The organism is Bacillus daqingensis (assembly GCF_042654445.1).
Classification (GTDB): Bacteria; Bacillota; Bacilli; order Bacillales; family Salisediminibacteriaceae; genus Alkalicoccus; species Alkalicoccus luteus.
The window spans coordinates 1-57,671 of sequence record NZ_JBHSGK010000005.1 but is presented as its reverse complement, the minus strand read 5'-3'; the positions used below and the strand labels follow the sequence as shown (position 1 = coordinate 57,671).

Sequence of the window (57,671 nt, the reverse complement as noted above, 5' to 3'; positions counted from 1 at the left end):
TTCCAGAGCAGCAGCAGGGCGATCAGGTTCGGAATCATCATCAGTGCGTTGGCCATGTCGGCAAATGCCCAGACGGTCGCGAGGTTCGCGACGGTGCCGATGCCGCAGGCTGCGACGTAAACAACGCGGTAGCCTGCGATTCCTTTTGGTCCTGCAATGTACTCAAAGCATTTTTCCCCGTACACGTACCAGCCGACGATCGTCGAGAAGCCGAAAAAGATGACGGAGAAGGCGACGATGTATTCCCCGATGCCGCCGAGAACGGAGGCGAATGCGGCGCTTGTGAGCGCGCCTCCTTCTAAGCCGGCGTCATGAGCCACGCCGGACAGCTCTCCTCCGGACGGATCCCAGAAACCAGTAATGAGCAGCGTCAGGCCGGTCATCGTACAGACGATGATCGTCACGATAAACGTTCCTGTCATCGCAACGAGCGCCTGCTTGACCGGATGATCGGCGCGGGCATTTCCGGCGATGAGTGCCGCCGTACCGAGTCCGGCTTCGTTGGAGAAAATGCCGCGCGCGACGCCGTGGCGGATCGCTTCTGAAACCACGACCCCGAGGAAGCCGCCGGCCGCTGCGACCGGATTAAAGGCATAGTAGAAAATCAGTTCAAACGCAGGAAGGATCATGTCCATATTCAAAATAAGGATGATCGTCGCTCCTCCCATATAAAGAAAGGCCATGATCGGCACGAAAAAGCTCGCGACGCCCGCGATACGCTGAATGCCGCCGAAGATGATGACGCTCACGAGCAGGACGAGCAGCACGCCGGTCACCCAGTTTGGAATGCCAAAGCTTTCATTCGTTACGCCCGCAATCGTATTGGACTGGACGCTGTTGCCGATGCCGAGCGCGGCAAACGCGCCGAACACGGCGAATGCGACGGCGAGCAGCTTAAAGCGGGGACCGAGCCCGCGTTCTATGTAATACATCGGTCCGCTGGAATATTCGCCGCGGCTGTTTTTGACGCGGTATTTCACTGCAAGCAGGGCCTCTGCGTATTTGGTCGCCATGCCGAGCAGACCGACGATCCACATCCAGAAGATCGCGCCTGGCCCCCCGAGCGTGATGGCGGTTGCGACACCGGCGATGTTGCCGTTTCCGATCGTCGCCGCAAGCGCTGTCATTAATGCTTTAAAATGACTGACGTCCCCTTCGGCGTTTTTGTCGTCCTTATCTTCTTTCCCGAATCCGATTTTAAACGCGTACATCAGCTTGCGAAACTGCAGTCCGCGCAGCACAATCGTTAAAAATAAGCCTGTCCCGAAGAGGAGAAGCAGGCTCGGCGGTCCCCAGAGCACCGCGTTAATTGCATCAAGAATGTCCATCATCGCTGTCGTCCCCCTGTCTGCCGGCATATTTCCCGGCTTTCACACGTGTGTTATTCTATCATGGGGAAAACGGAATGCATTCGTACATATACACAATTTGAAAACGCTTCCGTTGTTTTCTCTCTACAAAGTCTTTTTTCCTGAAGCAGAACTCACCGCTTTTTGGAAATCGCGCATAAGGAAGGTGTCTCACCATGACCGACCACCCGTTCCACCGGGCGTTTGATACGTTAGAAGAATTTGTCGATGCGGTCAGCGCGCATCTGGAGGTGCCGGTGACGCTGGAGGATGCGAACCATCATCTGCTTGCCTACAGCTCGCACCATGACAGCACCGACGAGGCCCGGATCCGCACGATCATCAGCCGGCGCGTGCCGGAGAAGGTCATTAACCGCTTCTGGAAGGAAGGCATCATTCCGCGGCTGAACCAGCAGGATGAGCCGGTGATCATCGATCCGATTGATACGATCGGCCTCGGCCGCCGCGTTGCGGTATCGATCCGTCGCCGCGGCGAGGTGCTCGGCTACATCTGGGTGATCGACCAGGAGCGCCGACTTAATAAAACAGCGCTGGAGGAGCTGCAGCTCGCTGCCTCCAAGGCCAAAAACCAGCTGTTGCAGCTGAACCGTCAGAAGCAGCGGCGCGAGCAGAGTCACGAGGAGCTTTTCTGGCAGCTGCTCACCGGAGAGGCCGGCAGCCATGACGACGTATGCCGCCTGCTCGAGCAGGCCTCGATCCGGACGCAGACACCGCTTGCCGTTGCCGCTCTTTATGCGGACGGACTGAACAACGACAGCTACCGGCGGCTCACGTACGCGCTGCAGACGACGCAGCAGGTCGATATTGTGGTTCACACACAAGACGAGCAGCACGTTTACGTGCTCATTCGCCCGAAAACGACCGACGACGCCAAGGATGCGGCGAGTTTTGCGGCTTCTCTGCAGGAGCGGATCCAGGGAGAGGTCGCGCTATTCACCGGTATTGGCAGTTTCACCGAAGACTTCTCCCGTCTTCCCGCAAGCCTCGAGGAAGCGGTAAACGTCGCGTCGATGAAGGCCCGCTTTCCGGATGAGCTCGCGAACGCCTGGTTTTATCACGAGCTTGGGGTCTTCCGCTACGTCGACATTCTCGAGCAGTCCGGTCTCCTCCCGGGCTTAAAGGAAAATCCGGCTCTCTCCAGGCTGAAGCAGTATGACGCGGAGCACGATTCGCACATGCTCGAGACGCTGTCTGTCTATTTAGAGGAAGACGGCAGCATGACGCAGGCTGCAGCGAGGCTGCACTGCCATATCAACACGCTCACCTACCGGCTGAAGCGGATCCAGGACATTTCCGGCGTCGATTTAAAGAACCCGATTCAAAAGCTCGGGCTTTACATGGATGTGAAACTCCTCACAGACGTTCGTTAATTTTCACAAACAAACGCTTACACGTTTTTTGATCCTCACAATGCGGAGTGCCCGCCCCACCCCCTATACTTGCGATAGAATCTGAGTCTGGGAGGGCGAATCCATGATTATTGGTATTCCAACAGAAATTAAGAACAGTGAAAACCGTGTCGCGATTACACCAGCCGGCGTGATGACGCTTGCGAAGCAGGGGCACACGGTGCTCGTACAGGCAGGTGCCGGTGTCGGCAGCGGCTTTGAAGATGCAGACTATCAGGCAGCCGGAGCAGACATGATCGCAGAAGCTGCGGACGTGTGGGCAAAATCGGACATGGTGATGAAGGTAAAAGAGCCGCTCGCATCCGAGTACGGTTATTTCCGCGAAGGACTGATCCTGTTCACGTACCTGCACCTCGCTGCAGAGCCGGCGCTTGCAGAAGCGCTGACGAAAAGCGGTGTGACAGCTATCGCTTACGAAACCGTGGAAGTAAACGGCACGCTGCCGCTCCTCACTCCGATGAGCGAAGTTGCCGGCCGCATGGCGTCCCAGATCGGCGCGCAGCTGCTTGAAAAGCCGAAGTCCGGGAAAGGCATTCTGCTTTCCGGTATCCCTGGCGTGAAGCGCGGCAAAGTGACGATCATCGGCGGCGGTGTCGTCGGAACGAATGCAGCCAAAATCGCAATCGGCCTCGGTGCCGACGTGACGATGATCGACTTGAGCGCGGACCGTCTCCGTCAGCTCGACGACCAGTTCGGCAACGACATTCAGACGATTATGTCCAACCCGCTGACAATCGCAGAAGCGGTGAAAGAATCAGATCTCGTCATCGGAGCGGTGCTTATCCCTGGTGCGAAGGCGCCGAAGCTCGTCACGGAAGAGATGATCGCGTCCATGAGCGACGGCTCGGTCGTCGTCGACGTTGCGATTGATCAGGGCGGCATCATTGAAACGGTCGACCGCATTACGACGCACGACGATCCAACGTTTACGAAGCACGGCGTCGTCCACTACACGGTAGCAAACATGCCGGGTGCCGTGCCGCGTACGTCCACGATCGGACTCACGAACGTCACGATGAACTACGCGCTGCAGATTGCCAATAAAGGCGTCTATCAGGCTGTAGCGGATAACAGCGCGCTCGCAAAGGGGGTGAACACGGCAAACGGCCGCGTCACGTACGAAGCAGTAGCCCGCGACCTCGGCTACGACTACGTCTCCGTAGAAAAAGCGCTCGGCGCAGACGGAATTTTCGCGTAAAACGTGATATATTGGAGAGGGTGCCATCACCGGCACCCTCTTCTTTACGTTTACTCATTCGACTACATACAAAAAGGAGCTGAAAACGCATGGTTTCTCAGCGGACACGTGATCAGGAAAGGATGTCCACGATGAAGACAGACAGCTTTAGACAGACAACAGCCTCTATTTCCCTAAGCGCCATCGAGCAGAATGCCCGTGCGTTTCACAGCCATCTTTCCCCCGGCAGCAGCCTGATGGCAGTAGTGAAAGCAAACGGCTACGGCCACGGCGCTGTGGAAGCGGCAGAAGCCGCTCTCCGCGGCGGGGCGGAGTCGCTTGGCGTTGCGATTTTAGATGAAGCGGTCGCGCTCCGGAAGGCCGGCATCACCGTGCCGATTCTCGTCATGGGGCATACCGCACCGGAAGCGATGCAGACGGCAGCAGACCACGACATCGCGCTCACCGTCTTTGCCACTGACGCACGAGACGAAGCGCTCCGCATCGCCGCAAGCGGTCAGCAAATCCGGGTTCATCTAAAAATTGAAACCGGCATGGGCCGCATCGGCATCACGACGAAGGAGCAGCTGCTCGACATCGCCGCGCCGCTGTTTAAGGCGGAACATGTGGCGCTTGACGGCATGTTCACCCACTTTGCCGAAGCCGATACGCCGTCTTCTCCATACACCGACGAGCAGTTTGCCCGCTTTCAAGCGATGGCTGCTGCCCTGGATGAGGCCGGGATATCGATCCCTGTCAAGCACTGCTGCAACAGCGCCGGGACGATGCTGCATCCGGATAAACACCTCGATATGGTGCGCGTCGGCATCAGCCTTTACGGGCTGCGCCCGGATCCGGAGATGCCGCTTGCGTTTCCACTCGAGCAGGCAATGACGCTTTCGTCGCAGATCGTGTCTATCCGCCGTCTCGACGCCGGACATACGATCAGCTACGGCCGCACGCATACGCTTACCGAGCCGCGTGACATCGCAACGCTTCCGATCGGCTACGCCGACGGCCTTCCGCGGCTTGCTTCCAATCAGGCAACTGTTACCGTGAACGGCCAGGAGGCCCCGCTCGTCGGCCGCGTCTGCATGGACCAGACGATGATTGACGTGACCGGACTCAACGTGCGCGTGTATGATCACGTCACATTTTCGATTGACCAGCTCGCCGAACGGACGGGGACGATTAACTACGAAATCGTCTGCGGCGTGAGCCCGCGCGTGCCACGAGTATACGAATAGATGAAAAAGGCGGTTCGCCCGGGATGTCCCCCGGCCGAACCGCCTTTTCTCTTTTCAGCTACCGCCGCTCCATCAGGTTGAAGCCGACGCCGGCGAATACGACGCTCATGAGCAGAAGAATGGAAGCCGACAATAGCAGGCTCTCCATCGACGCGCCGCCGTACGTGCTGCCGATGAGCAGGTCCATGCCGTGCTTAAGCGGCGTGAACGCGCCGATTTGCTGCAGCAGCGCAGACGGTACAATCTCAATCGGCCAAAAGGCGCCCCCGAGCATCGCAATGGTCACGCCGACTAATGGAATGACCGCGTCGAGCATTTTGTAGGATTTGACGAGGCCGCTCAGCAGGATGCCGAGCGATACGATCGCGAGCACGTACGGGATCACGACGATAAGCGTCAGCCAGAAGCCGCCGTGAAAATCGACCTGAAACACGAAGCGGAACAAAAAGAGAATGATATACATCTGCAGCAAACCGAATAAAAACGCAAACAGCACATGGCCGCTGTAGAGCTGCAGCTTCGTGACCGGAGAAAGAATCACCCGGTCCCACGTCCCTTCCTTTCGTTGCAGCACGATGCTGGAAATACTGAAGGCAACGGCGTAGATCATGAAAAAGAGCATGAAACCGAACAACGGATGCAGCGCCGGGTCATAGGGAAAGCCGCCCTCGCTCCGGTCGATCTCGTAGCTGAAGCCGTACGTATCGACGCGATCTTGCCACGCTTCCAGATCGAGCACCTCTGCGACCGCTTCTTCTATCCCCTGTTCCCGGTAATAGCTTCTAAGCTCAGTCATCAAGAGCGCCGTCACCGGTGCTTCATACACTTGCAGAATGGCCGCATCTTCTTCATTTAAGATCAGCCCGTACGGCGGACTGCTGCGGCGGATCCGCTCTTCCATCCGTTCCACTGAAGTCGAAAGCAGCACGATGTCATCGCCGGCGTGCGCTGAAAAGTCTTCGGCTGTTTCCGCGAGTGCCTCGTCGCTTAAGTCCTCGCTCGTGACTGGTACGGTAAGCTGCCCGCCGCCTCCGCCAAGGACCGCCGCGAACAAAATAGCGAGCAGCATGCTGCCGAAAAAGGCGAGCGGGCGTCGGCGCATCGTACAGGCGTAGTGATACAGGACTGCTTTCATCTCAGACATCCTCCTTTCGCGGAAACACAAGCATCGCAGCAGTAATACAAAGGATACAGAACGCGAAAATCGACACGAACATCGGGTAAATCAGCTCCGCACCGGCTCCGCCCATCACCGCAAGCAGACTCTGCATCGCCGCCCCGTTCGGGAGCATGCGGCCGATGAACGCCATCGTCTCCGACAGCTGGCTGACGTTAAAGAAGCTGCCGCCGAGAAAGGCGAGGATCGTGACCCCGGCGCTTGCAAACAGCGCCGTCGCCTGCTCATTGCGCAGGCGGTAGTTGACGGCAGTGAGCAGCATTGCGAGCGAACCGACCGTCAAAGCCAGACCGAGCGCAATCACGGCGGTTAAACCGAGACTCTGAAACGAGACGCCGAACACGAGCGAGGAGAAGCTGAAAATGACGGCGAGCTGCACGAGCGCTAGCAGCACGCCTGCGCCGCCCTTGCCGGCAACGTACAGCCAGAGCGGCACGTTGGATGTAAGCAGCCGTTGAAACACGTACGTGCGTCGTTCCGTATGCGCGGTGCTTGCGAGAAACGTAGCCGTATAGAGCACGAACATGACGGCCATGCCTGCCGTGTAGTAATCAAAGGACGTGATGACGGAGCGGTTGTCGAGCTGGCGGGTCTCCACCTCCGTCTGCACCGCTTCCGGCACCGGCGTCCCATCCTGTTCGGCAAGATAGGCGGCTTCCTTCTGCCAGTTCAGCTCCTCAAAAAACGCCCCGGTGATGCCTTCAATAATGCCAAGCTGGCTGTCGACACGAACGGTCACAGGCTCCGGTACCTCGTCCTGTAAAAACATCTGCTGCCACGTATCGACTCGGTAGCCTTCGTCAAACTCCCAGACGCCGGCAGCATCTTCCGGAACATCCGCGGCGTCGTCTATGATGCTTACCTCAAGCACTCCGTCTCCTTCCAGTGACTGAAGCATCTCCGTAAACATTTCGGGAACAGATACCGCCCTTGCTTCCTCCAGCAGTGCTTTCTGCATCTCAGGAGGCACGCCTTCTCTTTCCAGCAAGTCCTGAAACTGCGCAAGCGACACGTCAAGCGGTTCTTCCATGACGACGGCAGCTTCCAGCTGACCGGCGCCTGCAGCACCGGGTGACGTCATACCCTGCAGCGCGCTCCCTAAAATTGTAATGAGAATAACCGGCATCAGCAGCAGCGTGAGCAGCTCGCTCCGCTCCCGCAGCAGCTGTTTCACTTCCTTTATGAGCATCATTCCTAGCATATGCGTTTCCTCCCTACTGCCGGAGCGTCCGGCCGGTCAGATGCAGAAACACATCCTCGAGGCTCGGGGAGCGTACTTCTACCGACTTTAGCTCCACCCCGTTTTTTCGCGTCAGCTGAATGACCGTTTCCAGCACCGGAGCATCCTTTTTCGCGGCGATAACCGCCTCATGTCCGGAAACGTGCACGCGGGTAATATCGTCGCGCGCCTCCAGTGCTTCAGCAAGCTCATCGGCGCTCTGGTTGAGGGTGACGACGATGCTGTCTTCTTCCATGAGCATCGCCTTCAGCTCGTGTTTCGTGCCGGCGGCAATGATCTCCCCGTGATCCATAATGTAGATCCGGTCGCACAAATACTCGACTTCCTCCATGTAGTGGCTCGTGTAAATAATCGTCATGTTCTTCGTTCGGTTCAGCTCGCGCACCGTTTCCAGAATGTAGCTGCGCGACTGGGGGTCGATGCCGACCGTCGGCTCATCCATAATTAACAGCTCCGGCTCGTGTAAGAGCGCGACGGCGATGTTCAGCCGCCGCTTCATGCCGCCGGAATACGTTTTCACGAACTCCCCCGCCCGTTCGGTGAGTCCGACGACGTCCAGCACGTGTGCGACGCGCTCCTTCAGCTCGCTCCCCTTCAGCTTGTAGGCCCGTCCGAAAAAGCGCAGGTTTTCAAGCGCCGTCAAATCCTGAAACAGGGCGATCTCCTGCGGAACGACGCCGATCATGCGGCGGATATTTGTCCGGTCTTTTTTCACAGAAAATCCGCCCGCGTATATCTCCCCCTCCGTCGGCGTGATAAGGCTTGAGATCATCGAGATCGTCGTCGACTTTCCCGCTCCATTAGGTCCAAGCAGTCCGACGATTTCCCCCTTCTCAATGTACATATTCACACGGCTGACCGCGGTCCGCTCCTTGAATGTTTTCGTTACGTCCATCACTTCCAGCATGGCGCCCGCCTCCTTTATTACCTTTAGTTTACGGCCGCCTCACAGAAAAAGGACGTAGCTTCGGTCACCTCTTTTTAACCTGCACCTATGACCTCCGTCACAAAAAAAATCCCGCATAGCAGAAAGCTACACGAGATGGTGGCGGATGGCGTATATGGCAAGCTGAGTCCGGTCGCGAAGCTCCAGCTTATCCAAAATCACCGAGATATGATTTTTTACCGTGCCGACCGATAAAAATAATTCTGACGCAATTTCCTGATTCGTACGTCCGTCTCCAACGAGCATGGTAATTTCTTTTTCCCGTTTCGTCAGCGGCACGTCCGCTGGCTTTGGCTGCTCCCGCTTCATTAAATCAGGGATGATTCGCCCGGCCGTGCCTTCATCAATAGTGATGCCTCCCTCGATCGCCTTTTTCATGGCAGTGATCAGCTTTGCCGCATCGGCGTCCTTGAGCATAAAAGCCTTAGCCCCGCTCTCCAGTGCCTCAATTGCATAGGCGTCATCATCGAACGTCGTAAGCATGAGCACCGGCAGCTCCGGCTGGTGGCGAATCAACTCCCGGCATGCTTCCAGGCCGCTCTTTTCCGGCATGCGAATATCGAGTACGGCGACGTCGATCGCCGCTTCGGCACCTTTTTCGACCGCTTCCTGTCCCGTCGCTGCCTCCACGATAACGCGGAATTCGCCTGTTTCCTCGATCATCATTTTCAGTCCCTGGCGAACCATCTGCTGATCCTCTGCTAACAGCACCTGTTTCACGGGCGTTCCCTCCTTTCAAGCGGAAAAACGGCTTCCATCGTAAAGACGTCTCCGCCGTGCTCCCAGGCGAGCCGGCCGCCGAGTGCATCAAAACGCTCGCTTAAGCCTCTCAGTCCGCTTCCTGCCGGGCGATCTGTTTCCGGCGTCGTCCTGTTTTGCAGCGTGAGCACCGCCTGACGGCCGCCGCGGATCTGCACGTGCAGGCTGACGCTTCTCGTACGTCCGTGCTTCATCGCGTTCGTCATGCCTTCCTGGACGAAACGGTATACGGCGATATGCTGATCATTCGTAAACGGAGCCGATAAAAAGCCGTCTTCTGCCTTCCACTGCACTGTCATCTGCGATTCCCGCTCCAGCTTTCGGAGAAGATGCAGCACGGCATGCACACCGGCCGGCAGCTCTTCGCTGCGCATATGCCGCACTGCTTCGCGCGTCTGTTCCAGCGCTTCACCTGCGGTCGCTTCAATTCGCTCCGCGTGCAGCTGCTCCTCTCCTGCAAGCGACCGTTTTAAGACGCCTGCCTGCATGAGGAGCGCCGTCAGCTGATGGCCGACCGAATCATGAATATCGCGGGCGATCCGGATCCGTTCCTCTTCTCGGACCTCCTGTTCCTGCAGCTCCACGCTGCGGCGAAGCCGGCGGTTCTCCCGCTCCAGCTCCACGGCCGTCTGCTCCGCGGCGTGCGCCTTGGAGCGGTCACGCACATACATCATCGTGAGCGCGGTGATCGCCGCCGTAAGCACAAGGAACAGCAGCTGCAGCTCCCAGACGAATACGCCGGCGAAAAAGACCGGTATGAGTACCGAAGCAGCACCGGCTGCCGCTGTCAGCACCGGATATGAGTCATCAAGCATTGCTGCCGTTATGAGCGGCACCGCCATGAGCAGCAGCAGCGGGTCGCCCGCCGGAAGCAGCCAGCTCACAAGCAGCGCCCACGTCAGCTGGGCGGACACAATTGGGATCGTACGCACCGGCCAGAGCAGGAGCGAAAAATAGAAACCGAAAAACACGCTTCCGAGTATGTAAAAAACGGGCCGGTCAAACGGCAGCGGCACGGCTGCAGCGATGACCGCTGATACCGCAGCGAGCAGACCGGCATGCAGCAAAAAGAACCGCACCAAGACACCCCCTTCTGCTCTCTATTATAGCGAAGAGGCAGTGGTGCGGACAGAGACTTTTGGAAAAGGCTTCCGCCTGTCTGACCGTCATATATGAAAAAGCTCCCGGATGCGTGATCCGGGAGCCGATTGCTTACAGGCGCTGCAGCAGTTCCTTATTCAGTTTATCCGGTTCTTCCACGTGTAGCCCGTGCCCGCTTTCTTCAAACGGCACGACGGTTACTGTCGGAATGCGCTGCTCCAGTTCTTCTGCGAAGCCGAACTCGCAAATCGCATCATGTCGTCCGTGAAAAATCGTTACGGGAACACGGATGTGACCTGCTTCGTCGCGGAGGTCCTCATCGCGGAGCGCCTCTGCCGCCGAAATCGTCGCCTGTTTGGATGCCTGCATGCTCAAATCAAACAGCTCCTGCTTCGCTTCCTCAGACACGTCCTGATAAAAGAAATTGCCGCCGAAGTCCTGAAGCGCCTTTTCCCGGTCCTCGTCGATCGCCTCCATCAAGTCATCCACGTCTTCCTTTTCCATGCCGAGGCTGTAGCCCATCCGCTTCGTAAAGCTAGGCGCTGCGGGTCCGAGCAGAAACAGCTGCTCCAGCTGTTCACCGGCGTATTTCACCGCATAGCGGATTGCGACCGGACCGCCCATCGAAAAGCCGACGAGCGAATACTGCTCCAGCTCGAGCTCTTTGACGACCGCTAAAATGTCGGAGGCAAACGTATCGTAAATGTAGTTCTCCTCCGGCTGATCGGAGCGGCCGAAGCCACGCAGATCAATGCCGATATACCGATAGCCGTTTTCAATTACCGCCTGCTTCTGACGGTGGAACATCGCTTCGTTCAGCGGCCAGCCGTGGATAAAGATCACCGGCTTGCCGCTTCCTTCGTCCTCCACGTGCAAATGCACGCCGGGTGCTGTTTCAATCTGATGTGCCATGAACAGACTCCTTTCAATTCAAGGTGTATGGTGTCTCTTTCCTTCTCTTTCTCCAGGTAAACGGCTCTGCGCAAAATACTGTATTTTTACAGATTAGTTTAGTACGTTAAGGGTAGAGTGTTTGAACAGGGGGGAAGAGCGATGCAGATAGTTTGGCTGAAGCGGGATTTGCGGGTGCACGATCATCGTCCGCTCACAGAAGCGTGCCGCGCCGGCGGTCCGGTGCTGATCGTGTACGTCATTGAGCCGGATCTCTGGCAAAACGGTGACCTCTCCGAGCGGCATGCGCGCTTCATTGAGGAGTGTCTCGCGGAGATGCAGACAGAGGTGCGCAGGCTCGGCGGCGAGCTTTATACGGCCTGTACAGGGATGGTCTCCCTGCTTGAGCAGCTTACTGCGGATGGCACGCCGCTTACGCTGTACGCCCACGAAGAGCACGGAACGCCGGATACATTTGCGCGTGACATCGAGGTGAGGCGCTGGATGAAGGAGCGCGGATTTGCGGTTTATGAATATCCGTCCTTCGGCGTCACACGCGGGCTCCAGGACCGGAAGCAGTTTGATGAAAAATGGCAGGAAAAAATGCAGGCTCCGCTTTTGCCTGCTCCAAACTCTATTCCTGCGCCCCCGCATTCCCTGCCAGCCGCACTGACGCGGCAGACGACGTTTCCGAAGCAGCTCGCTCTTCCCGGAGAGGCGATCCGCTATGGGCAGCAAGGCGGAGAATCGCTCGGACTGGAAACGCTCGCTGATTTTTTGGAAAACCGCTTTTTCCAGTACCGCAGTCATCTAAGTAATCCGATCTCATCCTCGACGTCCTGCAGCCGGCTGTCCCCTTATCTCGCCTGGGGCGCCCTGTCGTTTCGCCGTGCCTATCAGGAGAGCCTCCGGCGGCTCGCCCAGCTGCCGAATCCGGCGGACAGACGGCAGCTCGAAGCGTTTATCTCCAGGCTCCACTGGCACTGCCATTTTATTCAGCGGCTTGAGGATGAACCGGAGCTGTCGGAGCGCAACATGAACCGGGCGTTTGACGCGATCCGTACCGACTGGGACGAGGAAGCGTACACGCGCTGGAAAGAGGGGCGAACCGGCATTCCGTTTATCGACGCTGCGATGCGTTCGCTTCATAAGACGGGCTGGATCAACTTCCGCTCGCGGGCGATGCTCGTTTCGTTCGTTTCCAACACGCTGCTGCTTGACTGGAGGAAGCCGGCGCAGTTTCTGGCTCAGCAGTTTCTCGACTACGAGCCGGGTATTCACTACAGCCAGATGCAGATGCAGTCGGGAACGACCGGCTTTAACACGATTCGCATTTACAACCCGATCAAGCAGGGGCGGGAGCAGGATCCGGACGGCCGCTTCATCCGCCGCCATGTTCCCGAGCTGAAGGAGTTTTCAGCCGATTTTATTCATGAGCCATGGAAGAGCCCGGCCTTTTTTCACAGTCAGTACTGCGGCGCCGTCGTCGACGTGATGGAGGCCAATCGGTGTGCACGCGAGGTGCTCTGGTCGGTCCGCGATTCCGAAGCTGGCGTAAAAGAAGCCGAACAGGGACTGAAAAAGCATGCTTCGAATACGAGACGAAAAGAAGCCTCCGCTAAAAAGCAAAAGCCTGCCTATGAGCAGCTGTCGCTTTTCGATTTTGATGAGTAACGCCTCAAAATAATAACCTGTGGATTTTGTTTTCTCCACAGGTTATCCCCATATAATAAAGTTATCCACAAATATTATCCACATATACACAGACCTTCCCGGCTTTTTTTCTGTTCCCCTCTGCGTTTTGAAACCGCTTTCCACTACGATTTTCCAGAAATCACTGTTCGTATCTTGCAAAATTCCTTATTTTACTAAAATATCCCTGTGGAAAACTGTGTATAACATTGTGCACAACTCACGCTTCCACTTGAAACAATGCCGGTTTTCCGCAAATAAAACACGGTGCTTCTTTGTCTTCCATTTTTGTAAAAACAGGCGGAGGACCCCCGTCTGTCAACGTTTCATCCAATGCTTCCTCCACGTGCTCACTGCAGCTGTAAATCATGCTCTCCCTCCTTTCATTAGTTATCCACAGTTGTGTCTGTACCCGATTTATCCACGGGGATAACAAAAAAGAGCCCGGAGACAGGTTATCCCCAGGCTCTTTCATTAAAATACCTGCTCGGAGAGGGTGATGTCTGTGGACTGCAGTTCCCCATTCCGGTAGAACGTGACTTCCATTGTATCGCCGATCTCCACTTCTGTATACAGGTAGCGGCGGAGCTCGTTTGCGTCACGGATCTCTTCTCCGTCAAGCTCCACGATCACATCACCTTCTTCCATGCCGGCTTCCTGTGCCGGTGAATCCGGCTGCACGCCTTCAATATAGACGCCGCCTTTCACATCTTCAGGCAGGCCGAGCGTACTCTCCCAGTGGAAGGACGGGATCTCCTGCAGCGAGCGGAGGACGATGCCCATCTGCGGGCGCTGCACCTCTCCGTATTGCTCCAGGTCGGCGATCACAGGCTGCGCAAGGTCAGCCGGAATCGCAAAACCGATGCCTTCCACGGCATTTTGCGCGATCTTCATCGAGTTGATGCCGATCACTTCCCCCTGTATGTTGACGAGGGCGCCGCCGGAGTTACCCGGGTTGATCGCTGCATCCGTCTGGAGCACTTCCGCCTCCCAGTCCGGCTGTCCGTCGCCGCTGATATCAACGGGGATGCTTCGTTCAACGGAGCTGATAATGCCGAGCGTTACCGATCCTTCAAAGGCGAGCGGATTGCCGATCGCAATCGCCGGCTCGCCGGCGCGAAGTGTATCCGACGTACCGAAATCTGCGATGGTCTCCACTTCCTCGGCGTCAATCGTCAGCACAGCAAGATCTGTCAGTTCATCCTCTCCAACAAATTCAGCAGGTATCCGTGAACCATCTGTAAGCGTCACGTCTACTTCCGTCTGCCCAGTGGACGCTCCTTCGATCACGTGCTGATTCGTCACGACGAACGCCCGGTCTTCTTCGATTTTATAAATGATGCCGGAGCCGGTGCCTTCGCCTGCAGGAGCGCCGAACATATCGCTGCTCTGATTCATGTTGACGATGCCGACGACGGCATCATGCACCCGGTCCACTGCTTCAGTCACGTCTGAATTATGTTCAATGCTGACTGATTCGACCTGCTCTTCTGTGTTTTCTTCGGCCGATTCCCCTGCTTCTTCGCTGCCCGGCCCCGCAGGACCGATATCATATGGCAAAAAGCCGGTCGATGAGAGCACGGGAATCGAAAACACGACGATCAATGCGCCGACTATTGCCCCGATAAAGCCGGCGATTCCTGAAGAGGCACCGCGTTTTTCTTTGCTTGCACGCGTGCCGCCATCATAGTAACCCATGTCAAAAACCTCCCCTATTCCATTCATCTGCGGTGACTGGTCATGCACGAGCGGACGCGCCGCTCTACTTATTATTTTAGTGAGCACGGGGCTTTTCGTCTATTTATACGCATCTTCTTCGATAATTTTCCAAAACCATCGGCAGGTTTTCCGTAATCGGCCCGATCGGCGGCGTTCTTTCTACACAAAAAAACCGCTGGACTTTACTCCAGCGGTGTCTCGTGATGCGAATCCGGTCAGTCGATGCGGCGGAGCTTCGTCGGAATCTCCGGGTCTGTGTCAAACAGCTTAAAATCCTCTCCCGGTGCCGCTCCTTCCAGCTCCATCGTCTGCTGGACCGTCATGCGTGCAAGATCCTTCATGTTGTTGTCCTTCGACAAGTGCGCGAGATAAACGTCCGCCCGGCGCTTACGGACAAGGTCAGCCAGGGCGATTCCAGCATCCTCGTTGGACACGTGGCCTTCGTCGCTTAAGATACGGCGCTTCACGCTCCACGGGTAGCGGCCCATCTGCAGCATGCCGACGTCATGATTGGACTCAAAGATAAGCACGTCTGACTCTTCAGCAGCAGCCATCATCCGGCTGCTGACATAGCCGGTATCGGTTAAGATTGTCAGCTTCCGGCCCTCGTGCATGAAAGAAAAGAACATCGGATCCGCTGCGTCATGACTGACGGTAAAGCTCTCCACGTCCACGTCTGCAAACGTCTCAATGCTGCCGGTTTCAAACAGGAACTGCTGCTCCGTTGAAACCGCCCCGATCATCGGCGCCATCGCTGCCCACGTTTTTTCGTTGGCATAGACGGGCAGGTTGTAGCGCCTCGCTAGAATGCCGACTCCTTTAATGTGGTCGCTGTGCTCGTGGCTTACGAGAATGCCGTCCAGCTCGCTGATGGAAAGTCCGGCATCGGCGAACAGCTTTTCTATTTTCTTGCCGGACAGTCCTGCGTCTACGAGCAGCTTCTGCCCCGGTGTTTCAATATAGATGGCATTGCCGGTGCTTCCGCTTGCCAGCACGCTGAATGATAAGCTCATCGCGCATCCCCCTGTTGTATACTCTAGCTCGTAATGTTCTGCACTTCCCCGGTGAGGGCGTTGACGAAAAACGGCTCGTCATCCACAATGACCCGCCAGACCGGAGCGTAAATTTGAAAGTTGGCGTCGACTTCCATCAAATTATAATACCCGACTGTCGCGCTTGAAATCGTCGAATCCGTACCGATTCCGACCTGTGGATCGTTGATCAGCCGCTCGACGACCTGCATCGGCGTCAGCAGTTCTTCTTCCGCTCCCTGCTCGACAATCGTCAAGTAGCGCTGCGTATACGATACGATTTGTCCGCTGTCGTTCAGCTCAAGCACCACGTGGTAGCTGTCGCGCTCGTACTGGTCGATCATGCTGCCTTCAAACGTCTGATAGAGGCCGATCAGGCCCTCCTCTTCATCGTAGGCCGCAAGCTGGTATTCTTCCCCGCGGAACACGTACTGCTGCATAAACGCTTCCGTGCTCGCCGTCAGGTTCGCCGGAGAGAAGTTGTACGGAGAGTCCAGCTCCGAATACAGCGTCGTGCTGTCAATCAGATCAATTTGCTGACGCTCCAGCGTCTGCTCCAAAAACGTGATGTCATCTTCAAACGAACGCTGCACGCCGGTGATCGGCGCTCCCGTCAGTTCTTCTTCCGTTTCCTCAAATTCAATCGTAATGCGCTGCTCTTCAATCTGGGAGTCGAGGGTCATCTGCTCGATTTCGTTGATGTCCCCGTGGCGCTGCTTTTCGGCCAGCTGATAGCCGAGAAAGATGTTGAGCAGCATAAACGTGACGATGAAAATCGTTTTAGTCCTGCTCCAGTCCATCCTCCAGCACCTCCTCTGTGACGCTTTCACTGTTCATATCCACTTCATGCCACTGGCCCCGGGCATAAACGAACCAAACCGGTTCAAATACGGCGATCGAATTCTGGCGGCTCATGCTGTACGCGACGCGCGCATCCTCCACGGTTTCCACCGGGAAAGTGGACATTTCCTCTTCAATATACGTTTCTACTTCACTGTACGGTGGAAGCTCCACGTTTGTGTCGATCTCAAACGGCCGCTCTTCCAGCTGAAACATCGGCCGTGAATATTCGATAATTTCATTGCCGGACCGGGTGATGTCGATCGTGTAGTGGGAAGCACTGCCGGCGTTCGAATCAAATACCGGCATGCCCTGCACGTGCATCGTAAACGAGGCCCGGTCGTTGCTGCCTCCTTCACTCCAGGAGGTTGCATAAAAGTCATCGGTCCAGCCGAAATGACCGTTAATGAACTCCTGGCTGGCGCGTACGATCGACTGCGTTGGCACTTGGGAGCCAGCAGTGAGATCTGGCCGGACATACTCCAGCACGGCGCCGCGGTTCGTCATGTCCATCATCCGCGTCCCGTCTGTATAGGAGCTGTCCTCGCCCTCCTGAAAATACTGGCGGACATAGTCTGGATCAGTAAAGAGCGTCTGGATAAAGCCGTCCGGTGCGATATGCGTCGTTTCATACGTAAAGACGCGCTCCATCACCGGCTCCACCGGCAAGTAGCGGACCGGCTGAAAACTGGAATCGTCGCGCTCGTTTAACACGCGCGGCTCCACTTCCGTCTCTTCAAGGGCAATCCCCTGACTGAACGATTCGAGGTCAGAGACCGTCACTGAGGTCGGCGACTGGTACACCTCTTCCGCTTCCATATCGACAAAGCGAATCGCTACATCCGACGGGGTTCCCCCGCTCGTTTCCGTTACAATAATGCGGTCGACGCGATCGATTAAAATCATATCTTCGTCAATTCCAACAAGGTACTCCAGCCAGTCGCCTTCAAGCGGCTCATCAAAAATGAGCTCCATTCCATTGAAGGAACGGTTCACGCCCGGCGCATGATGGCTTCCGGTCAGCTCCATTTCCTCCAGCTCAAATTCCTGCAGCGTCTCCATGATCTCCAAATAGTTGTCCCCGGCCGGATGCACCCAGCTGCGGTCGCTTCCGCTGTGGCTGATGACCTGAGACGGATACAGCAGGTCTGTAAACGACTTCGTTTCCCCAATGTCTTCAATTTCAATATAGGAGTTATCCCCCTGATCCAGGACATTGTATGCCGGCTGATACGTCGACACGAGATAAGTCAGCACAACACTCGTTAAAATCATGGCCCAGAGGACAAATGTTTTGACGTTCTCGATAAACGGCATTACTGCGTCACCACCTCCTGGGCGTACGGCAGACTGAAGGAGAAGGTGGTGCCTTTGCCCCATTCACTGCTGACCCAGATATTTCCTCCGTGTGCCATCGCAATTTCCTTCGCAATGGCGAGACCGAGACCAGTGCCTCCGAGGTTGCGGGACCGCGCCTTGTCGACACGGTAAAACCGGTCAAATACGTGTGGAATGTTTTCTCTTGGAATGCCGACCCCTTCGTCTTTCACGCTGACAACAAGCCGCTCCTGCTCCTGCTTGAGCGATACGTTAATCGTACCGCCTTCCGGTGAGTACTTCACAGCGTTGGAAACGATGTTGTCCATCAGCTGCATCAGCTTATCCCTGTCTCCCTGCACGGTGATTTCCTCCTCCGGAATCCGCCGCTTGAACTGAATGTCCTGATTTTTCGTCGTCATCTCAAACCGGTCAATGACATGATTTACGAGCTGAGGCGCGTCAATTTCCGCAACGCTCACACTGTAGTCCTTGCTGTCCATCTTGGAAAGCTGGAGCAGGTCGTTGACGAGCCGAATCATCCGGTCCGTTTCATTCGACGTCACTTCCAGAAACTGCGGTGCAATGTCCGGATCGTTTATGGCGCCGTCCTGCAGCGCCTCCAGGTAGCTCTTCATCGACGTGAGCGGCGTGCGCAGCTCGTGCGAAACGTTGGCAACGAATTCGCGACGTTCTTCTTCGACGCGCTCCTGTTCCGTGACGTCGTGCAGCACAGCGATCAGGCCGTTCTCTGCTCCGTTGTCTTTCTCAATCGTCGAGAAGTTGGCCTCGATGATCATTTCTTCCTCCTGCGCGTCGAAGTCCAGCAGCAGCGGGTCCTGGAACCGGTACAAGTCGTTCAGCGTCATAAACTTGTCGAGTCCGAGCACGCTGGTGACATCCTTGCCTGCGAGCTCCTCCTGCCGCTTGCCGAAGATTTCCTCCGCCCGGCGGTTCACGAGAATCACATTGCCGTTCCGGTCGGTCGCGATGACGCCGTCGGTCATGTGCATAAGTACCGAGGCGAGCTTGCGCCGCTCCCCTTCCGTTGTCGCGTGCGCTTCCTGCAGCTTATCAGTCAAATCGTTAAACGTTTCCGCAAGCTGACCGATCTCATCATCCCCGTATACGTTTACGTAGCGGGAGAAATCCCCCTGGCCCATGACGACCGCCTGCTCTTTCATATCAACGATCGGGCGGGTAATTGTCCGGGATAAAAAGATACCAAGTGCAGCAGTAAGTCCGAGCGCGATAAACGTCCCGGCGTACAGAATCTGGCTGATATCGTTGATTTGATCGTACATGGACTCCATCGATGCACGGATGTACACTGCCCCGACAACTTCATCGGCGTCGGAGGTGACCGGAAGCGCCATGACGAGCGTCCGGTGATTGTTCAGGGAATTGAGCATAATCTCTCCTTCGGTATCCTCAATTCCGAGAAGCGCCTGTTTGACACTGAGCTCCTGCGCCCGCTGTCCCGTAACACTTTGCGCAGGGTTTGTCGAAGCCACCACTATGCTGTTCTGATCAATCACTTCCACATCCGCGGTTTCCATGTTAAATACGTCGCTTCGAAGCAGGGCGGAAACCCGTGCTTCCAGTGATTGATCCTCTTCCTCTTCTTCCGCTGTCAGCTCCTGCTCGACGTTATAGGCGAGCAGTCCGGCCCGTTCATTCAGCGTATCGCGGAAGTTGCTTTCCAGCTGTCCTTCCAGCTGCTGCGTGAAATAAACGCCGATGACCTGCATCGCGATGAGAATGAGAAGCATATAAATGACCACGATCTTGACGTGGATCGATTTATAAAAACGAATTTTTTTCATGTTCATGCATTAACTCTCCTGATCTGCCTGCCTTAAATAATAGCCGACTCCCCGCCGGGTAACGATCCACGTTGGACTGCTCGGATTATCCTCTACCTTTTCACGCAGGCGGCGCACGGTTACGTCCACGGTGCGGACATCCCCAAAGTAGTCATAGCCCCAGACAGCCTGCAGCAAATGCTCCCGCGTCATCACTTGGCCTAAATGACGGCCGAGGTAGTAAATCAGCTCAAACTCACGGTGAGTCAGTTCAATCGGCTCTCCGCGTTTCGTCACAAGATAAGCATCCGGCTGAATCAGCAGCGGACCGATTTCGATGTTTTTCGTATCGGTATCAACTTCTTCGGTCTTCTGCTTGCGGCGCAGGTTTGCCTTTACCCGCGCGACAAGTTCACGCGTGCTGAACGGCTTCGTAACGTAATCATCCGCGCCAAGCTCCAGTCCGAGCACTTTGTCGATCTCCGAGTCTTTTGCCGTCAGCATGATGATCGGCATATCGTACGTTTTGCGAACTTCACGGCACACTTCCATGCCGTCTTTATATGGAAGCATAATATCGAGCAGAATCAGTGCGGGCACGTGCTCTTTTACGAGCTCGACCGCCTGATTGCCGTCATACGCACAGACGACATCAAAGCCTTCCTTCTCCAGTCCAAATTGTAATATATCAGCGATTGGTTTTTCGTCATCTACAACAAGAATCTTTTGCTTGTCCATACAGAACCCTCCTGTTTGTCTGCATTCCTTCTTCATTCTATCACAGATACCTGCAAGAATATATTTCCCGCCGGCGTCTGGTATTTCCCGGGAAATACTAAAAAACCGCACTGAAAAGCGCGGCCGATACCAGCATATACAAAAAAACTATCCTGCGCCGTTGCGCGGATAGGGATTGTGGATGGTGGTGCTGGCCAGAGGACTTGAACCCCCAACCTACTGATTACAAGTCAGTTGCTCTACCAATTGAGCTAGGCCAGCATAAAAAGTGGTGGCTCGGGACGGAATCGAACCGCCGACACACGGATTTTCAGTCCGTTGCTCTACCGACTGAGCTACCGAGCCAATTTATGCAAAAAAAAATGGCGGTCCCGACGGGAATCGAACCCGCGATCTCCTGCGTGACAGGCAGGCATGTTAACCGCTACACCACGGGACCATTCTTTCAGACCAGCTATCATATGTAAATTGGTTGCGGGGGATGGATTTGAACCATCGACCTTTGGGTTATGAGCCCAACGAGCTACCAGACTGCTCCACCCCGCGGCATTAAGAGTGCGGTTGTTGTGAACCGCAACAAAATTTATTATACGCTGCTCCTATTCAGAAGTCAACGGTTTTTTTCTGCAGATAAGCGGCGAATCTTTTCGTCACCTTCGGCCTCCGTCTGCGTTCACTTACCAGAGTAAGCTCCCTTGCCTTCTCCCTTGCTTCCTCAACCTTCTTGCTTCTCTGCAGAAAAAGGTTTGGGGACTGCGGCGAATCTTTTCGTCACCTTCGGCTTCCGTCTGCGTTCACTTACCAGAGTAAGCTCCCTTGCCTTCTCCCTTGCTTCCTCAACCTTCTTGCTTCTCTGCAGAAAAAGGTTTGGAATGTAGCGAATCTTTCCTTATCTAGTGGCTTCTGGAAAAGATCCGATTTGGTGAACGGCGTCGCATGAAAAAAAGTGCGGGCATCCCACAGCTTCTGCGAAAAAATAAATGGTGACCCGTACGGGATTCGAACCCGTGTTACCGCCGTGAAAGGGCGGTGTCTTAACCACTTGACCAACGGGCCACGTTTGCATGCCGCCTTTGCGACGTATTTTATAATACCATCTTTTTTATACCGCCGCAATATGTTTTCACTAAAAAGTTTTGCCACGGAGATCTTGCATCTGCTCCTTCAGCTAAGAATCCGGCAAATACCCCCGCCCGTCAGATACATCATCTGTCGGGCGGGGGTGCTGGTAACTAGGCATGAGCTGCTCACGCTCGGTTAAATGATGCCGAACAGATCAAGGTAGACGCGAATGGCAAGACCGCATACAAGCAGCATGACGGCTCCGTAAGCGATATTTTCGCGGAGGCTGTTTGCCTTATCTCCAAGCTCTTTTCGTCTCGTACAGAGCCACCAGATAGCTCCAACGACGATTGGCAGCAGCAGGCCGTTTAACGCCTGGGCAGTCATGATCATTTCAACTGGCGCACCGCCAAAGAAGAAGACGACAACGATCGGCAGCACGGCAGCGATGGTAATCATAATCCGGTTCGGAAGTGCTTTCACGCTTTCTGTCGTTCCGGTAGCCTGGCCAAACAAGTGCGGCTGCACCGTGATGTTAAAGAGACCCGAGGAAAAGCCGGCCGCAAACAAACCGAGTGCGAAGAGAACGCCTGCGTACTGTCCGAGAAGCGGCGTCAGCTGATACGCCATATCGCCGGCGCCGGTGATTTCCGCCCCGGTCAGGTAAATCGTGCTGCCTGCGCAGATCAAAATGGAAACGGCGATCACAGCTGCGATTGTCAGATTCGTCCGCAAATCAAAATACGACAGCTGCATCTTTTTTTCAGTGGAAAGAGTCGTATTATTTTCATATTTCCTCTTAATAAACGCTGACAGACCAAGCGCAGTATTCGGCGGCAGTGTCGTTGCAATCAGTGCGAGAATGAGCCAGTAGTTCGCTTCCGGCACGTTAAAGGAGAAGCCGGTCGTTGCCACATCAGTGATGCTCGGTCCGGCAACGAATACGGTGAGAACAAATGCGCCGACCATCGTACCGATGATGACGCGGTTAATGTTTTCAATCAGCCGGTACACGCCGACCCAGGCAATAATCAGCGCCATAAAGGCCAGAATGGACACCCAGCCGACAATCGATACGGCCGGCAGGAAGAAGTTCAGTGCCAGGGCGGCTCCGATAAAGTTACCTGCCTGAAACGCAACCGCACCGAGCAGAAGCGCAACGTACACAGGAATGGATACTTTCTTTCCCAAGTAGACGCGGATGCCATCCATGGCGGACATCCCGGTCTGGAGCGTAAACTTTACGACTGGACGCTGAAAGTAGTAGGCAGCGATACAGGCGAGAACGAGCACCCACATCACTTGAAAGCCGTAAGAGGCACCGGCCACCGAAACGGTTGTTACTGTACCTGGCCCGATAATACAGGCTGCCACAATGGCACTCGGCCCGAGCGATGCCAGTCGTTCCTTCATTGTCAATGGTGCTTCGTTGGCTGCCTGCTGCTCCACAAGGACATCTGTCATTCGCTTTTGCGCTTCGATGATCATACACCTCTCTGTAATAGGATTACGTATAGTAAACCATGGACAATAAGAGGATGCAGGAAGTTCGGCAGATTCGCTGACAAACAAATTTTCTGAAAAATCTTCCAATTTACTACTTTATGATTGATTTACGTGCTTTTCACTTTCCGTTTTGTATCTTCTGCAGAGATAAGAAAAAAAGCCCGTCAGGACACCTGACAGGCTTCTTGCATCGTTTTCGAATTTAGGCGGATCAGCCGAATACGCCGCGGACGAGGTTCGTCTGCTTGCGGTCCGGGCCGACGGAGAAAATAGAGAGCGGGATTCCTGTAAGCTGTGAAATGCGCTCTACGTAGTAGATGGCGTTTCTCGGCAGTTCATGCAGAGAACGGACACCGGTGATATCTTCTTCCCAGCCTGGCATCTCTTCGTATACAGGCTCACACTCAGCGAGCACCTTCAGGCTTGCCGGGAAATGCTCAATGATCTCACCGCGGTACTTATATGCGGTACAGATCTTCAGCGTTTCAATGCCTGTCAGCACGTCGATGGAGTTAAGGGAAAGATCAGTGATGCCGCTCACTCGTCGAGCATGGCGCACAACGACACTGTCAAACCAGCCGACACGGCGCGGACGTCCGGTCGTTGTCCCATACTCATTGCCGACTTCACGAATCTTGTCGCCGACGCTGTCCTTCAGTTCTGTCGGAAATGGGCCGTCGCCGACGCGTGTCGTGTACGCTTTCGATACCCCGACAACATGGTCGATCTTCGATGGGCCAACGCCGGAGCCGATTGTCACACCGCCTGCAATCGGGTTTGACGAGGTGACGAACGGATACGTTCCCTGATCGATATCGAGCATCACGCCCTGAGCACCTTCAAACAGCACGCGGCGCCCGTCATCAAGACCGTCGTTTAAAATAACAGACGTATCTGTCACATACTTCGCGATCTGCTGCCCGTACTCGTAGTATTCGTTTAGAATATCTTCTTTTTTGCATCCTTCTGTTTCATAAATGCGCTCGAGTACGCGGTTCTTTTCACGCAGATTTATCTCAAGCTTTTCCTCAAACGTTTCCCGGTCGAGCAGATCCACGATACGGATCCCGGTACGTGCTGCTTTATCCATGTAAGCCGGGCCGATCCCTTTGCGGGTCGTACCGATTTTGTTGTCGCCTTTGCTCTCTTCTTCTGCAATGTCGAGCTTCAGGTGATACGGCAGAATGACGTGTGCCCGGCTGCTGATGCGCAGGTTGTCAGTCGAAACTCCGCGCTCGTGCAGGTAGGCAAGCTCTTCCACGAGCGCCTTTGGATCGATGACCATTCCGTTTCCGATCACACAGATCTTATCTTTGTAAAAAATACCTGATGGAATCAAATGAAGCTTATACTTCGTATCGTCAAATACAATCGTATGTCCGGCGTTGTTACCTCCCTGATAGCGCGCGATCATTTCCGCGCGTTCGGAAAGATAGTCCGTAATTTTTCCTTTTCCTTCGTCTCCCCACTGCGTTCCTACAACTACTACCGATGGCATGGATGGAGCACCTCCAACTTTCGTTAACATTTATTCGTTCTTCCATTAGAGCCATCGTCAGTTTATCAGTTTGCTCCGCTTCCGTCAATACAATTACCGAACGTTCCTGATAGATAAAACATCATTGTTCGTCAATCGAGATTTTTGTGAACGGCAGCTGTCGCTTCATGTAAACATCTATTGTGGTGAATAGTTTTTCAAATAACGAGCCTACCCTTTCACCATCAAGCGCAGCAGTTGAAGACCGTCTGACGCGCAGCCTCCATAACAGCTGATCCAGCGTGGATAAGTAATTGGAATTGCTGTCAGCAGAAAGATCGATGCATTCATATAAAGGAGCCCGTTTAAAATAGTATGTAGTTCTCCTGATGGAATCAGTTGAGCAAGTATGGAAAAGAAGCCAGCAGCTAAAAGAGATAAGAGAGGACCTCCCAGCAATGCAGTCAAATGTTGACGCTTATTTATATATTCCCATTTACAAAAGCCCGCGTAAGACCAGCTTAAATAAAATTGAAGTTTTCCTAATTGAAACGACCGTTTGCGGTTGTCATTCCAATTACCAAGATAGATTTGTGCCTTGGAATGAGAAGCACTGATTGCCCCAAGACCGTGCCCAGTTTCATGCAGAAATACAGATAGTGGAATGCCGACTACGAAAAGAACGGCTATTGCTAGCATTTTCGTCATCTCCTTACCGAATCAACTATCTATGAAAAACTCACTTTCTATATTAACATATAATTCCATTTAGAATGTCTTCTTTGATGCTGCAATACAGTAACATCGTGCTGTTCAGCATTTAAACCCCGGCGGAAACCGGATGCGGTTCCGAAAACAAAAAAAGCCGCCGTTTTACACGGAGGCTCCTTGCTTGCTGTCGATACATGAAACCGGTCATGCGCCCGGCGGCATGTCGCTTTCGTCGTGGCGGCGTTCGAGGTTGACGAATTTATTGAATTCCTTCACGAACGCGAGCTCGACGGTGCCGACCGGGCCGTTACGCTGTTTAGCGATAATGATCTCGATGATGTCCTTTTTTTCAGACTCCTGATCGTAGTAGTCATCGCGGTACAGGAAGGCGACAATGTCGGCATCCTGCTCGATGCTTCCGGATTCCCGGATATCAGACATCATCGGCCGTTTATCCTGACGGGATTCCACGCCTCGGGACAGCTGGGAAAGGGCGATGACGGGCACTTCCAGCTCACGAGCCAGACCCTTCAACTCCCGGGAAATCTCAGATACTTCCTGCTGGCGGCCTTCGCTGGAGCGGGCGTCGCCCTGAATCAGCTGCAGATAGTCAATCATGATCATGCCGAGCCCGGATTCCTGCTTAAGCTTTCGGCATTTGGAGCGGATCTCTTTCACTTTAATTCCCGGAGTATCATCGATGTAGATGCCTGCTTTCGAGAGCGAGCCCATCGCCATCGTCAGACGCTGCCAGTCCTCATCCTCAAGGCGTCCGGTACGCAGACGCTGGGCGTCGATATTGCCTTCTGCGCAGAGCATACGCATGACGAGCTGATCGGCGCCCATCTCGAGACTGAAAATCGCGACGTTCTCATCCGTTTTTGTCGCCACGTTCTGCGATATATTCAGCGCGAACGCGGTTTTACCAACCGATGGACGTGCGGCGACGATGACGAGGTCGTTTTTCTGGAATCCGGCTGTGATACGGTCCAGTTCCACAAACCCCGTCGGCACACCGGTCACTTCCCCGGCTGTGTGCTGAAGAAGCTCAATCTTATCAAACGCTTCGATCAATACGTCTTTAATGTCGACGAATTCACCGGACGACTGGCGTCTGGAGACGTCGAGGATCGATTTTTCAGCCTCGTTTAAGATCGCATCGACTTCATCTTCTGCTGAATAGCTTTCAGAAGCGATATTGGTCGCTACCCGGATCAGCCGGCGCAGCAGTGACTTTTCCTCTACAATCTGCGTGTAATAGTGCACGTTCGCCGCCGTCGGTACGGTATTGGCGAGCTCGCCAAGGTACGACACGCCCCCGACCTCCTCAAGCCAGCCGCGCTGGTTGAGGTCATCGATGAGCGTCACAAGATCCACCGGCTCCCCTTTATCAGAGAGCTCGAGCATTACTTCGTAAATGCGGCTGTGCTGCACGCGGTAGAAGTCCTCCGGCATGAGCCGCTCGGAGGCGGTGACCAGCGCCTGGGGATCAAGAAAAATCGCACCAAGCACAGCCTGTTCAGCTTCTATATTCTGCGGCGGTGTCCGGTCCGTGAACAGTTCGTTCATCATAATCCCCCGTTTCCAGGCTTCGCCCTAGGCTTCTGCAACGTGTACTTTAATGACCGCCGTTACTTTCGGATGAAGCTTCAAATTGACGTTCGTATAGCCAAGCGCGCGGATCGGCTCGTTCATGTCGATTTTGCGCTTGTCGATCTTATAGCCGTCTTTTTTGAGCTGATCGGCAATTTGTTTGTTCGTCACAGCACCGAAGAGACGGCCGCCTTCACCGGCTTTAGCGGAAAGCTCGACTGTTTTTTCCTCCAGCTCGTCCTTCAGCTTTTTCGCATTTTCCAATTCCTGCTCTGCCTGACGCTCTTCGCTCTCTTTTTTCTTCTCAAGCGACTTCATGTTGCCCTGATTCGCTTCGAGCGCGAGGTTGTTCTTCAGCAGATAATTGCGGGCATACCCGTCTGGTACGTCCTTAATGTCGCCTTTTTTCCCTTTTCCTTTTACGTCTTTCAGGAAGATGACTTTCATGCTGATTGTCCTCCTTTAAAATACTCATCTATTTTTTCTTTAAGAAGCGTTTCTGCTTCTTCCTCTGTCATATTTTCCAGCTGCGTGGCTGCGTTCGTCAAGTGTCCGCCGCCGTTCATTTTTTCCATAATCACCTGGACGTTCACCTCGCCGAGCGATCGTGCGCTGATGCTGATCCGACCATCGTCCATTTTAGAAATAACGAAGGAAGCGATGACGTTGTTCATCGTCAGCAGCGTATCCGCTGCCTGAGCGATGAGCACCTGTCCGTACGTTTCGTCCGAATAGCCGAGCGCAATCGCCACGCCGCCTGAATAAATGTGCGCCTGCTCAATCAGCTTGGACCGCTTCACGTAGTGATCGAGATCTTCCTTCAGCAGCTTTTGGACGAGCGTCGTGTCTGCTCCGCGGCTGCGGAGATAAGCCGCCGCGTCAAACGTACGCGAGCCGGTGCGGATCGCAAAGCTTTTCGTATCGACGATGATTCCGGCAAGAAGCGCTGTCGCCTCAAGCGTATTGACCTGCGGCTGACGAGGCTGGTATTCCAGCAGCTCGGTCACGAGCTCTGCCGTTGAAGAAGCATACGGCTCCATATACACGAGCACTGCGTCGTCGATGAAATCCTCCCCGCGGCGGTGATGGTCCACAACGATGGTGCGCTCCACTTTATCAAGCAGCCGTGCTTCCTGAACGAGCTTTGGCTTGTGCGTATCCACGACGATGAGCAGCGTTCCGTTTGTAACTTCTTCCCGCGCCTCATCCGGTGAAATGAATCTGGCCCAGAGGGAGCGGTCTTCTTCGACTTCCTTCAACAGCTTTTTGACGCTCTGATTGATATCATCCGGGTCAAGTACGATATAGCCGTCCTTATCATTGGCTTCGGCAATTTTCAGCATGCCGATCGCCGCCCCGATTGAATCCATATCCGGATTTTTATGCCCCATAATAAAGACCTTGTCGCTTTCGCGGATGAAGTCACGGACGGCATGAGAAATAACGCGGGCCCGGACTCGTGTCCGTTTTTCGGTCGCGTTGCTTTTTCCGCCGTAAAAGCGGACTTTCCCGTTCCGTTCTTTGATCGCAACCTGGTCGCCGCCACGGCCGAGTGCCAGATCGAGGCTCGACTGGGCAAGTGCGCCAAGCTCGCGCAGCGATGGATCCCCGCTGCCGATCCCGATGCTCAGCGTGAGCGCTACTTTTTCTTCCTGCGTATTTTCCCGTATTTCATCGAGCAGCGTAAACCGGTCGGCTTCCAAATCGGCAAGCGTGCCTTCATTAAAGACGGCAATAAACCGGTCCGATGACGTACGGCGTATTAAAATGTCGTGCTCGCGCGACCACTGTGTCAGCGCTTCGGTTACATGGGAAAGAAGCCGGCTTCGCAGCTGGTCATCCATCCCCTGGGTGACTTCATCGTAGTTGTCGAGGTAAATAAACGCGAAAACCGTCTTCTCGCGCTGAAATTTTTCTTTCACTTCCTGCTCTTCGGTCGCATTCGTAAAGTAAAGCAGGCGCTCATCCGGTTCATGGCTGATCCGGTAGTTTTCGCTGCCCACTTTAATAAAGAAGGACCGCTTCTCTTCATTGACAAGCTCCAGAAGTTCTCCGGAAAGTTCATCCAGAGAAGCGCCGGTCAGCTCTTCTTCTGTGACGTGCTGCATATACGGGTTCGTCCACTGAATCATTCGCTCTTCGTTGTACAGAAGCATACCGACAGGCATTTTCGTCACTGCCTTCTCCCCCGCCTTGTTGACGCGGTAGGTCAGTGTGGATATATATTCAGCCAAATCGCGTTCGAACTGAATCCTCGCTCTGATCACGACAACCCCCATGATAGCAAGCAGCACAAATCCAGCCGTGCCGAGGCGCCATTCAAAATACATAAGGGCAGCGGAAGTCAGAGCCGCGATGACAGCCAGCAGAATGACGTGATAGCCATGCCACCGCTTCATGAGGAATTTGGGCATTCTACACAACTCCTACCTCTGCGATTGTAATCGCGTTCTCAAGTCAAAACCTAAATCAATTATACCTAAGATTCGTATAATAGGAAGCATAAACGGGAAAACTACCATCGACAGCGTAATCAAGACCGGCAGCACAATGCTGAGCCGCTTGAGATGAAAAAAGAAAAACAGAAAGGCGATTCCCTGCACCACCATCAGCAGCCCCATCACGGCCATCAGGTTTTCCGAGAGCAGATTAAGCGTGCCTTCCCCGCCTTCACTTCTATTGATAAAAGAGAGGATAAGAACGATCAGGTAATACCAGATAAACGACTTCGGCAGGCTCCATTCCCGGAGCGGAGGAAATCCCGGTATGTCTGCACTCCGTTTGCGGAGCATCCAGGCCGATGTCAGCTGGGTGATGAGGGCGACGATGCCTCCTGTGATGACCATAATTGCCGGTACGATCACGCTCAGTCCATCGATGAACGCCATCATCAGGTCGACTGCTTCCTCTTCTTCGGCAGGATCCAGACCGAGCACGCCGCCAGTCGAATCAAGCGATTCCTCCATCACCGTCTGAAATTGGCCGACAGGATCGGCATCCGTCAGCGCCATAACGCCGGCATACGTGAGCACAATCCCGCCGATGATGCTGAGAGCGGCTCCGGCGTAAACGCCGAAAGCGGGTTCACCGCGGCGGTACAGCTCGCCGATCACAATCCCGGAGATCATAAAGAGCAGCAGAACCGGCGGCGCAAGCGGACCGATCAGCAGCAGTAGAATGGTAAAAGCAGCGAGCGCCGACACGGATCCTGCTTTCCAGCCGTATTTATATGTAAACAAGACGAGTGGAATCGGCAGGAAAAAGATCAGGACAAGCAGCAGAAACGGAATAAGCAGTGAAGCAAAAACGAGAGCGGTAAAGGCAAGTGCTGCGACTGCCCCGTCTTTTATTATATGTTGATCCATCATCGGGCACCTTCTTTAGTCCAAGCAAGTAATAGTTGCACATCCGTTAGTTTACCATGTAAAAGGACCTGTACTCAAAAAGAAAGAGCACAAGCCGACCACACGGCAGAAATGAAAGAAAACCCCCGCTATGAACAGTCATAACGAGGGTCTTACCAGTCTTTACTCTGTGACGAATGGAAGCAGTGCCATTGTGCGTGAACGCTTCACTGCAGCAGTAAGCTGACGCTGATACTTGGCAGAAGTTCCTGTCACTCGGCGAGGAAGAATCTTCCCGCGCTCAGAGATAAACTTCTTCAGAAGCTCTGTGTCCTTGTAGTCAATTTTCTTGATCTTGTTAACGGTAAAGTAACAAACTTTACGGCGTCTTGGTCGACCACGACGTGCCATGATGCAAAACCTCCTTTAGGTTTAGTGATTATAGGGAGCCGTATTAGAACGGCAGATCGTCATCATCAATATCGATCGGCTTGCCTTCACCGGCAAACGGATCATCATTGGATGGACCTTGACCGAAACCGCCGCCTGAGGAGGACGATGTCGAAGATCCCTGACCGGCACCAGCCGGACTTCCGTAGCCCTGCTGATCCTGTGGAGCACCGTAGGACTGCTGGCCGCCTTGGCCGCCTCCCTGGGATCCACGTGGTTCTAAGAACTGGACGCTGTCTGCGACAACTTCTGTCATGAAAACACGACGGCCTTCATTGTTATCAAAGCTGCGCGTCTGAATGCGTCCTTCCACACCTGCCAGACTGCCTTTTTTCAGGTAGTTGGCCACGTTTTCAGCCTGTTTTCTCCAAACTACTGTGTTGATGAAGTCCGCTTCACGGTTTCCCTGCTGATTGGAGAACGGTCGGTTCACAGCAAGTGTGAACGTCGCGACTGCAACTCCGTTCGCTGTGTAGCGAAGCTCGGGATCTTTCGTAAGGCGGCCGACTAGGACAACGCGGTTAATCATCCGGCATTCCTCCCTGCATGGTGGTTTCGGTCAAACGTATAATTAGTCATCCTCGCGGACAATGATCGAACGCAGGATGTTGTCGTTGATAGAGCTGAGTCGGTTAAACTCGTCGAGAGCCGTCTTTTCAGCCTTTACCTGAAGAATAACGTAGTAGCCTTCAGAAAAGTCCTGGATCTCGTAGGCAAGTCGCTTTCTGCCCTTTTCCTCTGTCTCCGTAACCTCTGCGCCGTTGTCTGTCAGGATTTTATTGAAACGCTCAACAGTTTCCTTTGTCTGAGCTTCCTCGATATCCGGACGTACAATGTACATAATTTCATAATTGCGCATGTGATGTCACCTCCTTTTGGACTATGGCCCTTCTCTATGAAGAAGAGCAAGGAGCGAGTCGTTTTGCTCGCAAGTGTTTATTATAGCAGACAGAGTGAGGCGGATCAATAGAAGATTTACACACTTGACGTGACGAGTGCAGGGCGCTGTTTCCGTACGGCCATTACGCTTTTAAAGGTGCTTGAAAGTCCGGAATGTCGATGCTGACAAGCCTTCTCGATCGGACCTTTCAGACGCAAAAGAGCGGCTCTCCAAAAGAGAACCGCTCCCAGCCATTCCTTATACGTTAAAGCGGAAGTGCACCACATCACCGTCTTTGACGATGTACTCTTTTCCTTCGAGACGCACGTTGCCTTGTTCTTTCGCCTTAGACATACTCCCGGCAGTCGTCAAGTCATCGTAGGAAACGACTTCGGCCCGGATAAAGCCGCGTTCAAAGTCGGTATGAATGACGCCGGCCGCCTGTGGCGCCTTTGTGCCGCGGCGAATCGTCCAGGCGCGCACTTCCTGCTTGCCTGCAGTGAAATACGTATCAAGACCGAGCAGGGCATAAGCAGCGCGGATCAGCTGGTCGAGTCCCGATTCGGCGATGCCGAGATCATCGAGGAACTCCTGCTTCTCTTCGCCTTCAAGCTCTGCAATTTCCGATTCGATCTTCGCACAGATGACGATCACTTCTGAATTTTCCTCTGCCGCAAATTCTCTCACCTTCTGTACATGCGGGTTGCTGTCGGCGTCGAGGATCTCCTCTTCGCTGACGTTCGCTGCATACAGCACCGGCTTTGCCGTTAGCAGCTGGAAGCCTTTGACGATTTTCGCTTCTTCCTTGGAGAGCTCCAGGCTTCTCGCCGGCTTCTCTTCCTCAAATGTGTCGCGCAGCTTCTTCAGCACCTCGAACTCGGCCATCGCATCTTTGTCCTTAGACTTGGCCATCTTCTCCACCTTGCTGATGCGCTTTTCCACCGTCTCCAGGTCCGCGAGAATCAGCTCCAGGTTAATGATTTGAATGTCACGGATCGGATCAACGCTTCCGGATACGTGCGTGATGTTCTCATCGTCAAAGCAGCGGACGACGTGAGAAATAGCATCTACTTCGCGGATGTGGGAGAGGAACTTGTTGCCGAGGCCTTCCCCTTTGCTTGCGCCTTCCACAATCCCTGCAATATCGGTAAATTCAAACGCAGTTGGAACCGTCTTATGCGGCTCCACCATTTCAGTCAGCGTGTCGAGGCGCGAATCCGGTACTTCCACGATGCCGACGTTCGGGTCGATCGTACAGAACGGGTAGTTGGCAGATTCGGCACCTGCCTGCGTAATTGCATTAAACAGCGTCGATTTTCCGACGTTCGGAAGACCGACGATTCCAGTCGTTAAAGCCATGTTGTCATTACTCCTTTATTATATGCTTGCATCATCCGTCATCAACAGGCATCGGCACAGGCGAAACACCTGTCCCTCTGCATCCTTTCTCATTATAGAGAGTCGGACGCCGGAACGCAACCGCCGCACAAAAGTGGTGCCGCGCCTGTACGCAGCGTTCAACACACAAAAAAACCGCGGCAGCTCCGCGGTTAGTCTGATGCTCTGCTTTCGGTGAGCACCCGCTTCATTTTTTTCTCAAAGTCACGGCGCGGCATCATGATGCTGTGACTGCATCCCATGCACTTAATGCGGATGTCCATGCCCATGCGGATTATTTTCCAGCGGTTTTCGCCGCAGGGGTGCTGCTTTTTCATCTCCACAATATCGTTGAGCTGAAAGGCTTCTGCCATACGCCTCATCCTCCCTGTCCTCAGTCTCTTCTATTAAGAATAAAAGATACGCGCCGGTTTTTCCAGCTTTTCCTGCCGTGTGGTAAAATAAAGAAAAAGTTGCTGTACCAGCTGAAGGAGGCGGAGAGGATGCAAGGCTTATTTATTCCCGGAGGACTGTTTATCGGCATGGGGATCGGGCTGCTGTTTGACCGGCCGGATGTCGGCCTGTTTATCGGACTCGGCATCGGCTTTATGAGCATGCCCGTCTATACGCTGTTTCAAAAGCGAATCCAGGTCATTGAGTATCAGATTCCGAAATCATCAGAAGAACCAGGTTTGCAGGAGAACGAAGAGCACGACGAGCGGAATAGCCGGTAGCAGGTTCGCGATTCTCGTTTTCGGCACGCCGAGCAGGTTCAGACCGATGCCGATGATCATGAGGCCGCCGACCGCGGTCATTTCACTGATGATGACGTCCAGCAGCTCCTCCGGAATAAATCGGACGATCCAAACGGCTGCAAGAGCTATCGTTCCCTGATACAGCATGACGGGGATCGCGGAGAAAAGCACCCCGATGCCGAGCGTAGACGCAAAAATAATAGACGTAAAGCCATCCAGTACGGCTTTTGTCAAGAGCACCGAATGATCCTGGCGAAAGCCACTGTCGAGCGCGCCAATGATCGCCATTGCTCCGACGACGAACAGAAGCGTCGCTGCAATAAACCCTTCTGCTACGGATCCTTCCCCTTCCTTCTTCACCTTCGTTTCCAGCCAGTAGCCAAAGCTGTTTAATTTCCCTTCCAAATTCATCCGTTCACCGAGAACGGCTCCGAGCGCGAGACTGAAAATGACGAGCAGAAACTCGGTTCCTTCCATCGCCATCGTAATTCCGAGCAAAAGCACTGCCAGCGCAATAGCTTTCATCACCGTTTCCGACATTCCTTTGGACAGGCGCGGCAGCTTCGTGCCGATGAGTGCGCCGATGATGATGGCAAGGCCGTTTACGATCGTTCCAAACAGTATCATATGCAGGATCTCCTATAGAGAGCGGACGCAGCAAAGCCGCCTTCTGCCGGCAGAAGGCGGCTTCTTTGCGGATTCAGCTGTCGGACTCCTGGTTCAGCAGGTGAACGATCCGCTCCAGTTCTTCTTCGTTTTTATAGTCGATTTCAATTTTATTTTTATGCTTGCCTTCCCGTATCGTCACGTTTGTGCCGAAAAACGATTTCAGCTGAGATTCGCGGGCGCGGGCAAAGCTCGAAATGCGCCGCTTCGGCTTCGTTTCACGTGAAACGTTCTCGTTCAGCTCCTTCACCGTCTCTTCCAGCCGGCGTACGCTCATCTGCTCGCGTACGATTTTCTGCAGCAGCGGGCTGATGTGCTTTTCCTGCTTCAGGCCAAGCAGCGCGCGGGCATGGCCGGCAGATAGTTTTTCCTCTGCCAGATAGTCCTGGACGATCTGCGGCAGCTGCAGCAGCCGGATGTAGTTTGCGATGTGCGGACGGCTTTTACCGAGCCGTTCGGCGAGCGCTCCCTGCGTCAGCTGCAGGTGCTCCATCAGTTTTTGATACGACTTCGCTTCTTCGATCGGACTGAGGTCCTCGCGCTGCAGGTTTTCGATCAGGGCGAGTTCCATCATGTCGCTGTCGCTCATGTCCTTCACGACGGCGGGAATCGTCTCTTTTTCTGCAAGCTTAGAAGCACGGAAGCGTCGTTCACCGACGACGATTTCGTAGCCTTTAATGCTCTTTCGGAGCGTAATTGGCTGAATGACGCCGTGCTGCTGAATCGAATCAGCAAGCTCACGGAGAGATTCTTCCGGGAAGGTGTGCCTTGGCTGATACGGATTGGCCCGAATCTCCTTCAGCTTAATTTCTTCCACCGTTGTTTCCTGCTCATCCGATGCGTCCGGAAAGAAGGCGTTGATTCCTTTTCCTAACCCTCTAGCCATGGCTGATCACCTCCTTCGCCAGTTCACTGTACACTTCTGCGCCGCGCGAGCGCGGGTCATAGGTCACGATCGACTGCCCGTGGCTCGGTGCCTCACCGAGGCGGACGTTGCGCGGAATGATCGTTTCAAATACTTTATCGCGGAAATACTTTTTCACTTCTTCAATCACCTGAATGCCGAGATTCGTGCGGGCATCGAGCATCGTCAGCAGGACGCCCTCGATTTTCAGGTCATGGTTTAAATGCTTCTGCACGAGCCGTACCGTGTTCAACAGCTGGCTCAGCCCCTCCAGAGCATAGTACTCACACTGCACCGGAATAACAACAGAGTCGGCTGCCGTCAGCGAGTTGAGCGTCAGCAGTCCGAGTGACGGCGGACAGTCAATGATAATGTAGTCGTATCGGTCCCGAATATGTTCAATGGCATTTTTCAGGCGGACTTCACGGGAAATCGTCGATACGAGTTCAATTTCCGCGCCGGCGAGCTGGATAGTTGACGGTAAAATGTCGAGGTTTTCCGTCGCTGTCGGCACGATAATCTCATCCGCGTCAGCGTCTTCCACCAGTACGTTATAAATACAGCGGTCGATATCCCCTTTGTTGACACCGATGCCGCTGGTCGTATTTCCTTGCGGATCTACATCGATAATCAGCACATTCCGGCCCTCCTGGACAAGACTCGCGCTGAGATTGACGGCAGTCGTTGTTTTGCCGACCCCGCCTTTCTGATTAGCTATCGCAATCACTTTCCCCACTTTTCGATACACCTGCCTCATCTGCACTGCTTTTCTTTTTATTCTATCACGAAATGTCTGAAAAAAAATGTCTCTCCCGGAACTCCTGCAAAGGTCGCAGAAGCGACAGCGTAAAACACGGAGCTGCAGACGCCGTCTGCCCTCGTCCAGCTTCCGTGCACCCGGCCGCGCCACTCCTATAAAAAAAGCCTCCGGCTCGACGCCGGAAGCGGAAAAAACTTATTTTTTCGGGATGCGGATCGTGAACTGGAAGTACTCCTCGTGCTCTTCCTCATCCGTATCGATGGACATGCCGGTCTGCTGCACCATGTCGACTGATTTGCGGATCGTGTTCATCGCAAGCCGCATATCTTTTGAGACGGCTTTGCGGACCGGCTTTTTCTTTTTCGGCTTCTCCTCCGGCTCTGCAAGCAGCACCTCAATTGCCTCTTCTGTCTGCTTTACATTCCATTCGTTTTCGATGATCTGCGTCAGGATCTGCTGCTGCAGCTCCTCATCCTTTACGCCGATCAGCGCCCGTGCATGACGTTCGCTGATATCGCGCTTTAAGAGTGCGTCTTTGACGACGCTCGGCAGCTGCAGCAGGCGGAGCTTGTTGGCAACCGTCGACTGTCCCTTGCCGAGCCGCTGCGCCAAGCTCTCCTGCGTCAGACCGTGCAGCTCCAGAAGACGTTGGTAGGCGTTAGCCTCTTCGATTGAAGTCAGGCCTTCACGCTGCAGGTTTTCAATTAACGCTACCGACGCGGTTTTCGTATCATCAAAATCTTTAATAACAACCGGAACCGTCTCAAGTCCAGCTTTCTGTGACGCTCTCCAGCGCCGTTCACCGGCGATGATTTCAAACGCGCCGTCCCGTTCACGGACGACAATCGGCTGAATCATACCGTGTGTATGGATCGTCTGAGCAAGCTCATCAATCCGGTCTTCATTAAAGACCGTACGAGGCTGAAACGGGTTCGGCTTCAGTCTGGAAACCGGAACCTGCTTCACCGCCTCCTCCCCCTCGAGCAGAATATCTTCTGAGGAAGCATCCTTTTTATCCGATAAACCAAATAGTTTTGAAAATGGCTGCTTCACGGTGACACCACCCTTAAAAATCTCCCGCCCGGCGTGATGAGGCTCAGACGGTCGTTCCGTAACTCGTGCTAGTCTCCTTAGCGATTATACCACGAATTGACGTGGAGAATACATCGTCTTCACAGGATCGGCTGTTTGTTCGGCGTTCCTGCTTTCCGCGGATACCTCTTCGGCGTGCGCTTTATTTTTTCCACATGGATAATCGTACGGTCGCCTCCGTCTTCCGGGAGCGCGAATGTTTCTTCTCTGCTTGTTTTCCCGCCGAGCAGGGAAATGGCCTTCTGTCCGTCCTTCATTTCTTCTGCCGCTCCGCTTGCCTTCATCGCGATGAAGGTACCGCCGTTTTTCACAAGCGGCAGGCAGAGCTCCGTCAGCACCGGCATACGGGCCACTGCTCTTGAAATGGCCACATCATACTGTTCGCGGTGCTCGGGGCGCTGGGCAAACTGCTCGGCGCGGTCGTGATAAAACGCAACGCCGGTCAGGCTCAGCTCTTCTGCGAGCGCATTTAAAAACGTAATGCGCTTATTCAGCGAATCGACGATCGTCACGTCGAGCTTCGGAAACACAATTTTCAGCGGCAGACTCGGAAAGCCGGCTCCCGCTCCTACGTCAACGACGCGAAGCGGGCGATTAAAATCAAAGTGGAAGGCTGCGGTGAGCGAATCATAGAAATGCTTGAGGTAGACGGCATCCCGTTCGGTGATCGCTGTCAGATTCATGCGCTCGTTCCAGTCCACAAGTACTTCGTAGTAGCGGTTAAGCTGGGTTTTCTGGTCGTCATTGAGCTGGATACCATGCTGCCGGAGCGCCTGGTCCATCGTCTGTTCGTTCATCGCATTTCCGCCTTCCTTAAGATTCTGATGCCACCTTCTGCAGCCTGCCCTGCTCGAGGTAGACGAGCAGCACGGACACATCAGCCGGGTTGACGCCGGAGACGCGGGACGCCTGGGCGACAGAGAGCGGCCTCACTTCGGACAACTTTTCTCTTGCTTCAAGCGCCAGTCCGCTGATCGCATGGTAGTCGAGGTCTTCCGGCAGCTTTTTGTTTTCCATCTTTTGCAGCTTTTCTACCTGCTCCAGCTGCTTGGCAATATAACCTTGATACTTCACCTGGATTTCAACCTGTTCTTTCACGTCTGCATCCAGTTCTTCCGAAGACGGCGTCATCGCTTCAATCACCGGGTAGGTGATTTCCGGGCGCTTGAGCAGCACGGCTGCATTCATCGCCTCTTCAAACACCGATGATCCCGCTTTTTCCATCACGGCTGCCGTTTCTTCCGTTGCTTTTACCGTCGTTTTTTCAAGACGCTTTATTTCCCGGGAAATAGCTGCCTTTTTCGCTTCAAAAGCGGCATAGCGCTCATCGGAAATCATACCGACTTCTCTGCCCTTTTCCGTCAAACGCAGATCCGCATTATCGTGACGGAGCAGCAGACGGTATTCCGCACGAGACGTGAGGAGTCGGTACGGTTCTTCCGTGCCCTTTGTGACAAGATCGTCGATCATAACGCCGATGTACGCTTCAGAGCGGTCGAGAATAAGCGGTTCTTTGCCAAGCACCTTCATAGCTGCATTGATTCCGGCCATGAGTCCCTGGCCGGCTGCCTCTTCATAGCCGCTCGTACCGTTAATCTGGCCGGCGGTAAACAGCCCGCTGATTTTTTTCGTTTCCAGCGTCGGCCACAGCTGTGTCGGAACGATCGCATCGTATTCAATCGCATAGCCCGGGCGCATCATCTGCACGTGCTCAAGCCCTGGAATCGTGCGGAGAATGCGGTGCTGCACGTCTTCCGGCAGGCTCGTCGACAGCCCCTGCACGTACACTTCCTGCGTGCTGCGTCCCTCCGGCTCCAAAAAGATCTGGTGGCGCGGCTTATCGCTGAAGCGTACGACCTTGTCTTCAATGGACGGGCAGTAGCGCGGTCCGGTACCCTCGATCATGCCGGAGTACATCGGCGAGCGGCTCAGGTTGTCATTGATATACGTGTGCGTATCCTCATTCGTATACGTGAGCCAGCACGGCAGCTGATCGGTGATATATTTCGTCGTTTCATAGGAAAAAGCACGCGGAACGTCATCTCCCGGCTGAATTTCCGTTTTGCTGTAGTCGATCGTGTTGCTGTTGACGCGCGGCGGCGTTCCTGTTTTAAACCGCTCCATTTTGAAACCGAGCTTCTGCAGATCATGGGACAGGTTGATCGACGGCTGCATATTGTTCGGACCGCTTTCGTAGGAAAGCTCCCCGAGAATCACTTTTCCGCGCAGGTACGTTCCGGTTGTCACTATGACCGCCGGTGCGTGATATTCTGCTCCGGTCTGCGTGACAACACCTTTTACCGTATCGTCTTCTACGATCAAGCTTTCCACCATTCCCTGACGCAAAAGCAGGTTCTCCGTCTCTTCGATCGTCCGCTTCATTTCCTGCTGGTACAAAAACTTGTCCGCCTGCGCGCGCAGTGCACGTACGGCAGGTCCTTTTGCTGTATTCAGCATGCGCATTTGAATGTGGGTCTTATCGATATTGCGAGCCATTTCCCCGCCGAGTGCGTCGATTTCACGCACGACGATTCCTTTTGCCGGTCCTCCGACAGACGGGTTGCACGGCATATAGGCGACCGCATCCAGGTTCAGTGTCAGCATCAGTGTTCTGGCGCCGGCGCGGGCTGAAGCCAGTCCAGCTTCGACCCCGGAGTGTCCGGCCCCGATGACAATAACGTCAAAATCTCCTCCGTTGTAACTCATGATGGTATTCCTCCCTTTATTTCCCTAAGCAAAACTGCGAAAACAACTGATCAATCAAGCTTTCCTGCACGCTTTCGCCAATCACTTCCCCGAGTACTTCCCAGGCCCGTGTGATGTCGATCTGCACCATGTCTACCGGCATGCCTGATTCCGCTGCGGTCAGCGCTTCTTCCACTGCGCGCTTTGCCTGCTCCAAAAGCGCAATGTGCCGGGAGTTGGACACGTACGACAGATCGCCGCCTTCCATATCACCTGCGAAAAACAGGTCCCGGATCGCCTCTTCCAGCTCATCGATGCCCTCATCCTGCAAGAGCGAGGTCGTAATGACCGGTCGGCCGTCCGCCAGCTTCTCTGCTTCCTCCAGTGACAGCTTCTGTTCCAAATCGGTTTTATTAATGATAATAATCGCGTCCTGCCCTTTCAACAACTGAAAGAGCTCGCGGTCTGCGTCTGTTATGGCTTCATTATAATTTAACACAAGCAGGACCAGTTCGGCATCCTTGATTACCTTGCGGGAACGCTCTACGCCAAGCCGCTCGACGATATCTTCTGTTTCGCGGATTCCTGCTGTATCAAGCAGACGAAGCGGGACACCGCGGACGTTCACGTACTCCTCAACTACATCGCGGGTCGTCCCCGGTATATCGGTGACGATCGCTTTGTTTTCATGAACGAGGCTGTTCAAAAGCGAAGATTTTCCGACGTTTGGCCGGCCGATGATCACGGTCGACAGCCCTTCGCGGAGGATTTTGCCCTGATGGGCGGTCGTGAGCAGATGCTGTACCTCCTGCCGGACAGCCTCGCCTTTTTCCTGAATCATCTGCAGCGTCATTTCCTCTGCGTCGTATTCCGGATAGTCAATGTTCACTTCGACGTGAGCGACTGTTTCTAAAAGTTCCTGCCTCAGTTTTTTTACCTTCTCGGACAGGCGTCCTTCTACCTGGTTCATCGCCACATTCATCGCCCGGTCTGTTTTGGCACGAATCAGGTCCATGACGGCCTCAGCTTGGGACAGATCGATCCGTCCGTTTAAAAAGGCCCGCTTCGTAAATTCCCCTGGCTCGGCCAGACGTGCACCGTGTACGAGCGTCAGCTGCAGCACACGGTTGACACTCGTCAGACCTCCATGGCAATTTATTTCAATGATATCTTCTTTCGTATACGTTTTCGGCGCCCTGAGAACGGACACCATCGATTCTTCTATTGTGTCGCCCGTTTCCGGGTCGCGGATATGTCCGTAATTGATCGTATGCGACGCTGCCTCGGCGAGGGAGGACGAGCCGACGTAAAGCTTGTCGGCGGTCTCCACCGCTTTCGGGCCGCTGATCCGGACAATGCCGATGGCCCCTTCACCCATCGGCGTTGAAATTGCTGCAATTGTATCCATATCCATAAGTCCTTCCCTCCCGCTGGTCGATTTCCGATCATTCGATTCCAACTAAATAGACTATCACAAAAGACGGTCTGTTAAAAGCACAAAAGCCTGTACGCACGCAAAAAAATCCCGTTCCGGGCGTCGGATCCGGAACGGGATTCTGCGGTTATTTCACGATCAAGCTGGTGTTCATGTGAAGTATCATGACGTTGGAGCAATCACGATGCGGCGGTTCGGCTCTCTGCCATCGGAATAGGTCGTCACGTCGCCACGGTTTTGAAGGGCGGTATGAATAATCTTCCGCTCCATCGCACTCATCGGTTCCAATCTGACTTCCTGGCGGATGCGGACGGCTTTTTGCGCCAGCCGGTCTGCCAGTGTTTCCAGTGCTTCCTTCCGTCTCGCACGGTATCCTTCTGCATCCAGATAAATCCGTACGTATTCGTCCGCATGTTTGTTGGCGGCGAGGTTGACTAAATATTGAAGCGAGTCGAGCGTCTGCCCGCGTTTTCCAATGAGCACGCCGATGTCGGATCCGGTAATGGAAAAATACAGATCGTCTCCCCGGTGCTCTTGTTCCACGCTGGCGCTGACGCCCATTTTATCGATGACGTCCCTTAGAAACACGAGCCCTTCCTTTACAGGATCGGGCCGGCGCTCCAGTTCCACAACGGCAGGTCTACTGCCGAGAAGGCCGAGGAAGCCTTTCTGCGCTTCCTCGATGACACGGACGTTCACTTCATGTTCTTTTGCTTCAAGCTTTTCAAGCCCTGCTGCAACTGCTTCCTCTACTGTACGCCCTGACACCGTCACTTTGTTCACTAGCTCTTCGCTCCCCCCGCTTTCGCCTGTTTGGCGGTTTCTTTTTTCTTACCTACGTTAGGACCAGTGATAAAGTAAGTCTGTATAATCATAAAGAGGTTCCCGATCACCCAGTAAAGCGCCAGCGCGGATGGGAAGAACGCCGCGAAGGCCATGATCATGATCGGCATGATATACAGCAGTGCTTTCATCTGCGGGTTATCCTGCACCATCATCATCTTCTGCTGGATGAACGTTGTTGCTCCTGCCACAAGCGGCAGGATGAAATATGGGTCCGCAGCACTCAGCTCAAACCACAGGAAGTCCTGCGGCGTGCCGGTATAGCTTGGATCAACATCCGGATTAATCTGCGGCGTACGGATAATCGCGTGGTAAAACGCGATCAGAATCGGCATCTGAACAAGAATTGGCAGACACCCGGCAAGCGGGTTGACGCCGTGCTTCTGGAACAGCTGCATCATTTCCTGCTGCAGCTTCTGCTGCGTCTGCTGGTCCTTCGCGCTGTATTTCTCACGGAGTTCCTTCATTTGAGGCTGCAGCGCCTGCATCGCCTTCGTACTCTTCGTCTGCTTGATCATCAGCGGCAGGATAAGAATACGCAGAATAATCGTTACGATAATAATCGCAAGACCGTAGCTGTTATTCAGCGCTTCCGCAATCGTGGTCATCAGCCAGGACAGCGGGTAAACAAAAAACGGGTCCCAAATACCATCATTTGTTGATGTGATCGGCTCATTGATGTTAAAACACCCGGACATGAGCAGCATCACACCGATAAACATGGATGCAATACCTAATTTCTTAACCACTCTTGGTCCTCCTATCTATTTTCGACGAAAATGCTCCGATTCCTGCCGGTTCCGCTCTTTCTTTTCCGGAACGTAGTCGATCCCTCCCGGATGAAACGGATGGCACTTCAACAGTCTCCTTACCGTCAAGTATAAACCCTTCAGCGCTCCGTGCGTGCGGAGCGCATCAAGGCTGTACTGGGAGCAGGTCGGATAAAACCGGCAAGAAGCCGGCGTGAAACGCGAAATGTACTTTTGATACATCCTTACAAAAAAAGCGAGAAACTCCGCCATCTCCTGTTCACCTCCGCTGACTGGAAACAGAACGGTCGACAAGCTTGGCAACCTTCATCACGTGACGGAGCGACTTCTTCATCTCATCGAACTCCATATCCGCAGCCGGCTTTCTGGCGATGATCACGACATCGCAGTTCTGCTTTAAATCCGCAATCATTGGACGAAGCGCTTCTTTCATCAGCCGCTTGATCCGGTTGCGGCGGACTGCATTGCCAAGCTTTTTGCTGACAGACAGCCCGATGCGGATATGCTCCTGCGCATCACGATGAAGCCGATACACGACAAACTGACGGTTGGCAGCGGAATGGCCGCTTCGGAAAACAGTCTGGAAATCCTCATTTTTTTGTAAACGGTTTTCCTTTTTCATGCACGGGCACCTCTCTATACAGCGCCTGTGACGCTATTCATTTTACCTAATCTTTCTGCCCCGTTCAATCATTGGCAGTGACTGTTTTGTGACGTTCAGGCAAACAAGAAGCTGCCACCAGGTCGACCCGGGACAGCTGCGGCCGGCATCCGGCGGACCGGATCACGTCACGATATGCTTCCTGTAAAAAAAGACCACTGTATGAGCAGTGGCCTTTTCTTTACGCAGAGAGAACCTTGCGTCCTTTACGGCGTCGGTTAGAAAGAACCTTACGACCGTTCTTCGTAGCCATACGCGTACGGAAACCGTGGTTCATCTTACGCTTACGGTTATTTGGATTGAATGTCGGCTTACCCATGAGTCACACCTCCTGTTTCAGCGTTCATGAAACAATAAGTTTTCTAATTCATTATTGTCCAGCGCGATCTCGCCTAAAGTAATGCTCCTTCAGGCAGTCTTGTAAATTATAATTTCTTCACCCCCTTCTGTCAAGCGCTCATTTTGCCTGAACAAGCACCGCAGCTCCGTTTTTCAAGCGTGGACCGCCATGCTGCCGGCAGATCGCATTTATACCGTTTCTACCTATAAGAGAAGGCGGCAAGTATGCTCCTTAAGTTGATTGCTTCCTTTTTTACGCGAGTCTGTTATCCGATTTTCTGTCGACGACAGGCAGCCGGCTCTCCTTTCCAAAACCTGTACGAAACTGCCTGTGGATAAACTTTTTACCGCCTTTTTTTCTTTCCACAGTCCTCTCCAAGGGTTTTTCACAGTATCTTGTGTTGTGGATAATTTTTAGCCACAAGGGGTGGAATAGTGTGGATAACTTCATAAGATGATTGCCATACGTGCTTTTTTTTGATACGATAGTGATGTTTTTTCGCGTGGAAAACCCCACGCGCTACATAATCTATCCACAGTTGTGTATAACCGTGTGGATAGTTATACAGATGCTCTTAACAAGCTTATCCACAATTATGTGTACAGCGTTAATAACCCTGTTTTCTTCTATAATACATGTTCTGCACATTCCGCTGTGTGTATCTTTATTCAGGTACGTTGTTCAGAGGTTGTACATAGAAAGGATAGGCTGTTCTAAAACAGGCTGGATAGAAGGAGGGACATGCGTGGAAAACTTAGACGATCTCTGGAAGCAGGCGCTTGCCAAAATCGAGGAGAAGGTCAGCAAACCGAGCTTTGATACGTGGTTCAAAGACACGGCAGCTGATGCGATCGACCAGAGCTCCAATATGATTACGATTATTGCGCCGAACGAATTTGCACGGGACTGGCTCGAAAACCGGTACTTTACCATCATCACGGAAACACTGCAGGAACTGACGGGAGCCGAGCTTGAAGCCCGCTTTGTGCTTCCGAAAGAAGAGATAGCCGAGCCCGAACCGGATCTGGCCAAAAAACCGCCCGCACCGCCGGCGGACAACGGCGACGATCCGCCAAAGCACATGCTGAACCCGAAGTATACGTTTGATACGTTCGTCATCGGGAGCGGGAACCGGTTTGCCCACGCAGCTTCTCTGGCCGTAGCTGAAGCTCCGGCGAAAGCTTACAATCCGCTGTTTATATACGGTGGCGTTGGACTTGGCAAGACACACTTAATGCACGCAATCGGCCACTATGTGATTGATCACAATCCGAATGCCAAAGTCGTTTATTTATCATCTGAAAAATTTACGAATGAATTTATTAATTCCATCCGGGATAACAAAGCGGTACATTTCCGCAACAAGTACCGGAACGTGGACGTGCTGCTGATCGACGACATTCAGTTTCTCGCCGGGAAGGAGCAGACGCAGGAGGAATTTTTCCATACGTTTAATTCCCTCCATGAAGAACGCAAGCAGATCGTGATCTCCAGCGACCGTCCGCCAAAAGAAATTCCAACGCTTGAGGACCGGCTCCGCTCCAGGTTTGAATGGGGACTGATCACGGATATTACGCCGCCGGATCTGGAGACGAGAATTGCGATTCTCCGCAAGAAAGCGAAAGCGGAAAACCTCGATATTCCAAACGAGGTCATGCTCTATATTGCCAATCAGATCGACACGAATATTCGTGAACTGGAAGGCGCCTTGATCCGGGTTGTGGCGTATTCGTCGCTCATTAATCAGGACATGAATGCCGATCTTGCTGCAGTCGCTTTAAAGGACATTATTCCGAATACAAAATCCCGTGAGATCACGATTGAGGACGTTCAGTCTTCCGTGGCGGCGGCTTACGGCGTGCGTGTAGAGGATATGAAGGCGAAAAAGCGGACAAAAACCGTCGCTTACCCTCGCCAGATTGCGATGTATCTTTCGCGTGAGCTGACGGACCACTCCCTTCCTAAAATCGGAGCTGCTTTTGGGAAGCGGGATCATACGACCGTGATTCATGCACACGAAAAAATCTCCAAGCTGCTTCAGGAGGACCCGGAGCTGCAAAAGCAGGTAGAGGATATTACAACGCAGCTGCGCTCCGGCTGATTGTGTAAAATGTGGACATCCCGCACGCACTTATGCACAGGTTATCCACATGTGAATAAGTTCACCTTACAGGCTCTTTGCGTGGTTATCCACAAATCCACAGCGCCTAGTACTATTACTACGGCAAGTTCATTAATTAATATTATATTTATCAGGGAGGTTCCACGTTATGAAATTTACTATTCAGAGGGACGTATTCGTTCAAAATATCCAGCACGTTTCAAAAGCCATCTCCTCCAGAGCATCTATGCCGATTTTATCTGGGTTAAAGATCGTTGCATTTGACGAAGGGGTGACCCTGACAGGCAGTGATTCCGATATTTCCATTGAAGCTTACATTCCTGCAGAAGACGGTGACAATCAGATCGTTGATATTGAACGGCCAGGATCGATCGTCCTCCAGGCAAAGTATTTCGCTGATATCATCAAAAAGCTGCCGGAGACGACGGTTGAAGTGAGCGTGAACGACCAGAACGTAACAAAAATCAGCTCCGGAAGCTCCGAGTTTAATTTGAATGGACTCGATCCGGATGAATTTCCACGTCTTCCTGAAGTGGAGCAGGGCAATGCGTTTCAGCTGAAGACAGATCTGCTGAAAGCATTGATTAAACAGACGGCTTTTGCCGTTTCGACTGCGGAAACCCGTCCTATTTTGACCGGGATCCACTGGGGACTGGAAGAGGGCAAGCTCATGTGCACCGCGACGGACAGCCACCGCCTGGCCATGCGTGAAGCGGCACTTGAAGACAGCCCGGCAGACATGGAATTCTCCAACGTCGTTATTCCTGGTAAAAGCCTGTCGGAGCTCAGCAAAATTCTTGATGACACCGAAGATACAATCAGTGTCACTGTGACTGACAACCAGTGCCTGTTCAAAACGAAGAACATTCTCTTCTTCTCACGGCTGCTGGACGGCAACTATCCGGCAACGAAAAATATGATTCCAACGAGCTCCAAAACAGAGGTTCAGGTACAAGCGAAAAAGCTGCTGGCGGCCATTGAGCGTGCGCTGCTTCTTTCCAGAGACGGTAAAAATAACGTCGTGAACCTGAAGTCCATCGGGGAGTCAACGCTTGAGATCACCTCGGTCACACCGGAAGTCGGTAAAGTAACCGAGGAAGTAGCGTGCGACAGCTTCGGCGGGGAAGAGCTCCGTATTTCCTTTAACGGAAAAAACATCATCGATGCCCTCCGCGTGATTGAATCCGATGATGTCACGATCCAGTTTACGGGAGCAATGAGCCCGTTTATCATGCGCCCGGCTGACCGTGACTACATGCTTCACCTGTTCTCGCCTGTGCGGACATACTAATTTTAAACTTGCCGACCCGCTGTTCCGGACGTTTTCGGAACAGCGTTTTTTTAAGCTGCTGCCGGCTTTAAAGCAATAAAGCAGGGGGGCGATGAAACGAGACAAACACGGCTCAACAAGCCGGAAATAGACAAAAAAAGAACCAACTGCTGATGCCGGAACATTTGTTCGCAAAACTGAGAATTAATATTGGCGTCATGCGTCAATCTTTAGTACAATGTATAGTGAGAGATTTTGTGTACGTATTTGTACAGAAAGCGAGTTGACGGGGCATGAACGAGGAAATTACCGTGCGTGGCGAATTTATTACGCTCGGGCAGGCGCTGAAAGAAGCAGCTGTCATTTCAAGCGGCGGCGAGGCGAAGCCGTTTTTGGCAGAAGTTCCGGTATTGGTGAATGAGGAAGCCGAAGACCGCCGGGGAAGGAAGCTCTATCCTGGTGACCACGTTGTCATCGAAGGGATCGGGGAGCTGACGATCATCGGTGAGTAGCGGAGGCACTCTTGCATATACATGAACTGAAGCTGAAGGACTATCGCAACTATGAGGACGTCACGCTGCCCTTTAAGGATCAGGTGAACGTGATTCTTGGGGAAAATGCCCAGGGAAAGACGAACCTGATGGAATCGATCTATGTACTGGCCATGGCCCGCTCCCACCGTACACCGCGCGACCGGGAATTGATCCGCTGGGATCAGCCGTTTGCACGGGTGGGCGGAAGCTTTACGAACCGCCACGGCAAGTTTGACATGGAGCTCGTCTTTTCGAAACAGGGCAAAAAGGTAAAAGTGAACGGGCTCGAAAAAAAGCGACTCAGCGACTATATCGGAACGTGCACGATCGTCATGTTCGCCCCCGAAGATCTGACTCTTGTAAAGGGAAGCCCGCAGGTGCGCCGGCGGTTTCTCGATATGGAAATGGGTCAGATTAACTCTGTTTATCTGTACCATCTTTCTCAGTACTACAAAGCACTGAAGCAGCGCAACCAATGGCTGAAAGATATCCGTGACAAACGCAAGACACCGGATGAAGCAATGCTCGACGTCATGACCGAGCAGCTGATTCAATCCGGAGCGGAGCTGCTCGTCCGGCGATTTTCCTTTTTGGACACGCTCGAAGCCTGGGCAGCCCCGATTCACCGCGACATCAGCCGCGGGAAAGAAGTGCTGACGCTCTCCTATGAGCCGACCGTGCCGGCAAAAGCGGGCATGAATGCGGCAGAAACTGCCGACGTACTCCGCGCCGAATTCAGCCGTGTCCGCGACCAGGAGCTCAGGCGCGGGACGACCCAGATCGGACCACATCGTGATGATCTGGCGTTTTTTGTGAACGGACGCAGCATTCAGACTTACGGCTCGCAGGGACAGCAGCGGACGACGGCGCTGTCGCTCAAGCTTGCGGAAATTGAGCTGATACATGAAAAAACCGGCGAATATCCGATCCTCCTGCTGGACGATGTGCTGTCTGAGCTGGACGACCACCGGCAGACGCATCTGCTGAATTCCATTAAAGGAAAAGTGCAGACGTTCGTGACGACGACCAGCGTCGACGGAATCGACCACCAGCTGCTTCGCGAAGCGGCCACGTTTTACGTCCAGGAAGGAACGATTGTCCGGAACGAATAAGGAGGCGCCCCATGTTTATTCATCTAGGCGGAGATATCGTATTGAAGGCAGAACGGATCATCACGATTCTCGATCACCAGAGCGAGGAAGCTTCGGCGGAAAACAGAGCCTTTATGAAGCGGAGCCGCGACGCCAAGCAGACAGTGGAGGTTACCGGTGATCCGGCGAAGTCAATCGTCGTCACCGATGACTGCATCTATCTGTCTCCGATCTCGTCGCATACGCTGAAACGCCGGGCCGAAAATAAAACGATTGCCAACACGGAAGAAGAAGAATCCACCCGCCCATAAGCGTGCGGGAAGAAATGCAGGTGAGGAACAATGAGTGTGGATAATAATCAGTCCTATGATGAGAGTCAAATTCAGGTTCTGGAAGGGTTGGAAGCTGTCCGTAAGCGTCCCGGAATGTACATCGGTTCCACGACAAGCCGCGGGCTGCACCATCTTGTCTGGGAAATTGTAGATAACAGCATCGATGAGGCGATGGGCGGTCACTGTGATACGATCCACGTCACGATCGGAGAAGACAACTCGATCACCGTTGAGGATAACGGCCGGGGGATTCCGGTCGGTATTCACGAAAAAATGGGCCGTCCTGCTGTAGAAGTAATCATGACGGTTCTGCACGCCGGCGGTAAATTTGGCGGCGGCGGCTACAAGGTTTCCGGCGGTCTGCACGGGGTCGGGGCTTCGGTTGTTAACGCCCTGTCCACAAAGCTTGAGGTAAACGTTCATCTTGACGGTAAAATTCACTTCATCGATTTCCGCCGCGGTATTCCGCATACGGAGCTGCAGGTCATCGGTGAGACAGATAAACAGGGAACCGTGATCACGTTCTGGCCGGACGAGGAGATTTTCTCCGAGACGACCGAATTTGAGTTCGATATTCTCGCAAACCGGCTGCGTGAGCTTGCATTCCTGAACCGCGGACTGCGCATCTTCGTAAAGGACGAGCGTGAGAATGGGCGCGAAGCAGAATATTTTTACGAGGGCGGTATTCAGTCGTTCGTCGAACACTTAAACCGTACCAAGGAGGCGCTGCACGAGCCGCCGATCTTCCTTGAAGGCGACAAGGAAGGCATTCATGTCGAGGTGGCAATGCAGTACAACAACAGCTTCTCCAGCAACATTTATTCGTTTGCGAATAACATCAATACGCATGAGGGCGGAACGCACGAGTCCGGCTTTAAAACCGGACTGACGCGTGTTATTAACGATTACGCCCGCCGGAACAACCTGTTTAAGGAAAACGACCCGAATCTGATCGGCGACGATGTCCGGGAAGGGCTGACGGCGATCATCTCGGTTAAAATTCCGGATCCGCAGTTCGAAGGCCAGACGAAAACGAAGCTCGGCAACAGCGAAGCCAGAACGATCACCGATTCGCTTTTCTCGGAGCACATGGCCAAGTTTCTGGCCGAGCATCCAACGGTTGCCCGGCAGATTGTCGATAAAGGCTTGATGGCGTCACGCGCGCGAGATGCGGCGAAGAAAGCACGGGAGCTGACACGGCGTAAATCGGCGCTTGAAGTGAGTGCGCTTCCGGGCAAGCTTGCAGACTGCTCATCACGCGATGCGTCGATCAGTGAAATTTACATCGTTGAGGGTGATTCCGCGGGCGGTTCTGCCAAACAGGGACGCGACCGTCATTTTCAGGCGATCCTGCCGCTTCGCGGTAAGATCATTAACGTCGAAAAAGCACGTCTGGATAAAATTTTGTCCAACAATGAAATTCGGGCCATCATTACAGCACTCGGCACCGGGATCGGCGAGGATTTTGATATTTCCAAGGCACGCTACCATAAAATTATCATTATGACGGATGCCGACGTCGACGGCGCGCACATCCGCACGCTGCTGCTCACATTCCTCTACCGCTACATGCGGCCGCTGATTGAGGAAGGCTACATTTACATTGCCCAGCCGCCTCTTTATCAGATTAAGCAGGGCAAGGCGATTCATTATGCATACAATGAGAAAGAAATGGAGCGGGTGCTGAGCGAGCTCGATCCGACTCCAAAGCCGGCGCTGCAGCGCTATAAGGGTCTTGGGGAGATGAACCCGACTCAGCTTTGGGAAACGACAATGAACCCGGATATGAGAACCGTGCTGCAGGTGAACCTGAATGACGCGATGCTTGCAGATGAAGTATTTGAAACGCTGATGGGAGACCGGGTAGAGCCGCGCCGCGACTTTATTCAGGCCAACGCCCACTACGTGAAAAATCTCGATATTTAACAACGGCTGGCACCGTGCTCATCAGAAGCACGGGCAGCGTTTTACCAATACGGCGGGGCAGCATGCTGTCCTGCCTACATAGTCGAACAGGCGGCACAGCTGCTGAATACGGGCTTTCACGGCCCGGAGGATGGAGGGTCATGAATGGCGGACCAGGAAAACAGAAATGATCGGGTACACGACATTAATATCAGTCAGGAAATGCGCACATCATTTATGGACTATGCGATGAGCGTTATCGTCAGCCGTGCGCTGCCGGACGTGCGTGACGGACTGAAGCCGGTGCACCGGCGTATTCTTTATGCAATGAATGAACTCGGCATTACAGCCGATAAAGCGTATAAAAAATCTGCCCGAATCGTCGGGGAAGTAATCGGTAAGTATCACCCGCACGGGGACTCTGCCGTATACGAAACAATGGTACGGATGGCGCAGGATTTCAGCTACCGCAACATGCTCGTAGACGGACACGGAAACTTTGGTTCCGTCGATGGAGACGCGGCAGCAGCGATGCGTTATACAGAAGCAAGAATGTCAAAGATTTCCATGGAACTTGTGCGTGATATCAATAAGGATACAATTGATTACCAGGAAAACTATGACGGCTCCGAGCACGAACCGAAAGTGCTGCCGGCCCGTTTTCCAAACCTGCTCGTCAACGGCACGTCAGGTATTGCCGTCGGAATGGCGACGAACATTCCGCCGCACAGCTTAAATGAAGTCATTGACGGTGTGCTCGCTCTCAGTGAGAACCCGGAGCTGACGTCAGTTGATCTGATGGAGCATATTCCCGGGCCGGATTTCCCGACTGGAGCAGAAATCGTCGGTATTTCCGGCATCCGTCGCGCCTATGAGACAGGCAAAGGCTCGATTTTAATTCGCGCCAAAGCGGATATTCAAGAGAAAAACGGCAAGCAGCGGATTATCGTAACCGAACTGCCGTACCAGGTGAATAAAGCCCGGCTGATTGAGAAGATCGCAGAGCTCGTCCGCGATAAGAAAATTGACGGCATTACTGATCTGCGTGATGAGTCGGACCGGACAGGTATGCGTATCGTGATTGAACTGCGCCGCGATGCCAATGCCAACGTGCTGCTGAACAACCTCTATAAGCAGACAGCACTGCAGACAAGCTTCGGGATCAACATGCTCGCACTCGTTGACGGACGTCCGCAGGTGCTCCCGCTGAAAGAAGTGCTGTCTCACTACCTGGAGCATCAGAAGGTTGTCATTAAACGCCGAACAGCTTACGAGCTGAAAAAAGCCGAGGCCCGTGCACATATCTTGGAGGGACTGCGGATTGCGCTGGACCACCTTGATGAAGTCATTGAGTTGATTCGTGCGTCTCAAACGACAGACATCGCCAGAAACGGGCTGATGGAGCGGTTTGAGCTGTCTCATGAACAGGCACAGGCGATTCTTGACATGCGTTTGCAGCGTCTCACCGGCCTCGAGCGCGATAAAATCGAAGGCGAGTATAAAGACCTCATGGCGAAAATTGAGGAGCTGCGCGCGATTCTCGCCGACGAAGAAAAGGTGCTGGAAATTATCCGCGAGGAGCTGTCCGAAATTCGGGACCGCTTCGGTGACGACCGCCGTACGATCATTACGATCGGTGAAGATACGTTTGAGGATGAGGATCTGATTCCGCGTCAAAACGTCGTGATCACACTTTCCCATCAAGGCTACATCAAGCGGCTTCCTGTCTCGACCTACCGCAGCCAGAAGCGCGGCGGACGGGGCGTCCAAGGAATGGGAACGTATGACGAAGATTTCGTACGCCACCTGTTTATCACGAATTCGCACGATCACCTCCTGTTCTTTACGAACAAAGGAAAGGTGTATCGGATTAAAGGCTATGAGGTGCCGGAGCAGAAGCGGACCTCTAAAGGAATTCCGATCATCAACCTGCTCCAGATTGATCCGGATGAATATATCAGTACCGTTATCCCGATCTCGTCCTTTGAAGAAGAGGAGCGTTCGCTGTTCTTCATGACGAAATACGGCGTGGCGAAACGAACGGAGCTGAAGGCGTTTAAAAACATCCGCCGCGGCGGCTTGTTTGCCATCAAGCTGCGTGAAGGAGATGAGCTGCATGGCGTCAGGCTGACAAACGGTGACCAGGAGCTGATTACCGGGACGCGCCAGGGGATGTCGATCCGTTTCCACGAAAAGGACGTACGGTCCATGGGCCGTACGGCAGCCGGGGTAAAAGGCATTCAGCTCGGCAAAGACGATGAAGTGGTCGGAATGGATATTTTATATCCGGACCAGGATGTACTCATTGTGACCGAATCAGGCTTCGGAAAACGGACACCAATTGAGGAGTACCGCGAACAGTCCCGGGGCGGTAAAGGGATTAAAACGTGCAACATCACCGATAAGAACGGCAGCGTTGTCTCTCTGAAGGTTGTGGCAGAAGATCATGATCTCATGGTTATCACGACGAACGGGGTTGTGATCCGTATGCATGTAGCGGAAATTTCACAGACCGGACGTAATACGCAGGGTGTGCGTCTGATCCGGGTAGCCGACGGGGAATATGTATCGACCGTCGCACGAGTTAACATCAGCGAGGATGAAGAAACGCAGGAAATTGAAGAAGGCGAGCACACATCAGATGAGCTCGAAGAAGCACCGGAAGCAGAAGCTTCCGAAGAAGAAAGCGAAAGCGAGAACGACGAATAACGTGAGAGGGCGGCTCCCGGGATGTTTACCGGAGCCGCCCTCTTTGCCGTTTTGGGTACATCGATGCTAAGGCGCTTCATCCTTTTGGTTATTGCATGGCAGGAAGTGTTCACAAGTATAGCCAGCTGTCCGATAGAAGCAGTAAAGGCTTTTATAATGAGTCGTTAGACCTTGTTATATCCTCTATAGCTTGACTTTAGTCCTGCTTTAGAGTCATGATAAGAGACAGCAGAGATAAAAAGGAGCGGGTTTCATGCACGTGTATGTAGAGGATCTGGTACCAGGGTGCATTTTGCAGCAAGACGTCATGAAGCTGACTGCGAAGCCGCTGGTGCCAAAAAAAACGGTTTTGCAGGAGGAGCATCTCCACATCTTAAAGACGTTTCTTGTAGAAAGTGTGCATACGGAAGCGAAGCTTGTTGACGGCACAGCCTTTCAGCCGGAGCGTCAGCTGCAGGAAAAGCAAAAGAAGAGAGGTCCGGCAAAGGTGAGTCTGCTGGATGACAATGATTCCTTTACGAACCGCTACTTGCGGACGGTGCAGCTGTTTAAAAAGGAATTTCAAAAATGGCAGGGCCGCCTTCCGATCGAGCCGTATACAATGCGGCAGCTCTTTTTGCCGCTTTATGAAAAGGAGCCGACAAACCGTGAACTGCTGGAGCTGTATCACTTCAGTGATAAAACGAATTACATTTATTATCATGCTGTGGCTGTCGGGGTTTACAGTGCGATGCTCGGCCGCTGGCTCGGCTATGAGAAAGCGGACGTGATTCAAGTCGGTCTGGCCGGCATGCTCGCAGACTGCGGCATGTCGCGCCTTTCCTATGATCCTTTTCAGAAAAAAGGGAGCCTTAACAAAGATGAATTCGATGAACTGAAAAAGCATCCGGTGCTCAGCTACCGTATGCTGGAGAAGGTGCCCGGCTTCAATAAAAAAGCGATGCTCGGTGTCCTGCAGCATCATGAGCGTCTGGATGGAAGCGGCTATCCGCTTGGCGTTTCCAAAACCAAAATTCATGCCTTCGCGCGCATCAACGCCATTGCGGATACGTTTCATGCAATGACGGCAGAACGGCTTTACCGGGCCAAAATGTCTCCCTATCACGTTTTGGAGCAGCTGGCTGCCGGGGAATTTCCCGGACTCGACCCGGCGATGACCGCCTGCTTTACTGGACAGCTGGCGGTACTCACTGTCGGGCAGTCGGTTCAGCTTAACAATGAAAGCTCGGCAGAAGTTCTCTACGTTCGCCCGGAAAATCCGCTGCGCCCTGTCGTGCGGCTTGAGTCTGGCCAAGAGCTGGACCTTGCAAGTCATGCCAATCTGTATATTGTAGAAGCATCGGCCTCCTCAGAAGCAGCAGCCTCCTCTTAACCAGCTGCCTGCTCAGCTTACTAATCCACATTAAACGGCGATGAAGTTCCGCTCGTGTGATCGGCCGTTCAGCGTTCGAGCTGCAAGAGAATCGACTGCGCTTCGCGCTCCCGGAGAACGTTGTGAAGCGCCGGCATCGCGATTCGCATACGAAACGCGGGCATAGGTAAGCTCCAATCGGCAGCAGCAGGCGAAAATCGAATGACTCGATTTTTGGAGAACCAAAACGAAGCGGTTAGCTGAGCCCATTTTCTCCGGAAAACAAGTGCCCGCAGATACAGGCAGATGCAAAACTATTCACCTAACGTGACTTTATCAATACGCTCAGAACCGGCGCGGCATCACCGCTGCCGGTTCTCTTTTGTATGCGTCGATGTCCTCAGCGTGTAAACGTTGTTGAAGGTTTTGACAGGCAGCGAACAGCGCACTTTTACCTAATTATGCTAAAAATGTTTTTCCAGTTCCTGCACGTGGTACACCTCTACTAACGCTGCTAAAACAGCAGAACTTATACGTTATAGAGAGGATGAGCATGATGCAGCCGATTTTTAAAGAGTTTCACAATGACCAGGAGGTCGTCGAAGCCATTCAGTCACTGAAAAGCAAAAACATCAACGAGGACGACATTTACATCATTACCCACGATGAGGATCGAACGGATCGAATTGCGGACGATGCGGAAGCAAACACCATCGGATTGGATGAAGAGACGCTTGGCACTGCTGCGCGCAACCTGTTCCGTAAAAAAGGGGATGAACTGCGCGCAAAGCTGGAGGAACTCGGATTTGAAGAATATCACGCAGAAGAACTGGAAGAAAAGCTGGACGAAGGAAAAGTAATAGTTGTCGTACAACATGCACCTGAGGGATTTGATATTTATTAACAACAAGCGCAGTATTCCATCAGAAGAAGGCATAGATCATTCGTTGAAGCTGCTCAAGGAAGGCTATCAGTTTATCCTGAACCGCCGTTATACAATGGATGCCAATATCTTTGAGACGAAGCTGCTCGGAGAAACAGCCATCTGCCTGACAGGAAGCGAGATGGCCGAGCTTTTTTACGATACGGATAAATTTAAGCGTGAGGGAGCAGCGCCAAAGCCTGTGCAGAAAACGCTTTTTGGAGAAGGCGGCGTACAAAGCCTGGATGGGGAAGCCCATCATCATCGGAAAGCGATGTTCATGCGGGTGATGAAGCCGGATGACCTTCAGACGATCCGCCGGCTGTTTGCAAAACACTGGCAGAAGGATGCTCGCGCCTGGGAACAGCAGGACGAGATCCAGCTGTATGAAAAAGTAAAAACCGTATTGTTTAAAGCAGCCTGTGAATGGACAGGTGTGCCGCTTGAGGAAAATCCGGAAGACCGTGCTGATCAGATCAGCGAGATGTTTGAAACTCCAGCGCATATCGGAATCCGACATTTAAAAGGCTGGAAGGCTAGATCTGATGCAGAGAAGTGGATGGCCTCATATGTAGAGGAGGTGCGGAACGGAGAACGGAGCGACGCAGCGGGCACACCGCTGGAAGCATTCAGTCTGCACCGTGATCATCATGGAGAGCTGCTGGATGCAGAAACAGCTGCTGTCGAACTGCTGAATTTGATTCGCCCGATTACGGCCATTTCCGTATATGTGGCGTTTGCCGCTTTAGCTCTGCATGAATACCCGGAAGAAGCTGCCAAGCTCCAGTCAGAGGAAGCTCGTGAACGCTTTGTGCAGGAAGTTCGCCGGTACTATCCGTTCTTTCCATTCACAGCTGCCCGGGTAAAGCAGGATTTTACGATGGGAGAGCACACGTTTAAAGAAGGGACGCTTGCACTGTTAGATTTATATGGTACGAACCATCATCCGGATGAATGGGAAAATCCCGGACGGTTTCAGCCATCCCGCTTCGAAGGATGGCAGGGCACCCCTTTTCAGTTTATTCCTCAAGGCGGAGGCGAGTTTGATTTCGGTCACCGCTGTGCAGGTGAGTGGATGACGGTCGAGCTTTTAAAGGAAAGCGTTCTGCAGCTTCAGGAACATCTCAGCTACGACCTTCCCGAGCAAAACCTTTCGTTCAGCCTGACGACAATTCCCACGATCCCGGAGAGCGGGATTGTTCTAAAGAACGTGCAGCCGGTTTAACAGCTGCCTTCTGAGCCTCGTACCAGATCATCGGTATGGGGCTTTGCCGTGACAAATGGAAACGGCGTCTCATTCTTATATAGAAGAAACGAAGCAGATTCTGACGCTTTTCATGCGCAGATGTTCATTGAAAAATGCCTTGAACACCCTCTTTTTAAACGGATTTTGCTGAAAGAAAAGCAGGTCGAGTTAAATAAGAATTCTGAATACGAAAAAAGACTTGCAGGAAGTAAAACTTCCGTGATATATTTAATCTCGCTGCTGAGGAACACAGCATCACAGCGGCGCAAACAGTTCAAAAAAAGTATTGACTTATTTGAAGCGCTGTTATAAAATGTAATAAGTCGCTCTTAAGACAGAGCGGCATTTGCTGTCCTTTGAAAACTAAACAAAAGACAAGAAGAAGGAAAGAGAATGAATCATTCTCTGTCAATTTTTGAA

General features: G+C 53.3%; 54 protein-coding genes and 5 tRNA genes (1 of these 59 running past the window's edge). 16 read left to right on the top strand and 43 right to left on the bottom strand.

The genetic code is table 11. The annotated features are described in order from the left end of the window. Positions 1–1,328, bottom strand: partial view of an alanine/glycine:cation symporter family protein gene (locus tag ACFO4L_RS06645; RefSeq protein ID WP_377909157.1) — the 5' portion only. Its footprint begins 79 nt before the window's first position; 1,328 of the gene's 1,407 nt are visible here — the first part of the coding sequence; it begins with the start codon at positions 1,326–1,328; its stop codon lies beyond the left edge, outside the window. Between the two features lie 197 nt (positions 1,329–1,525). Between ACFO4L_RS06645 and ACFO4L_RS06640 the strand changes: the two genes are divergently transcribed. The 3 genes from ACFO4L_RS06640 to alr all read left to right on the top strand — a co-directional run bounded on the left by ACFO4L_RS06640 (position 1,526) and on the right by alr (position 5,203). After that, positions 1,526–2,740, top strand: coding sequence for a PucR family transcriptional regulator (locus ACFO4L_RS06640; RefSeq protein ID WP_377908913.1), 1,215 nt, complete (start codon positions 1,526–1,528; stop codon positions 2,738–2,740). 103 nt (positions 2,741–2,843) lie between these two features. Beyond that, entirely contained in the window at positions 2,844–3,977 is a 1,134-nt protein-coding gene (gene ald / locus ACFO4L_RS06635) for an alanine dehydrogenase (RefSeq protein ID WP_377908912.1), read from the top strand. Between the two features lie 89 nt (positions 3,978–4,066). After that, complete coding sequence (gene alr, locus ACFO4L_RS06630; RefSeq protein WP_377908911.1) at positions 4,067–5,203, top strand: alanine racemase; 1,137 nt, start codon at positions 4,067–4,069, stop codon at positions 5,201–5,203. Positions 5,204–5,261: 58 nt separating this feature from the next. On the opposite strand, the gene ACFO4L_RS06625 is transcribed toward alr, so the two are convergent. The 6 genes from ACFO4L_RS06625 to ACFO4L_RS06600 all read right to left on the bottom strand — a co-directional run bounded on the left by ACFO4L_RS06625 (position 5,262) and on the right by ACFO4L_RS06600 (position 11,338). Beyond that, positions 5,262–6,338 carry an ABC transporter permease gene (locus ACFO4L_RS06625; RefSeq protein ID WP_377908910.1) on the bottom strand — a complete coding sequence of 359 codons (1,077 nt, stop codon included), beginning with the start codon at positions 6,336–6,338 and terminating at the stop codon, positions 5,262–5,264. Position 6,339: 1 nt separating this feature from the next. After that, entirely contained in the window at positions 6,340–7,581 is a 1,242-nt protein-coding gene (locus tag ACFO4L_RS06620) for an ABC transporter permease (RefSeq protein ID WP_377908909.1), read from the bottom strand. Positions 7,582–7,594: 13 nt separating this feature from the next. Further along, positions 7,595–8,527 (bottom strand): ABC transporter ATP-binding protein, encoded by a 933-nt coding sequence (locus ACFO4L_RS06615; RefSeq protein ID WP_377908908.1) that lies wholly within the window; start codon positions 8,525–8,527, stop codon positions 7,595–7,597. A gap of 126 nt (positions 8,528–8,653) precedes the next feature. Beyond that, positions 8,654–9,286 carry a response regulator transcription factor gene (locus tag ACFO4L_RS06610; RefSeq protein WP_377908907.1) on the bottom strand — a complete coding sequence of 211 codons (633 nt, stop codon included), beginning with the start codon at positions 9,284–9,286 and terminating at the stop codon, positions 8,654–8,656. Beyond that, positions 9,283–10,404: a sensor histidine kinase gene (locus tag ACFO4L_RS06605; protein WP_377908906.1), complete on the bottom strand. Its 1,122-nt coding sequence runs from the start codon at positions 10,402–10,404 to the stop codon at positions 9,283–9,285. Before ACFO4L_RS06605 ends, ACFO4L_RS06610 begins: the two co-directional genes overlap by 4 nt. Before the next feature lie 133 nt (positions 10,405–10,537). Beyond that, positions 10,538–11,338, bottom strand: a complete 801-nt coding sequence (locus tag ACFO4L_RS06600; RefSeq protein WP_377908905.1) for an alpha/beta fold hydrolase — start codon at positions 11,336–11,338, stop codon at positions 10,538–10,540. 141 nt (positions 11,339–11,479) lie between these two features. On the opposite strand from ACFO4L_RS06600, the gene ACFO4L_RS06595 reads away from it, so the two are divergent. Further along, entirely contained in the window at positions 11,480–12,991 is a 1,512-nt protein-coding gene (locus tag ACFO4L_RS06595; RefSeq protein ID WP_377908904.1) for an FAD-binding domain-containing protein, read from the top strand. Between the two features lie 238 nt (positions 12,992–13,229). On the opposite strand, the gene ACFO4L_RS06590 is transcribed toward ACFO4L_RS06595, so the two are convergent. The 24 genes from ACFO4L_RS06590 to ACFO4L_RS06475 all read right to left on the bottom strand — a co-directional run bounded on the left by ACFO4L_RS06590 (position 13,230) and on the right by ACFO4L_RS06475 (position 33,233). Then, a complete protein-coding gene (locus ACFO4L_RS06590) occupies positions 13,230–13,379 on the bottom strand; it encodes a CxxH/CxxC protein (protein ID WP_377908903.1) in 150 nt (49 codons plus the stop codon). Between the two features lie 104 nt (positions 13,380–13,483). Then, positions 13,484–14,707 (bottom strand): S1C family serine protease, encoded by a 1,224-nt coding sequence (locus ACFO4L_RS06585; protein WP_377908902.1) that lies wholly within the window; start codon positions 14,705–14,707, stop codon positions 13,484–13,486. A 236-nt stretch (positions 14,708–14,943) separates the two neighbouring features. After that, complete coding sequence (locus ACFO4L_RS06580; RefSeq protein WP_377908901.1) at positions 14,944–15,741, bottom strand: MBL fold metallo-hydrolase; 798 nt, start codon at positions 15,739–15,741, stop codon at positions 14,944–14,946. A gap of 23 nt (positions 15,742–15,764) precedes the next feature. Beyond that, entirely contained in the window at positions 15,765–16,559 is a 795-nt protein-coding gene (locus ACFO4L_RS06575; protein ID WP_377908900.1) for a two-component system regulatory protein YycI, read from the bottom strand. After that, positions 16,540–17,916: a YycH family regulatory protein gene (locus ACFO4L_RS06570; protein WP_377908899.1), complete on the bottom strand. Its 1,377-nt coding sequence runs from the start codon at positions 17,914–17,916 to the stop codon at positions 16,540–16,542. The genes ACFO4L_RS06575 and ACFO4L_RS06570 overlap by 20 nt, the downstream gene beginning before the upstream one ends. Further along, a complete protein-coding gene (gene walK / locus ACFO4L_RS06565; RefSeq protein WP_377909156.1) occupies positions 17,916–19,742 on the bottom strand; it encodes a cell wall metabolism sensor histidine kinase WalK in 1,827 nt (608 codons plus the stop codon). Before walK ends, ACFO4L_RS06570 begins: the two co-directional genes overlap by 1 nt. 9 nt (positions 19,743–19,751) lie before the next feature. Continuing rightward, positions 19,752–20,459: a response regulator YycF gene (yycF, locus tag ACFO4L_RS06560; protein WP_377908898.1), complete on the bottom strand. Its 708-nt coding sequence runs from the start codon at positions 20,457–20,459 to the stop codon at positions 19,752–19,754. 185 nt (positions 20,460–20,644) lie between these two features. Next, a tRNA-Thr gene (locus ACFO4L_RS06555) sits at positions 20,645–20,720 on the bottom strand. 8 nt (positions 20,721–20,728) lie between these two features. Continuing rightward, positions 20,729–20,804: transfer RNA gene (locus ACFO4L_RS06550), tRNA-Phe, on the bottom strand. Positions 20,805–20,822: 18 nt separating this feature from the next. Then, a tRNA-Asp gene (locus tag ACFO4L_RS06545) sits at positions 20,823–20,898 on the bottom strand. A gap of 30 nt (positions 20,899–20,928) precedes the next feature. After that, a tRNA-Met gene (locus ACFO4L_RS06540) sits at positions 20,929–21,005 on the bottom strand. A gap of 435 nt (positions 21,006–21,440) precedes the next feature. Beyond that, positions 21,441–21,515: transfer RNA gene (locus ACFO4L_RS06535), tRNA-Glu, on the bottom strand. A 201-nt stretch (positions 21,516–21,716) separates the two neighbouring features. Continuing rightward, complete coding sequence (locus ACFO4L_RS06530) at positions 21,717–23,009, bottom strand: Nramp family divalent metal transporter (RefSeq protein ID WP_377908897.1); 1,293 nt, start codon at positions 23,007–23,009, stop codon at positions 21,717–21,719. 229 nt (positions 23,010–23,238) lie between these two features. Next, on the bottom strand, positions 23,239–24,525 hold the full coding sequence (locus ACFO4L_RS06525; protein ID WP_377908896.1) for an adenylosuccinate synthase: 1,287 nt from the start codon (positions 24,523–24,525) through the stop codon (positions 23,239–23,241). Positions 24,526–24,735: 210 nt separating this feature from the next. Next, positions 24,736–25,203 (bottom strand): hypothetical protein, encoded by a 468-nt coding sequence (locus ACFO4L_RS06520; RefSeq protein ID WP_377908895.1) that lies wholly within the window; start codon positions 25,201–25,203, stop codon positions 24,736–24,738. Positions 25,204–25,419: 216 nt separating this feature from the next. Then, the gene (dnaB, locus tag ACFO4L_RS06515) at positions 25,420–26,784 is read right to left on the bottom strand and encodes a replicative DNA helicase (RefSeq protein WP_168008773.1); all 1,365 of its coding nucleotides are present in this window, start codon (positions 26,782–26,784) and stop codon (positions 25,420–25,422) included. 27 nt (positions 26,785–26,811) lie between these two features. Next, positions 26,812–27,255: a 50S ribosomal protein L9 gene (gene rplI, locus ACFO4L_RS06510; protein ID WP_377908894.1), complete on the bottom strand. Its 444-nt coding sequence runs from the start codon at positions 27,253–27,255 to the stop codon at positions 26,812–26,814. Beyond that, complete coding sequence (locus tag ACFO4L_RS06505; RefSeq protein WP_377908893.1) at positions 27,252–29,222, bottom strand: DHH family phosphoesterase; 1,971 nt, start codon at positions 29,220–29,222, stop codon at positions 27,252–27,254. Before ACFO4L_RS06505 ends, rplI begins: the two co-directional genes overlap by 4 nt. Before the next feature lie 12 nt (positions 29,223–29,234). After that, the gene (locus ACFO4L_RS06500) at positions 29,235–30,176 is read right to left on the bottom strand and encodes a YybS family protein (protein WP_377908892.1); all 942 of its coding nucleotides are present in this window, start codon (positions 30,174–30,176) and stop codon (positions 29,235–29,237) included. A 159-nt stretch (positions 30,177–30,335) separates the two neighbouring features. Beyond that, a complete protein-coding gene (gene rpsR, locus ACFO4L_RS06495; protein WP_377908891.1) occupies positions 30,336–30,563 on the bottom strand; it encodes a 30S ribosomal protein S18 in 228 nt (75 codons plus the stop codon). Between the two features lie 43 nt (positions 30,564–30,606). Further along, positions 30,607–31,131: a single-stranded DNA-binding protein gene (gene ssb / locus ACFO4L_RS06490; protein ID WP_168008764.1), complete on the bottom strand. Its 525-nt coding sequence runs from the start codon at positions 31,129–31,131 to the stop codon at positions 30,607–30,609. 42 nt (positions 31,132–31,173) lie between these two features. After that, a complete protein-coding gene (gene rpsF / locus ACFO4L_RS06485; RefSeq protein WP_377908890.1) occupies positions 31,174–31,461 on the bottom strand; it encodes a 30S ribosomal protein S6 in 288 nt (95 codons plus the stop codon). Between the two features lie 279 nt (positions 31,462–31,740). Next, positions 31,741–32,841 carry a redox-regulated ATPase YchF gene (gene ychF / locus ACFO4L_RS06480; RefSeq protein ID WP_377908889.1) on the bottom strand — a complete coding sequence of 367 codons (1,101 nt, stop codon included), beginning with the start codon at positions 32,839–32,841 and terminating at the stop codon, positions 31,741–31,743. A gap of 191 nt (positions 32,842–33,032) precedes the next feature. Next, positions 33,033–33,233: a DUF951 domain-containing protein gene (locus ACFO4L_RS06475; RefSeq protein ID WP_377908888.1), complete on the bottom strand. Its 201-nt coding sequence runs from the start codon at positions 33,231–33,233 to the stop codon at positions 33,033–33,035. A gap of 129 nt (positions 33,234–33,362) precedes the next feature. Here ACFO4L_RS06475 and ACFO4L_RS06470 point away from each other — a divergent pair, with 129 nt between their 5' ends. After that, entirely contained in the window at positions 33,363–33,593 is a 231-nt protein-coding gene (locus ACFO4L_RS06470; protein ID WP_377908887.1) for a hypothetical protein, read from the top strand. Here ACFO4L_RS06470 and ACFO4L_RS06465 read toward each other — a convergent pair. From ACFO4L_RS06465 to rpmH, 12 genes are all read right to left on the bottom strand, one after another. Further along, positions 33,537–34,241 carry a DUF554 domain-containing protein gene (locus ACFO4L_RS06465; RefSeq protein ID WP_377908886.1) on the bottom strand — a complete coding sequence of 235 codons (705 nt, stop codon included), beginning with the start codon at positions 34,239–34,241 and terminating at the stop codon, positions 33,537–33,539. The two genes, ACFO4L_RS06470 and ACFO4L_RS06465, sit on opposite strands and share 57 nt — an antisense overlap. A 73-nt stretch (positions 34,242–34,314) precedes the next feature. Further along, the gene (locus ACFO4L_RS06460) at positions 34,315–35,166 is read right to left on the bottom strand and encodes a ParB/RepB/Spo0J family partition protein (RefSeq protein WP_377908885.1); all 852 of its coding nucleotides are present in this window, start codon (positions 35,164–35,166) and stop codon (positions 34,315–34,317) included. Further along, positions 35,159–35,920, bottom strand: coding sequence for a ParA family protein (locus ACFO4L_RS06455; protein ID WP_377908884.1), 762 nt, complete (start codon positions 35,918–35,920; stop codon positions 35,159–35,161). The genes ACFO4L_RS06460 and ACFO4L_RS06455 overlap by 8 nt, the downstream gene beginning before the upstream one ends. Before the next feature lie 219 nt (positions 35,921–36,139). Next, positions 36,140–36,997, bottom strand: coding sequence for a nucleoid occlusion protein (gene noc, locus ACFO4L_RS06450; protein WP_377908883.1), 858 nt, complete (start codon positions 36,995–36,997; stop codon positions 36,140–36,142). 119 nt (positions 36,998–37,116) lie between these two features. Next, the gene (gene rsmG / locus ACFO4L_RS06445) at positions 37,117–37,833 is read right to left on the bottom strand and encodes a 16S rRNA (guanine(527)-N(7))-methyltransferase RsmG (RefSeq protein ID WP_377908882.1); all 717 of its coding nucleotides are present in this window, start codon (positions 37,831–37,833) and stop codon (positions 37,117–37,119) included. Positions 37,834–37,849: 16 nt separating this feature from the next. After that, on the bottom strand, positions 37,850–39,742 hold the full coding sequence (gene mnmG / locus ACFO4L_RS06440; RefSeq protein WP_377908881.1) for a tRNA uridine-5-carboxymethylaminomethyl(34) synthesis enzyme MnmG: 1,893 nt from the start codon (positions 39,740–39,742) through the stop codon (positions 37,850–37,852). 16 nt (positions 39,743–39,758) lie between these two features. Further along, entirely contained in the window at positions 39,759–41,135 is a 1,377-nt protein-coding gene (gene mnmE / locus ACFO4L_RS06435; protein ID WP_377908880.1) for a tRNA uridine-5-carboxymethylaminomethyl(34) synthesis GTPase MnmE, read from the bottom strand. 183 nt (positions 41,136–41,318) lie between these two features. After that, positions 41,319–41,939, bottom strand: coding sequence for an RNA-binding cell elongation regulator Jag/EloR (jag, locus tag ACFO4L_RS06430; RefSeq protein ID WP_377908879.1), 621 nt, complete (start codon positions 41,937–41,939; stop codon positions 41,319–41,321). Continuing rightward, entirely contained in the window at positions 41,939–42,748 is an 810-nt protein-coding gene (gene spoIIIJ / locus ACFO4L_RS06425; RefSeq protein WP_377908878.1) for a YidC family membrane integrase SpoIIIJ, read from the bottom strand. Before spoIIIJ ends, jag begins: the two co-directional genes overlap by 1 nt. A 15-nt stretch (positions 42,749–42,763) precedes the next feature. Beyond that, entirely contained in the window at positions 42,764–43,021 is a 258-nt protein-coding gene (gene yidD, locus ACFO4L_RS06420) for a membrane protein insertion efficiency factor YidD (RefSeq protein ID WP_377908877.1), read from the bottom strand. A gap of 7 nt (positions 43,022–43,028) precedes the next feature. Further along, positions 43,029–43,391 carry a ribonuclease P protein component gene (rnpA, locus tag ACFO4L_RS06415; RefSeq protein ID WP_377908876.1) on the bottom strand — a complete coding sequence of 121 codons (363 nt, stop codon included), beginning with the start codon at positions 43,389–43,391 and terminating at the stop codon, positions 43,029–43,031. A gap of 220 nt (positions 43,392–43,611) precedes the next feature. Next, entirely contained in the window at positions 43,612–43,749 is a 138-nt protein-coding gene (gene rpmH / locus ACFO4L_RS06410) for a 50S ribosomal protein L34 (protein WP_168008743.1), read from the bottom strand. A gap of 766 nt (positions 43,750–44,515) precedes the next feature. Between rpmH and dnaA the strand changes: the two genes are divergently transcribed. From dnaA to ACFO4L_RS06355, 11 genes are all read left to right on the top strand, one after another. Then, on the top strand, positions 44,516–45,871 hold the full coding sequence (gene dnaA, locus ACFO4L_RS06405) for a chromosomal replication initiator protein DnaA (protein ID WP_377908875.1): 1,356 nt from the start codon (positions 44,516–44,518) through the stop codon (positions 45,869–45,871). 169 nt (positions 45,872–46,040) lie between these two features. Further along, entirely contained in the window at positions 46,041–47,183 is a 1,143-nt protein-coding gene (gene dnaN / locus ACFO4L_RS06400; protein WP_377908874.1) for a DNA polymerase III subunit beta, read from the top strand. A 272-nt stretch (positions 47,184–47,455) separates the two neighbouring features. Beyond that, positions 47,456–47,674, top strand: a complete 219-nt coding sequence (gene yaaA, locus ACFO4L_RS06395) for a S4 domain-containing protein YaaA (RefSeq protein WP_377908873.1) — start codon at positions 47,456–47,458, stop codon at positions 47,672–47,674. Positions 47,675–47,685: 11 nt separating this feature from the next. Next, on the top strand, positions 47,686–48,807 hold the full coding sequence (gene recF, locus ACFO4L_RS06390) for a DNA replication/repair protein RecF (RefSeq protein ID WP_377908872.1): 1,122 nt from the start codon (positions 47,686–47,688) through the stop codon (positions 48,805–48,807). 11 nt (positions 48,808–48,818) lie between these two features. After that, positions 48,819–49,097 (top strand): extracellular matrix regulator RemB, encoded by a 279-nt coding sequence (gene remB, locus ACFO4L_RS06385; RefSeq protein ID WP_377908871.1) that lies wholly within the window; start codon positions 48,819–48,821, stop codon positions 49,095–49,097. A gap of 30 nt (positions 49,098–49,127) precedes the next feature. Beyond that, positions 49,128–51,044 (top strand): DNA topoisomerase (ATP-hydrolyzing) subunit B, encoded by a 1,917-nt coding sequence (gene gyrB / locus ACFO4L_RS06380; RefSeq protein ID WP_377908870.1) that lies wholly within the window; start codon positions 49,128–49,130, stop codon positions 51,042–51,044. Between the two features lie 144 nt (positions 51,045–51,188). Beyond that, the gene (gyrA, locus tag ACFO4L_RS06375; RefSeq protein ID WP_377908869.1) at positions 51,189–53,732 is read left to right on the top strand and encodes a DNA gyrase subunit A; all 2,544 of its coding nucleotides are present in this window, start codon (positions 51,189–51,191) and stop codon (positions 53,730–53,732) included. Positions 53,733–53,985: 253 nt separating this feature from the next. Next, complete coding sequence (locus ACFO4L_RS06370; protein ID WP_377908868.1) at positions 53,986–55,104, top strand: HD-GYP domain-containing protein; 1,119 nt, start codon at positions 53,986–53,988, stop codon at positions 55,102–55,104. Between the two features lie 532 nt (positions 55,105–55,636). Next, positions 55,637–55,987 carry a YflT domain-containing protein gene (locus ACFO4L_RS06365; RefSeq protein ID WP_377908867.1) on the top strand — a complete coding sequence of 117 codons (351 nt, stop codon included), beginning with the start codon at positions 55,637–55,639 and terminating at the stop codon, positions 55,985–55,987. Beyond that, positions 55,947–57,230, top strand: a complete 1,284-nt coding sequence (locus ACFO4L_RS06360) for a cytochrome P450 (RefSeq protein WP_377908866.1) — start codon at positions 55,947–55,949, stop codon at positions 57,228–57,230. Before ACFO4L_RS06365 ends, ACFO4L_RS06360 begins: the two co-directional genes overlap by 41 nt. A gap of 48 nt (positions 57,231–57,278) precedes the next feature. Then, positions 57,279–57,563 (top strand): hypothetical protein, encoded by a 285-nt coding sequence (locus ACFO4L_RS06355; protein ID WP_377908865.1) that lies wholly within the window; start codon positions 57,279–57,281, stop codon positions 57,561–57,563. Positions 57,564–57,671: the final 108 nt, after the last annotated feature.

Coding starts and splice junctions, on each gene's coding strand:
- rsmG (WP_377908882.1), bottom strand. CDS start 37,833: ATGAACGAACAGACGATGGACCAGGCGCTCCGGCAGCATGGTATCCAG.
- ACFO4L_RS06370 (WP_377908868.1), top strand. CDS start 53,986: ATGCACGTGTATGTAGAGGATCTGGTACCAGGGTGCATTTTGCAGCAA.
- ACFO4L_RS06505 (WP_377908893.1), bottom strand. CDS start 29,222: ATGCCCAAATTCCTCATGAAGCGGTGGCATGGCTATCACGTCATTCTG.
- ACFO4L_RS06620 (WP_377908909.1), bottom strand. CDS start 7,581: ATGCTAGGAATGATGCTCATAAAGGAAGTGAAACAGCTGCTGCGGGAG.
- ACFO4L_RS06570 (WP_377908899.1), bottom strand. CDS start 17,916: ATGCCGTTTATCGAGAACGTCAAAACATTTGTCCTCTGGGCCATGATT.
- rnpA (WP_377908876.1), bottom strand. CDS start 43,391: ATGAAAAAGGAAAACCGTTTACAAAAAAATGAGGATTTCCAGACTGTT.
- ACFO4L_RS06625 (WP_377908910.1), bottom strand. CDS start 6,338: ATGAAAGCAGTCCTGTATCACTACGCCTGTACGATGCGCCGACGCCCG.
- gyrA (WP_377908869.1), top strand. CDS start 51,189: ATGGCGGACCAGGAAAACAGAAATGATCGGGTACACGACATTAATATC.
- ACFO4L_RS06525 (WP_377908896.1), bottom strand. CDS start 24,525: ATGCCATCGGTAGTAGTTGTAGGAACGCAGTGGGGAGACGAAGGAAAA.
- remB (WP_377908871.1), top strand. CDS start 48,819: ATGTTTATTCATCTAGGCGGAGATATCGTATTGAAGGCAGAACGGATC.
- ACFO4L_RS06580 (WP_377908901.1), bottom strand. CDS start 15,741: ATGAGCTTATCATTCAGCGTGCTGGCAAGCGGAAGCACCGGCAATGCC.
- rpsR (WP_377908891.1), bottom strand. CDS start 30,563: ATGGCACGTCGTGGTCGACCAAGACGCCGTAAAGTTTGTTACTTTACC.
- ACFO4L_RS06465 (WP_377908886.1), bottom strand. CDS start 34,241: ATGATACTGTTTGGAACGATCGTAAACGGCCTTGCCATCATCATCGGC.
- rpmH (WP_168008743.1), bottom strand. CDS start 43,749: ATGGGTAAGCCGACATTCAATCCAAATAACCGTAAGCGTAAGATGAAC.
- ychF (WP_377908889.1), bottom strand. CDS start 32,841: ATGGCTTTAACGACTGGAATCGTCGGTCTTCCGAACGTCGGAAAATCG.
- rpsF (WP_377908890.1), bottom strand. CDS start 31,461: ATGCGCAATTATGAAATTATGTACATTGTACGTCCGGATATCGAGGAA.
- ACFO4L_RS06460 (WP_377908885.1), bottom strand. CDS start 35,166: ATGGCTAGAGGGTTAGGAAAAGGAATCAACGCCTTCTTTCCGGACGCA.
- walK (WP_377909156.1), bottom strand. CDS start 19,742: ATGAAAAAAATTCGTTTTTATAAATCGATCCACGTCAAGATCGTGGTC.
- mnmE (WP_377908880.1), bottom strand. CDS start 41,135: ATGGATATGGATACAATTGCAGCAATTTCAACGCCGATGGGTGAAGGG.
- ACFO4L_RS06585 (WP_377908902.1), bottom strand. CDS start 14,707: ATGGGTTACTATGATGGCGGCACGCGTGCAAGCAAAGAAAAACGCGGT.
- dnaB (WP_168008773.1), bottom strand. CDS start 26,784: ATGAACGAACTGTTCACGGACCGGACACCGCCGCAGAATATAGAAGCT.
- alr (WP_377908911.1), top strand. CDS start 4,067: ATGGTTTCTCAGCGGACACGTGATCAGGAAAGGATGTCCACGATGAAG.
- rplI (WP_377908894.1), bottom strand. CDS start 27,255: ATGAAAGTCATCTTCCTGAAAGACGTAAAAGGAAAAGGGAAAAAAGGC.
- ACFO4L_RS06470 (WP_377908887.1), top strand. CDS start 33,363: ATGCAAGGCTTATTTATTCCCGGAGGACTGTTTATCGGCATGGGGATC.
- ald (WP_377908912.1), top strand. CDS start 2,844: ATGATTATTGGTATTCCAACAGAAATTAAGAACAGTGAAAACCGTGTC.
- ACFO4L_RS06575 (WP_377908900.1), bottom strand. CDS start 16,559: ATGGACTGGAGCAGGACTAAAACGATTTTCATCGTCACGTTTATGCTG.
- ACFO4L_RS06615 (WP_377908908.1), bottom strand. CDS start 8,527: ATGCTGGAAGTGATGGACGTAACGAAAACATTCAAGGAGCGGACCGCG.
- yaaA (WP_377908873.1), top strand. CDS start 47,456: ATGAACGAGGAAATTACCGTGCGTGGCGAATTTATTACGCTCGGGCAG.
- ACFO4L_RS06365 (WP_377908867.1), top strand. CDS start 55,637: ATGATGCAGCCGATTTTTAAAGAGTTTCACAATGACCAGGAGGTCGTC.
- ACFO4L_RS06500 (WP_377908892.1), bottom strand. CDS start 30,176: ATGATGGATCAACATATAATAAAAGACGGGGCAGTCGCAGCACTTGCC.
- ssb (WP_168008764.1), bottom strand. CDS start 31,131: ATGATTAACCGCGTTGTCCTAGTCGGCCGCCTTACGAAAGATCCCGAG.
- ACFO4L_RS06590 (WP_377908903.1), bottom strand. CDS start 13,379: ATGATTTACAGCTGCAGTGAGCACGTGGAGGAAGCATTGGATGAAACG.
- dnaN (WP_377908874.1), top strand. CDS start 46,041: ATGAAATTTACTATTCAGAGGGACGTATTCGTTCAAAATATCCAGCAC.
- ACFO4L_RS06600 (WP_377908905.1), bottom strand. CDS start 11,338: ATGGCACATCAGATTGAAACAGCACCCGGCGTGCATTTGCACGTGGAG.
- ACFO4L_RS06475 (WP_377908888.1), bottom strand. CDS start 33,233: ATGGCAGAAGCCTTTCAGCTCAACGATATTGTGGAGATGAAAAAGCAG.
- ACFO4L_RS06530 (WP_377908897.1), bottom strand. CDS start 23,009: ATGATCATCGAAGCGCAAAAGCGAATGACAGATGTCCTTGTGGAGCAG.
- mnmG (WP_377908881.1), bottom strand. CDS start 39,742: ATGAGTTACAACGGAGGAGATTTTGACGTTATTGTCATCGGGGCCGGA.
- ACFO4L_RS06595 (WP_377908904.1), top strand. CDS start 11,480: ATGCAGATAGTTTGGCTGAAGCGGGATTTGCGGGTGCACGATCATCGT.
- yidD (WP_377908877.1), bottom strand. CDS start 43,021: ATGGCGGAGTTTCTCGCTTTTTTTGTAAGGATGTATCAAAAGTACATT.
- ACFO4L_RS06520 (WP_377908895.1), bottom strand. CDS start 25,203: ATGCTAGCAATAGCCGTTCTTTTCGTAGTCGGCATTCCACTATCTGTA.
- yycF (WP_377908898.1), bottom strand. CDS start 20,459: ATGGACAAGCAAAAGATTCTTGTTGTAGATGACGAAAAACCAATCGCT.
- gyrB (WP_377908870.1), top strand. CDS start 49,128: ATGAGTGTGGATAATAATCAGTCCTATGATGAGAGTCAAATTCAGGTT.
- ACFO4L_RS06640 (WP_377908913.1), top strand. CDS start 1,526: ATGACCGACCACCCGTTCCACCGGGCGTTTGATACGTTAGAAGAATTT.